At 70.7% G+C, this 57,459-nt stretch carries 47 protein-coding genes (1 of these 47 only partly in view); 18 read left to right on the forward strand and 29 right to left on the reverse strand.

The window, feature by feature from the left end:
• Positions 1-294: 294 nt before the first annotated feature.
• From AUV07_RS14885 to AUV07_RS14915, 7 genes are all read right to left on the reverse strand, one after another.
• Positions 295-1,752, reverse strand: coding sequence for a sodium/solute symporter (locus AUV07_RS14885; RefSeq protein WP_062637314.1), 1,458 nt, complete (start codon positions 1,750-1,752; stop codon positions 295-297).
• A complete protein-coding gene (locus tag AUV07_RS14890) occupies positions 1,749-2,123 on the reverse strand; it encodes a hypothetical protein (protein ID WP_025104664.1) in 375 nt (124 codons plus the stop codon). Before AUV07_RS14890 ends, AUV07_RS14885 begins: the two co-directional genes overlap by 4 nt.
• Entirely contained in the window at positions 2,120-2,839 is a 720-nt protein-coding gene (locus AUV07_RS14895) for a LytR/AlgR family response regulator transcription factor (protein WP_062637321.1), read from the reverse strand. The genes AUV07_RS14890 and AUV07_RS14895 overlap by 4 nt, the downstream gene beginning before the upstream one ends.
• 8 nt (positions 2,840-2,847) lie before the next feature.
• Positions 2,848-4,029 carry a sensor histidine kinase gene (locus AUV07_RS14900; protein WP_062637323.1) on the reverse strand — a complete coding sequence of 394 codons (1,182 nt, stop codon included), beginning with the start codon at positions 4,027-4,029 and terminating at the stop codon, positions 2,848-2,850.
• 140 nt (positions 4,030-4,169) lie between these two features.
• A complete protein-coding gene (locus AUV07_RS14905; RefSeq protein WP_082802991.1) occupies positions 4,170-4,415 on the reverse strand; it encodes a YbdD/YjiX family protein in 246 nt (81 codons plus the stop codon).
• A gap of 1 nt (position 4,416) precedes the next feature.
• On the reverse strand, positions 4,417-6,702 hold the full coding sequence (locus tag AUV07_RS14910) for a carbon starvation CstA family protein (protein WP_025104668.1): 2,286 nt from the start codon (positions 6,700-6,702) through the stop codon (positions 4,417-4,419).
• A gap of 226 nt (positions 6,703-6,928) precedes the next feature.
• Positions 6,929-10,132: a S8 family peptidase gene (locus AUV07_RS14915; protein WP_062637325.1), complete on the reverse strand. Its 3,204-nt coding sequence runs from the start codon at positions 10,130-10,132 to the stop codon at positions 6,929-6,931.
• A 176-nt stretch (positions 10,133-10,308) separates the two neighbouring features.
• On the opposite strand from AUV07_RS14915, the gene AUV07_RS14920 reads away from it, so the two are divergent.
• The 5 genes from AUV07_RS14920 to AUV07_RS14940 all read left to right on the forward strand — a co-directional run bounded on the left by AUV07_RS14920 (position 10,309) and on the right by AUV07_RS14940 (position 15,051).
• Positions 10,309-10,854, forward strand: coding sequence for an ECF transporter S component (locus AUV07_RS14920; protein ID WP_025104671.1), 546 nt, complete (start codon positions 10,309-10,311; stop codon positions 10,852-10,854).
• Between the two features lie 80 nt (positions 10,855-10,934).
• Positions 10,935-12,602 carry an ABC transporter ATP-binding protein gene (locus AUV07_RS14925; RefSeq protein ID WP_062637327.1) on the forward strand — a complete coding sequence of 556 codons (1,668 nt, stop codon included), beginning with the start codon at positions 10,935-10,937 and terminating at the stop codon, positions 12,600-12,602.
• Positions 12,599-13,417: an energy-coupling factor transporter transmembrane component T gene (locus AUV07_RS14930; RefSeq protein ID WP_062637330.1), complete on the forward strand. Its 819-nt coding sequence runs from the start codon at positions 12,599-12,601 to the stop codon at positions 13,415-13,417. The genes AUV07_RS14925 and AUV07_RS14930 overlap by 4 nt, the downstream gene beginning before the upstream one ends.
• A gap of 11 nt (positions 13,418-13,428) precedes the next feature.
• On the forward strand, positions 13,429-14,304 hold the full coding sequence (locus AUV07_RS14935) for a siderophore-interacting protein (RefSeq protein ID WP_062637332.1): 876 nt from the start codon (positions 13,429-13,431) through the stop codon (positions 14,302-14,304).
• A gap of 99 nt (positions 14,305-14,403) precedes the next feature.
• Positions 14,404-15,051 carry a GNAT family N-acetyltransferase gene (locus AUV07_RS14940; RefSeq protein WP_062637334.1) on the forward strand — a complete coding sequence of 216 codons (648 nt, stop codon included), beginning with the start codon at positions 14,404-14,406 and terminating at the stop codon, positions 15,049-15,051.
• Between the two features lie 95 nt (positions 15,052-15,146).
• Here the strand turns inward: AUV07_RS14940 and AUV07_RS14945 are convergent, their stop codons facing one another.
• Entirely contained in the window at positions 15,147-16,310 is a 1,164-nt protein-coding gene (locus AUV07_RS14945) for an acyl-CoA dehydrogenase family protein (RefSeq protein WP_062637336.1), read from the reverse strand.
• A gap of 164 nt (positions 16,311-16,474) precedes the next feature.
• Positions 16,475-17,404: a M15 family metallopeptidase gene (locus AUV07_RS14950; protein WP_062637338.1), complete on the reverse strand. Its 930-nt coding sequence runs from the start codon at positions 17,402-17,404 to the stop codon at positions 16,475-16,477.
• Positions 17,405-17,478: 74 nt separating this feature from the next.
• Here AUV07_RS14950 and AUV07_RS14955 point away from each other — a divergent pair, with 74 nt between their 5' ends.
• Both AUV07_RS14955 and AUV07_RS14960 read left to right on the forward strand, forming a co-directional pair.
• Complete coding sequence (locus AUV07_RS14955) at positions 17,479-18,573, forward strand: Rv2578c family radical SAM protein (protein ID WP_062637340.1); 1,095 nt, start codon at positions 17,479-17,481, stop codon at positions 18,571-18,573.
• Positions 18,574-18,616: 43 nt separating this feature from the next.
• Complete coding sequence (locus AUV07_RS14960) at positions 18,617-19,156, forward strand: YaeQ family protein (RefSeq protein WP_062637342.1); 540 nt, start codon at positions 18,617-18,619, stop codon at positions 19,154-19,156.
• Positions 19,157-19,244: 88 nt separating this feature from the next.
• Here the strand turns inward: AUV07_RS14960 and AUV07_RS14965 are convergent, their stop codons facing one another.
• Positions 19,245-21,311, reverse strand: coding sequence for a DEAD/DEAH box helicase (locus tag AUV07_RS14965; protein ID WP_062637344.1), 2,067 nt, complete (start codon positions 21,309-21,311; stop codon positions 19,245-19,247).
• Between the two features lie 273 nt (positions 21,312-21,584).
• Here AUV07_RS14965 and AUV07_RS14970 point away from each other — a divergent pair, with 273 nt between their 5' ends.
• A complete protein-coding gene (locus AUV07_RS14970) occupies positions 21,585-22,481 on the forward strand; it encodes an aldose 1-epimerase family protein (RefSeq protein ID WP_025104688.1) in 897 nt (298 codons plus the stop codon).
• Between the two features lie 96 nt (positions 22,482-22,577).
• Here the strand turns inward: AUV07_RS14970 and AUV07_RS14975 are convergent, their stop codons facing one another.
• The 8 genes from AUV07_RS14975 to AUV07_RS15010 all read right to left on the reverse strand — a co-directional run bounded on the left by AUV07_RS14975 (position 22,578) and on the right by AUV07_RS15010 (position 32,561).
• A complete protein-coding gene (locus AUV07_RS14975) occupies positions 22,578-25,718 on the reverse strand; it encodes an efflux RND transporter permease subunit (protein ID WP_062637346.1) in 3,141 nt (1,046 codons plus the stop codon).
• Between the two features lie 16 nt (positions 25,719-25,734).
• Positions 25,735-26,322: a TetR/AcrR family transcriptional regulator gene (locus AUV07_RS14980; RefSeq protein ID WP_062637348.1), complete on the reverse strand. Its 588-nt coding sequence runs from the start codon at positions 26,320-26,322 to the stop codon at positions 25,735-25,737.
• Between the two features lie 160 nt (positions 26,323-26,482).
• Positions 26,483-27,679, reverse strand: coding sequence for a Gfo/Idh/MocA family protein (locus tag AUV07_RS14985; protein WP_197462162.1), 1,197 nt, complete (start codon positions 27,677-27,679; stop codon positions 26,483-26,485).
• A 40-nt stretch (positions 27,680-27,719) separates the two neighbouring features.
• On the reverse strand, positions 27,720-28,775 hold the full coding sequence (locus tag AUV07_RS14990) for a LacI family DNA-binding transcriptional regulator (RefSeq protein WP_062637349.1): 1,056 nt from the start codon (positions 28,773-28,775) through the stop codon (positions 27,720-27,722).
• 3 nt (positions 28,776-28,778) lie between these two features.
• A complete protein-coding gene (locus AUV07_RS14995; RefSeq protein ID WP_025104693.1) occupies positions 28,779-29,669 on the reverse strand; it encodes a carbohydrate ABC transporter permease in 891 nt (296 codons plus the stop codon).
• Positions 29,662-30,624: a carbohydrate ABC transporter permease gene (locus tag AUV07_RS15000; protein ID WP_062637352.1), complete on the reverse strand. Its 963-nt coding sequence runs from the start codon at positions 30,622-30,624 to the stop codon at positions 29,662-29,664. The genes AUV07_RS14995 and AUV07_RS15000 overlap by 8 nt, the downstream gene beginning before the upstream one ends.
• A 4-nt stretch (positions 30,625-30,628) precedes the next feature.
• The gene (locus AUV07_RS15005) at positions 30,629-31,891 is read right to left on the reverse strand and encodes an ABC transporter substrate-binding protein (protein WP_062637353.1); all 1,263 of its coding nucleotides are present in this window, start codon (positions 31,889-31,891) and stop codon (positions 30,629-30,631) included.
• A 118-nt stretch (positions 31,892-32,009) separates the two neighbouring features.
• Complete coding sequence (locus AUV07_RS15010) at positions 32,010-32,561, reverse strand: TetR/AcrR family transcriptional regulator (protein WP_062637355.1); 552 nt, start codon at positions 32,559-32,561, stop codon at positions 32,010-32,012.
• Between the two features lie 126 nt (positions 32,562-32,687).
• Between AUV07_RS15010 and AUV07_RS15015 the strand changes: the two genes are divergently transcribed.
• Entirely contained in the window at positions 32,688-33,299 is a 612-nt protein-coding gene (locus tag AUV07_RS15015; RefSeq protein WP_231868286.1) for a hemerythrin domain-containing protein, read from the forward strand.
• Between the two features lie 34 nt (positions 33,300-33,333).
• On the opposite strand, the gene AUV07_RS15020 is transcribed toward AUV07_RS15015, so the two are convergent.
• The gene (locus AUV07_RS15020; protein ID WP_062637359.1) at positions 33,334-33,693 is read right to left on the reverse strand and encodes a fluoride efflux transporter FluC; all 360 of its coding nucleotides are present in this window, start codon (positions 33,691-33,693) and stop codon (positions 33,334-33,336) included.
• Positions 33,690-34,064 carry a fluoride efflux transporter FluC gene (locus AUV07_RS15025; RefSeq protein WP_231868287.1) on the reverse strand — a complete coding sequence of 125 codons (375 nt, stop codon included), beginning with the start codon at positions 34,062-34,064 and terminating at the stop codon, positions 33,690-33,692. The genes AUV07_RS15020 and AUV07_RS15025 overlap by 4 nt, the downstream gene beginning before the upstream one ends.
• An 87-nt stretch (positions 34,065-34,151) precedes the next feature.
• Here AUV07_RS15025 and AUV07_RS15030 point away from each other — a divergent pair, with 87 nt between their 5' ends.
• A complete protein-coding gene (locus AUV07_RS15030) occupies positions 34,152-35,681 on the forward strand; it encodes an FAD-dependent oxidoreductase (RefSeq protein WP_062637363.1) in 1,530 nt (509 codons plus the stop codon).
• A 1-nt stretch (position 35,682) separates the two neighbouring features.
• Here AUV07_RS15030 and AUV07_RS15035 read toward each other — a convergent pair whose 3' ends face one another.
• The 3 genes from AUV07_RS15035 to AUV07_RS15045 all read right to left on the reverse strand — a co-directional run bounded on the left by AUV07_RS15035 (position 35,683) and on the right by AUV07_RS15045 (position 37,812).
• A complete protein-coding gene (locus AUV07_RS15035) occupies positions 35,683-36,489 on the reverse strand; it encodes a nitroreductase family protein (protein WP_062637365.1) in 807 nt (268 codons plus the stop codon).
• A 4-nt stretch (positions 36,490-36,493) separates the two neighbouring features.
• Positions 36,494-36,877: a hypothetical protein gene (locus AUV07_RS15040; protein WP_062637367.1), complete on the reverse strand. Its 384-nt coding sequence runs from the start codon at positions 36,875-36,877 to the stop codon at positions 36,494-36,496.
• A 113-nt stretch (positions 36,878-36,990) separates the two neighbouring features.
• On the reverse strand, positions 36,991-37,812 hold the full coding sequence (locus AUV07_RS15045; protein WP_062637368.1) for a MerR family transcriptional regulator: 822 nt from the start codon (positions 37,810-37,812) through the stop codon (positions 36,991-36,993).
• A 212-nt stretch (positions 37,813-38,024) separates the two neighbouring features.
• On the opposite strand from AUV07_RS15045, the gene AUV07_RS15050 reads away from it, so the two are divergent.
• Both AUV07_RS15050 and AUV07_RS15055 read left to right on the forward strand, forming a co-directional pair.
• Positions 38,025-38,864, forward strand: a complete 840-nt coding sequence (locus tag AUV07_RS15050; protein WP_062637370.1) for a DUF4097 family beta strand repeat-containing protein — start codon at positions 38,025-38,027, stop codon at positions 38,862-38,864.
• Positions 38,861-39,487: a PadR family transcriptional regulator gene (locus AUV07_RS15055; RefSeq protein ID WP_062637372.1), complete on the forward strand. Its 627-nt coding sequence runs from the start codon at positions 38,861-38,863 to the stop codon at positions 39,485-39,487. The genes AUV07_RS15050 and AUV07_RS15055 overlap by 4 nt, the downstream gene beginning before the upstream one ends.
• 63 nt (positions 39,488-39,550) lie before the next feature.
• Here the strand turns inward: AUV07_RS15055 and AUV07_RS15060 are convergent, their stop codons facing one another.
• Positions 39,551-40,093 carry a universal stress protein gene (locus tag AUV07_RS15060; protein ID WP_025104704.1) on the reverse strand — a complete coding sequence of 181 codons (543 nt, stop codon included), beginning with the start codon at positions 40,091-40,093 and terminating at the stop codon, positions 39,551-39,553.
• 149 nt (positions 40,094-40,242) lie between these two features.
• On the opposite strand from AUV07_RS15060, the gene AUV07_RS15065 reads away from it, so the two are divergent.
• From AUV07_RS15065 to AUV07_RS15080, 4 genes are all read left to right on the forward strand, one after another.
• Positions 40,243-40,434, forward strand: coding sequence for a DUF3073 domain-containing protein (locus tag AUV07_RS15065; RefSeq protein WP_025104705.1), 192 nt, complete (start codon positions 40,243-40,245; stop codon positions 40,432-40,434).
• Positions 40,435-40,724: 290 nt separating this feature from the next.
• Positions 40,725-42,038 carry an ABC transporter substrate-binding protein gene (locus tag AUV07_RS15070; RefSeq protein ID WP_062637374.1) on the forward strand — a complete coding sequence of 438 codons (1,314 nt, stop codon included), beginning with the start codon at positions 40,725-40,727 and terminating at the stop codon, positions 42,036-42,038.
• 89 nt (positions 42,039-42,127) lie between these two features.
• A complete protein-coding gene (locus tag AUV07_RS15075; RefSeq protein WP_025104707.1) occupies positions 42,128-43,102 on the forward strand; it encodes a carbohydrate ABC transporter permease in 975 nt (324 codons plus the stop codon).
• The gene (locus AUV07_RS15080; protein ID WP_062637376.1) at positions 43,099-44,019 is read left to right on the forward strand and encodes a carbohydrate ABC transporter permease; all 921 of its coding nucleotides are present in this window, start codon (positions 43,099-43,101) and stop codon (positions 44,017-44,019) included. Before AUV07_RS15075 ends, AUV07_RS15080 begins: the two co-directional genes overlap by 4 nt.
• A gap of 289 nt (positions 44,020-44,308) precedes the next feature.
• Here AUV07_RS15080 and AUV07_RS15085 read toward each other — a convergent pair whose 3' ends face one another.
• Positions 44,309-49,492, reverse strand: coding sequence for an endo-alpha-N-acetylgalactosaminidase family protein (locus AUV07_RS15085; protein WP_062637431.1), 5,184 nt, complete (start codon positions 49,490-49,492; stop codon positions 44,309-44,311).
• 185 nt (positions 49,493-49,677) lie between these two features.
• Positions 49,678-51,495, reverse strand: a complete 1,818-nt coding sequence (locus AUV07_RS15090) for a glycoside hydrolase family 35 protein (RefSeq protein WP_082802992.1) — start codon at positions 51,493-51,495, stop codon at positions 49,678-49,680.
• Between the two features lie 93 nt (positions 51,496-51,588).
• Between AUV07_RS15090 and AUV07_RS15095 the strand changes: the two genes are divergently transcribed.
• Positions 51,589-52,623 carry a LacI family DNA-binding transcriptional regulator gene (locus AUV07_RS15095; RefSeq protein ID WP_062637378.1) on the forward strand — a complete coding sequence of 345 codons (1,035 nt, stop codon included), beginning with the start codon at positions 51,589-51,591 and terminating at the stop codon, positions 52,621-52,623.
• A 9-nt stretch (positions 52,624-52,632) separates the two neighbouring features.
• Here the strand turns inward: AUV07_RS15095 and AUV07_RS15100 are convergent, their stop codons facing one another.
• The 3 genes from AUV07_RS15100 to purM are packed head-to-tail and all read right to left on the reverse strand — an operon-like array spanning position 52,633 to position 56,546.
• Complete coding sequence (locus AUV07_RS15100; RefSeq protein ID WP_062637380.1) at positions 52,633-53,955, reverse strand: MFS transporter; 1,323 nt, start codon at positions 53,953-53,955, stop codon at positions 52,633-52,635.
• A complete protein-coding gene (gene purF, locus AUV07_RS15105; RefSeq protein WP_062637382.1) occupies positions 53,955-55,427 on the reverse strand; it encodes an amidophosphoribosyltransferase in 1,473 nt (490 codons plus the stop codon). The genes AUV07_RS15100 and purF overlap by 1 nt, the downstream gene beginning before the upstream one ends.
• Before the next feature lie 6 nt (positions 55,428-55,433).
• Complete coding sequence (gene purM, locus AUV07_RS15110) at positions 55,434-56,546, reverse strand: phosphoribosylformylglycinamidine cyclo-ligase (RefSeq protein ID WP_025104715.1); 1,113 nt, start codon at positions 56,544-56,546, stop codon at positions 55,434-55,436.
• A 231-nt stretch (positions 56,547-56,777) separates the two neighbouring features.
• On the opposite strand from purM, the gene AUV07_RS15115 reads away from it, so the two are divergent.
• On the forward strand, positions 56,778-57,459 hold the 5' end (the start) of the coding sequence (locus tag AUV07_RS15115; RefSeq protein ID WP_062637385.1) for a DUF5979 domain-containing protein. It continues 791 nt past the right edge of the window; 682 of the gene's 1,473 nt are visible here — the first part of the coding sequence; its start codon is at positions 56,778-56,780; its stop codon lies off the right edge, out of view.

Below are 57,459 nucleotides of genomic sequence, written 5' to 3' on the forward strand. Positions count from 1 at the left end.
GCGCGCGACCTCGCTGACGCGCCCGAACAGGCACACACGCCAGTTCAGGCACTCCCGCCAGTTCAAGCACCCACGCCAGTTCAGGCATCCACGCCAGCACAAGCACCCACGCCAGTTCAGGCACTCCTGGTGCTCCCTGCCTGTGCTCGCGCCAGTGCCTGCCGTCCCGCTGAAGCCCCCTGGCCCGACCACACCGACCCCCCTCTTCAGGCACTCGCGCTGGCTCAGGCTCGATGGGCTTTCGCCTGAACCCGCGCGACCGCCTGTTCCAGGAAGCAGGGCGCAGAAGCAGACTCAGGCGCGGTCGGGGGTGTGCACGCGGGCGAGGAAGCGGTCCGTGCGGGGCGAGGGTCCGCGAGGGTCGAGCATCGACACGGCGACGGTGACTCCGGTCGCCAGCGGGATCGTCCAGGCGGCGGGCTGCGCGAGGTACGGTGCCACGACGCCGACCCCGTCCACCGCGGCGTGCACGAGCAGGGCGAGCCCGGTCGCGACGCCGCCGCACACCATGCCCGCGACCGCCCCGCGCGCGGTGAGGCCCCGCCACCACACGCCCAGCAGCACGACGGGCGAGAGCGTCGACGCCGCCACGACGAACACCACACCCACGCTCGATACGAGCCCCGCGGGAACCGTGAGCAGAGCGACCCCCAGCGGCACGAGCGCACACAGCACCGCGGACAGCCGGAAGGAGCGCACGGAGCCGGAGAAGACGTCCTGGCTGATGACCCCCGCGAGCGAGACCACGAGTCCGGCCGAAGTCGCCAGGAACGCGGCGAAGGCCCCGGCGACGATGAGGGCCGTCAGCAGCTCACCCGCGAGCCCAGGGAACACCCGCGACGGAAGCTGCAGCACGACGGTGTCGGCGATCCCCGGCCGCGCGAGGTCGGGGGCGGCGATCCGCGCCAGGAGCCCCATCGCACTCGACACGGCGTAGAACGCGCTCACCATGGCGATGACGATCACAGTGGTCCGCCGCGCGGAGGCTCCGGTCGGGCTCGTGTAGAACCGCACCAGGACGTGCGGCAGCCCCATCGTGCCGAGGAGCAGCGCGAGCAGCAGCGACGCGGTCTCGTAGGCGTCGAAGCCGGACGGCCCGGCCTCGGCGGGGAAGACGAGCGCGGGATCGAAGTCGTGCGGCCCTCCACTCAAGGCGAACGCGATGCACACCACCGGCACGAGGAGCGCCGTGAGCTTGAGCCAGTACTGGAACGCCTGCACGAAGGTGATCGCGCGCATGCCGCCCGCGGCGACCGCCGCCGCCACGAGCACCGCGATCGTCACGGCCCCGACCCACTCCGGCAGCCCGGCGACCACGACGAGCGTGATGCCCGCGCCGTGCAGCTGCGGCACGATGTAGAGCCAGCCGATGATGAGCACCGCGAGGCTGGTGACACGGCGCGCGGCGGTCGAGTCGAGCCGGGCCTCGACGAAGTCGGGGATCGTGTAGGCCCCGCTGCGGCGCAGGGGCGCGGCCACGAACACGAGCACGAGCAGGTACCCCGCGGCGTACCCGATGGGGAACCAGAAGCCGCGGGCGCCGTCCAGCAGCACGAGCCCGGAGAGGCCGAGGAAGGTGCCCGCGGAGAGGTACTCGCCGCTGATGGCCGAGGCGTTCCAGACCGGGCGCACCGTCCGCGACGCCACGAAGAAGTCGCTCGTCGTGCGCGACACGCGCAGCCCGTACACGCCGATGAGGAGGGTGGCGATCACGACCAGGGCGACCCCGACGAGGTCGAGCACGGCGTTCACTCGCGGTCCCGCAGGGCGCGGTACCGCCGCTCGTTGCGGACCGCCGTGCGCACGTACAGCACCGCGAACACGAGGATCACCGGGTAGAACGCGAAGGCCTGGAGCAGCCACGACAGCGGCAGGCCGCCGAGGACGACGGCATCGACCTCGGGGATGAGCGCGATCCCGAGCGCCAGGGCGACGACGACCACCACGAAGCCGGCGACGGTGCCCAGCGCGAGCCGGAGCTGGCTGCGCATCAGGGCACGGGCGTAGACGGCGTCGGCCTCCGCGACCGGGGCGCCGGGCAGCGCGATCCCCCGCGTGGCGGCGGCGGAGCGACGGGGCGGGGTGTCCGCCGTGACGCGCACCCGCTTCGGCGCCTCGGTCATCCGGTTCCCTCCCCCCGCACGAGCGCCTCCCGCACCGTCGCGACGAGCCTTCTGCTCACCGGCAGCACGGCCGTGCCGACGACGACGACGGGTTCCCCACCCGACAGCCGCGCCTCGGTCACCGCGGCGATCCGGACGAGCGTGGAACGGTGGATGCGGAGGAATCCGGCCGGCGCCCACCGCGTCTCGAGCTCGGAGAGCGGGATGCGAACGAGGTGGCCGGGCCCGTCGTCCTCCGTGTGCAGCCGCGCGTAGTCGCCCTGCGCCTGCACCCAGCGCACGTCGCTGCGCCGGACGAACCGCACGGACGCACCCACGGTCACCGGCAGCACCTCGTCCTCACCGCGCGGTGCGGCCTCCTGCTCGATCACCCGGTCCACGGCGCTGCGCAGACGTTCCCGCCGGACCGGCTTGAGGAGGTAGTCCGCCGCGCGCAGCTCGAACGCCTCGACCGCACGGGCTTCGTCGGCGGTGACGAAAACGACCGCGGGCGGCTCCGCGAGACCGAGGAGCGCGCGGGCGAGCTCGGTGCCGAGCAGGCCCGGCATGTGGATGTCGAGGAACGCGATCCGCACCGCACGCGCGGAGAGCTGACGCAGCGCGTCGGCGCCGTTTGCCGCGGTGAGGATCTCGCCGATGCGCGGGTCGGCACGCAGCAGGTGCACGAGCTCATCGAGGGCCGGCTGCTCGTCGTCGGCGACGAGGACGTCGATCATGCCGCTCCTCAGTCGTCGTCCGGGTCGTGGAGGGGCTGCGATTTCGGGACTCGCATGCGCACCAGGGTACCCGCGCCGGCGTTGGTCTCGACGACCAGACCGCCCCCGCTGCCGTAGACCTGGCGAAGCCGGGTGTCGACGTTCCGCAGGCCCACGTGACCGCCCTCCTCGCGCGCCGTGAGCAGCGCGCGCAGGCCGTCCGGGTCCATCCCGACGCCGTCGTCCTCCACGAGGATCTCGGTGTGCGTGCCGTCGTCGCGGGAGGTGATGCGGATCTCGCCGCCGCCCTCCCCCGGCTCCAGACCGTGCCGCACGGCGTTCTCCACGAGCGGCTGCACGGAGAGGAAGGGGATGACCGTCGCGAGCGTCTCCGGCGCGATCTGCAGCGTCACCCGCAGGCGATCGCCGAACCGCGCGCGCTCCAGTTCGAGGTAGGAGTGGATGCTGCCCAGCTCCTCCGCGAGCGTGGTGAACTCCCCGTGCCGGCGGAAGGAGTAGCGGGTGAAGTCGGCGAACTCGAGCACGAGGTCACGGGCCCGGTCAGGGTCGGTCGTGATGAACGAGGCGATCGCGGTGAGGGCGTTGTAGATGAAGTGCGGGGAGATCTGCGCACGCAGAGCCCGGAGCTCCGCCTCGGCGAGCTGGGTGCGGGAGGCCTCGAGTCCGCCGAGCTCGACCTGCGCCGCACACCAGTCGGCCACCTCCTCCGCCGCCCGCACGAGCGCGGCCCGCACCGGGGACGCGAAGGCGACGACCACCCCGACCGGCACCCCGTCGACGAGGATGGGCGCGCCGACCGCCTCCAGGTCGTCCGTCCGCGAGGGCGCGGGGAACACCTGCCGCCGCCCCGACCCGCGCACCTGGGCGGCGATGCGCACGGCGGCGGATTCGAGCCCGTCCGCGGCGCCGTCGAGGGTGACCGTGTCGTCCTCGCCGACGATGGCGACCGCGGCGCTGCCCAGCAGGGTGCGCAGATGCCGGGCGGCCTTGACCGCATCCGGGCCAGCCAGTCCGCCGCGGAGGTGCGGGGCGGCGAGGCTCGCCTGATGCAGCGCCCGCAGTGCCCCCTGCTCCGCCTCGCTGCCGAGGTCGGCCGAGCCGCGCGCGAACCGCCGGGCGAGCAGCAGCAGCGCCGTGAGGGCGATGCCGCCGAGCGCGCCGAGGATCGCGGCGAGGACGACGTCGTTCATGCGCTCAGCCTAGGGACGCGCAGGCAGGCTCAGCGACCCGCGCTTCGACAGGCTCAGCGACCCACCCTGGCGCTTCGACAGGCTCAGCGACCCACCTTGGGTCCCTGAGCCTGTCGAAGGGCCCTGAGCCTGTCGAAGGGTCAGCAGCAGCGGGCACCGGGATTGCGGTCCTGGTCGTCCATCCGCTGGCGCCAGAACTGCCGCTCCGTCAGCGGCTCCTCGTCCGGATGATGCCGACGGTGATGGGCGACGTACGTGGCGTACGCGGTGTCGCCCATCAGCGTCGTCATGTACCAGCGGATGCCGCGGCCGACCCGGCCGAGGGCGCTCCACAGCACCCGCAGCGGAGAGGTCGCGGCATCCGTCCGATCCATCGCGGAGGTCATCTCAGTGCCGTGCCGCCGCGCGCTCTTCGGCGAGGATCGGCTCCCACTGCTTCTCCAGCTCGCGCTCCTCCGCGTCGGGGAGGAACCCGGCCGGGGCGAAGCGGCGGGACGGCACGGGCGGGTCCTCGGTGTTCTCGCCGCCGCCGTTGCGGATCGCCTTCACGGTCGCGATGACGGCCATGACGATGACGATGATCGCGAGCACCACGAAGATGATCGACAGCGTGCCCTGCACCGCGGTGTTGCGGATGACGGCCTGCAGCACCTCCGGCGCGCCGAGCGTGGTGTCACCGGAGTTCAGGGCCTCCAGGTAGCGGAAGTGGTTCGCCCAGTATCCGATCGCCGGCACCGGCGAGAAGATCTTGTAGAGCGACGCCGTGATGGTGACGACCGCGGTGAAGGCGAGCGGCAGCGCGATGATCCACAGCCACCGGAAGTAGCTGCGACCACGCTTGGCGACGATGGCCAGCACCACGGCGAGCGCGATCGCCGCGAGCAGCTGGTTCGCGATGCCGAACAGCGGGAAGAAGGTGTTGATGCCGCCGAGCGGGTCGGTGACGCCGAGGATGAGGATCGCTCCCCAGCCAGCCACCATGATCGCGGTGCAGATCCACACCCCGGGACGCCAGGAGACGTCGCGGAACTTCGGGAACCAGGCGCCGATCGAGTCCTGCAGCATGAAGCGGGCGACCCGGGTTCCGGCGTCCACCGCCGTGAGGATGAACAGGGCCTCGAACATGATCGCGAAGTGGTACCAGAACGCCATGAGCGCCTGTCCGCCGAGAGCCTGCTGCATGATGTGCGCGAGGCCGAGCGCGAGGGTGGGAGCGCCACCCGTGCGCGAGACGATCGACTCCTCCCCGACCGCCGCCGCCGTGCCCGTGAGCATGTCGGGGGTGAGGTTCACCCCCGTCAGCCCGAGCGAGTTCACGAAGGCGACCGCTCCTTCCACGGTGCCCCCGGTCGCGGCGGCCGGGGCGTTCATGGCGAAGTAGATGCCCTGGTCGATCGAGATCGCGGCGACGAGGGCCATGATCGCGACGAACGACTCCATGAGCATGCCGCCGTAGCCGATGAACCGGGTCTGCCGCTCCTTCTCGACGAGCTTCGGGGTCGTGCCCGACGCGATCAGCGCGTGGAATCCGGACAACGCGCCGCACGCGATCGTCACGAAGAGGAAGGGGAAGAGCGGACCGGCGAACACCGGGCCCATGCCGTTCTCGCCGAAGATGCTGACCGCGGGGACCGAGATCTCCGGACGCACGAGGACGATCGCGCCGGCGAGCATCACGATGACGCCGATCTTCATGAACGTGGAGAGGTAGTCGCGGGGCGCGAGCAGCAGCCAGACCGGAAGCACCGCGGCGATGAAGCCGTAGATGATGATGCCCCACGCGATCGTGGTGCGGTCGAGGTGGAAGATCGCCTGGCCCCACTCGGTGCCGGCGACCCAGCCGCCGCCGATGATGGCGGCCATGAGCAGCACGAAGCCGATGATCGAGACCTCGGTCACCTTGCCCGGGCGCAGGTAGCGCAGGTACACGCCCATGAAGAGGGCGATCGGAATGGTCATCGCGACGGAGAAGACGCCCCACGGGCTCTCGCCGAGGGCGTTCACGACGACGAGCGCGAGGATCGCGACGATGATGAGCATGATGAGCAGCGAGGCGATGATCGCCGCGGTGCCGCCGATCTTGCCGAGCTCCTGCCGCGCCATCTGGCCGATGGTCCGGCCGCCGCGCCGCATCGAGAAGAAGAGGACCGTGTAGTCCTGCACGGCTCCCGCGAGCACGACGCCCACGATGATCCAGATGGTGCCGGGGAGGTACCCCATCTGCGCCGCGAGCACGGGGCCGACGAGCGGTCCGGCGCCGGCGATGGCGGCGAAGTGGTGACCGTAGAGCACCCGGCGGTCGGTGGGGACGTAGTCCTTGCCGTCCTGCTTCACCTCGGCGGGCGTGGCACGGCGGTCGTCGGGGCGGGTGATGTACCTCTCGATGACCTTGGAGTAGAAGCGGTAGCCGATCAGGTAGGTGCACACGGCGGCGAACACGAACCAGATCGCGTTCACGGTCTCGCCGCGCACGATGGCGAGCATCACCCAGGCGACGCCGCCGAGGAGGGCGATGGCCGTCCACAGCAGGATCTTCGGCAGGGTCCAGCGGCGGCTCTTCGCCTCGTGCTCCGCGGAGAGGGCGACGGGTGGGAGGTTCGGGTCGGTCTCGATGACGGGGTCGTCGTCGACGAGCCCGGCGCCGTCGCGGCGGCGCGACGAAGGTGCGGTCATGGGGTTCTCCTCTGGGGGCGCATCGTTGCGTCTCCCCACGGTAGGGAGTGCGCCCCGCCGTCATGCCCGGATCCGGGGACGCTGCGACGAGCGGCGGGGGTCGTGCGACGAACGGAGGGCCGGACGGCCTGCGCCCCGGCACGTCTGCACGACCCGGAGACGACGGCACGGCCGCACGAGGGTTTCCCTCGTGCGGCCGTGACGGGGTCGTGCAGCCGTTCCCGGATCACCCGGGGGCGTCGGTCTCCGGAGGCGCGGTCGGCTCCGGAGTCGGCCCCGGCGTCGGAGTCGGATCCGGGGTCGGCGCCGGCTCGGGGGTCGGCGTCGGCTCGGGAGTCGGCGACGGCTTCGGCGCGGGAGTCGGCGTCGGCGCGGCATCCGCGGGCGTCGTGACCGTCACCACGGTGCGCACGGCCGAGTCGCCGTACTGGACGAGTCCGAGGTAGCGGGTGCCGGCGGTCAGACCGGTCCAGCTCAGCTCGTAGCTCGTCTTCTCCCCGCGGACCGCGGCGATCGGGTTCGGCGTCGCGGTGAACGACCCCTCCCCGTCCGGCAGCACGGAGGCGTGGGTCATGTCCCACGTCATCGGCCCGGTGGTCGCGTACACGTTGGCGACGACGAGGTAGGTGCCCGCGGTCGGTGCGGGAATCGTCACCTGCTCGTCGGCCGAGCCCGTCGCCGACTGCCAGCGCTCGTAGTAGCGCAGGTCGTCGGGGCTCACGACCCGGTAGACGGTGAGGTCGAGATCGCTGCCCTCGTCGTCGGAGGAGTCGAGGTCGAACCGCGAGAGGGTGGCCCCCTCCGGCACGTCGACGATCCAGGAGACGTCCTTGTTCGCGTCGCCCGAGTTCTCGTTCCCAGAGTGCCCCTCGACGGGGTTGTCCGGGTCGCTGAGCAGCTGGAACGGCGTGAGACCCGAGACGCCCAGCGCCAGATCACCGTCGAGGCCGGGGGTGATGTCGACGGTCGTGCTGCCGTCGACGCCGCTGCCGGTGACCTCGGCCGGGGCATCCGCCGTGACCGGGACGACCGCGATCGGCGAGCGCACCGTGTTCTTCTTGCTCGTCCAGGTGAGCGAACCCGTGGCCCACTGCTCGACCGGCGCGGTGGTGCTGTCGAACGTGACCGTGAAGGTCTTCGTCTGCCCCGGCTTGTCGAAGGAGAGCTGGGACGGCGTGACAGTCACGTTCACGCCGGGGACGGAGGCCTTCGCCGTGAACACGCCCTTCTCGGTCGAGGTGACCGAGCGGGTGACGGTCTGCGCGCTGGCCAGGGACCCGATCGAGATCGATGCCTGGTTCAGATCGGTGCCGTCGATGGGGTCGATGCCGGGGAAGTCCGACAGCCCCTTCCCGTCGAGGAACGCCGCCCAGTCCTTGAAGCCGTTCAGGTAGAGCAGACCGGGGTTCAGGAACCGCGTCGCATCGACCTGCCCGGCACCCTGCTCGAACGGGTTCGTGTTCTTCGACCCGTCGGGGAGCACGGTGTCGGAGGCGGTCGTCATCAGGGCCGAACGGATCTCGCCCGGGGTCGCCCGCGGGTGCTCCCCGAGGTAGAGCGCGCCGAGGCCCGCGATGTGCGGGGAGGCCATCGACGTCCCGGAGAGGATGCCGAAGGTCGGGTCCTCACCCGGGGCGTTGTGCGTGGCGGCGAGGATCGCCACTCCCGGTGCGGCGATGTCCGGCTTGAGCACGTCGGTGCCGTCGGCGAGGACCGGTCCGCGGCTCGAGAAGCCCGCGATCTGCGGGGTCGGCGTGGTCACACCGGTGGTGTTCTCACCGACGAGGGTGATCGGCCGATCGACGCCGCCCTGCACGTAGGCGAGCACAGCCGCACGGTGCACGGCGTTCAGGTGCACGGTCGGCACGGCGTGGAAGTCGTTGTCGAGGGAATCCGCACCACCGGGCACGTTCACCAGGACCATGCCGATGCCCCCGGCGTCCTTCACGACCTGAGACTTCTCCGCGCGGGCGTTGCCGCCGCGGTCGCAGACGACGATGTGTCCGGCGACCTTCGCCGGGTCGAGGGTGCCCGGCAGGCACAGCTGCGCATCCGCCGCACCGGGCGCCGCGGCATCCGCGGCGGCGATGGAGGGACCGGAGACGCTCTCGCCGAACGGGACGGTCACCGAGGCCCCGGCCTGCTCGAAGCCGTCGAACTGCACGGTGCCCTCCCACGTCGGGATGGTGGAGGCGGCGACCGTCGTGTACCACGGCGAGGCGTGGTCGGCGGTGACCGGATCAGGGCCGTCGTTGCCGGCGCTGGTCGCGACGAAGACACCGGCGGCCGCGGCGTTGAGGAACGCGAGGTCTTCGGGAGCCATCACGGTGCTCGCGGCGCCGCCGCCGATCGAGTAGTTGATCACGTCGACACCGTCCGCCACGGCCTGATCGATCGCGGCCACGAGGTCGCTCAGGGCGCAGATGTCATCCGTGGTCACGGTCGTGTCCGGGCCGACGTAGCAGGCCTTGTAGGCCGCGACCTTCGCCCCGGGCGCGACACCGGAGACCGTTCCGAAGTCGACACCCTCGACCTCGGCGTCCACTCCGAAGTTGCCTGCGGCGGTGCTCGCCGTGTGCGAGCCGTGACCGTCGCCGTCGCGCGGGGAGAGATAGTCGTACTGGAAGTCGAACCCGGCCGCCTGGGCTCCCGCGAAGAAGTACTGTCCGCCGATGAGCTTCGTCGAGTAGTCGCGCTCGTCCCAGTCCTGACCATCGACCATCGCGCCGCGGAACTGTCCGCCGTCGGACTTGTCGAAGTAGACGTAGGTGCCGTCGGTGTACGGGTCCGTGCCCTTGTGTCGGCTGTTCTGCTTCTTCTGCTGCTTGAGCTTCTTGCCCTCGAACGAGGGATGCTCGGGAGCGATGCCGGTGTCGATCACGCCGACCACGACGCCCTCGCCCGCCTTCTTCACGCCTCCGGTCTGCTGCCACACCCCACCGCGACCCTTGCGGTCGTCGCCGAGGCCGAGGTAGTCGGTCGAGGTCTGCGCGTCGGGGTGACGGATCTCGTCCGGATACACCCCGAGGACGTCCTTCGAGGCGCGAAGCTGGTCCACCTGCTCACCCGAGAGGTCGGCGCTGAAACCGTTGAGCACCACCTGGTAGGTCGTGTCCGGGGTGACGCCGACGTCGTTGATGAGGCTCTTCTGCTCCGACTCGAGGTGCTTGACGTAGCGCCGCGCGTCCTGCGACTGCGTCTCGAGCTGCTCGCCCTCGTCGGGCTTCGTCGCCTTCAGGCCCTTGACGTCGCCTTCGTAGCTGGCGAGGGGATCGGCCTTCATGATCACGATGTAGTGCCCGGGGGTCCCCGCGACCGGAACGGGGTGCGTCACCTCCCCGGTCGCTGCGTGGCCTGCGGTTGCCGTCGATGCGATGAGCAGCGTCGCCAGGGTGGTGGCTGCTGCGATCCGAAGGGGTGTTCGACCCATATCTCGCTCCTGATGATCCGATGATCCCGATGCCGCGTCGTCGCCGCACCGCGGCTCACGATAGCCCCGCCGTTCAGCGCCGGATCGAGAACTGAACGATGGTCGAATCCTGATCGCGCCGATCGGTCAGGATGGACGGCGGCCGACTCTCCGAATGTCGCCAGTAGGCTGGAGGCGTGGCCCGAACCTCCGTCCTGTCGACCAGAGTGCTGCTGATCTGCGCGGCGATCGGTGTCGCCACGGGCATCCTCGGCGGCATCGCCGGATGGGTCACTCCCCTCCTCCTGGCCAGCCCGCTGCTGTTCCTCTACGGCCTCGTGCTGGGCTCGCACGTGCTGCCGGGCATCATCGCGCAGGAGGTGCTGCGGCTGCCGTTCGTGGCGCTCATCACGCACGTGTTCGCCGCCCTCATCGCAAGCGCCTTCAACCCGGCGTGGTCGCTGCGGTTCATCGGCACCGCGCTGCTCTTCGGCCTCATCCAGGAGGGTGTCGCCGCCCTCACCCGCTATCGCTCCTGGGGCGCCTGGCGGTTCTTCGTCTCGGCGGTCGTGATCGGCGTCGTCGTGGCGGTCGCGGTGTTCTTCGCGGCGAACCTCGCGGTCATGCCGCTGTGGGCCCAGCTGCTGTACCTGGCGATCTCCGTGCTCGGCCCGGTGGCCTGGACGGCGATCGGTCTCGCCATCGGTTCGGCGCTGCGCACCGCCGGGGTCGCGCGCCGCTGATCGCGCACGGGCCCCGCTGGCAGCACAGGTAAGGCTCAGCTAAGTTAGAGTCACACCCTCCGTCGAACCAGGGACGTGCCGTGCGCCCATCCGCACCCCTCCTCCGCGTGCGCGAGCTGACCCTCACCCACGCGGACGCCGTGCACCCGTCGCCCCGCGACGTGACCTTCGACATCGATCCCGGCGAGGTCGTGCTCCTGCTGGGCCCGTCCGGTTCCGGGAAGTCGACGCTCACGCTCGCCCTCAACGGCCTCATCCCGCACGCGCTCCCCGCGACGATGACCGGCACCGTCGAGGCCGGAGGCGTCGACACGACCACCGCGCACACCGCGACGCTCAGCACGCACGTCGCCATGGTCTTCCAGGATCCGGACGCGCAGATCGTCACGGGGACGGTGTACGACGAGGTGGCCTTCGGCCCGGAGAACCTCCTGCTCCCGGTGGAGACCGTGCGCGCCCGCGTGGAGGAGGCGCTGCGGCGCGTCGGCCTGTGGGAGCGCCGCGACGACAACCCCGACCACCTGTCCGGCGGCGGGCGGCAGCGTCTCGCCATCGCCTGCGCCCTCGCGATGGGCTCTCCTCTCATCGTGCTGGACGAGCCGACCGCGAACCTCGACCCGCAGGGGATCGACGACGTGTACGCGGCGCTGACCGAGGTCGTGGCCGCCGGAGACCGGGCCATCCTCCTCGTCGAGCACAACCTCGACGCCGCGATGCGCTTCGTCACGCGCACCATCGTGCTCGACCGCGAGGGCCGGGTGGTCTTCGACGGTCCGGCGGCCGAGACCATCCGCGCGCACGCCGACGAGCTCGTGGCGATGGGGGTCTGGCTGCCCGCCGCGACGCTCGCCGCGCTCCGCCTCCGCGACCGGGGGATCGTCCTCGACCCGCTGCCGCTGACGCCCGAGGCGCTGGCCGCCGCACTGCCTCCCGGCCCCGGCGCCGCGTCCTCGGTGCCGGTCGGCGCCCCTCGCCCCGCCGAGCGGAAGCCGATCATCCGGGCCCGCGGCCTCACGGTCACACGGCGCCGCACCGAGATCCTGCACGAGGTCGACCTCGACATCGCCGCCGGGAGCCTCACCGCGATCGTCGGGGCGAACGGGGCGGGTAAGACGACGCTGATCCAGGCGCTCGCCGGGGTCGTGCCGCCGCCGAGAGGTCGGGTCTCCGTCGACGGCATCGATCCGGGCACCGCCTCGCCTCGGGAGCTCGCGGCCCGCATCGGCTTCGTGTTCCAGAACCCGGAGCACCAGTTCATCGCCGCCACCGTGTTCGACGAGCTCGCCCACGGGCTCCGCCTGCGCCACGTGCCGGACGACGAGGTCCGCACCCGCGTGGCGGAGATGCTGGATCGGTTCGGGCTGACGCACAAGGCCGACGTGCATCCGTTCCTCCTCTCCGGCGGCGAGAAGCGACGACTCTCGGTGGGCACCGCCCTCATCACCCGTCCCCCCGTCCTCGCCCTCGACGAGCCCACGTTCGGACAGGACCGGGCCCGAGCCGCCGAGCTCCTGCACCTGCTGGAGAGCCTCCGGGCGGACGGCACGACCGTGGTCATCGTCACCCACGATCTGCAGCTCGTCGCCGAGCACGCCACCGACACGGTCGTCCTCGCCGACGGGCGGGTGCGGGCCGCCGGTCCGACGGCGGAGCTGTTCGCCGATCCCGCGATCCTCCCCTCCGCGGGCCTGCGTGTCCCCGCGTTGCAGCGGGTGCTCACCGCGGCCGGGTGGGAGGTGTCGCCATGACGATGACCACGCTCGATCCGTACGCGCCGCTCACGGCCACCTCGCGGCGGCAGTTCCTCTACGGCCTCAACCCGCTGGCGAAGGTCGCCGGGTTCGCCCCCGCCATGCTGCTCCTCGTCTTCGTGCGGGACCTGGCCACCCCCGCCGCCTTCCTCGTGCTCGCCTACGCCCTCATCCTCATCGGGGCGCGGGTGACGGGGCGCCTCCTCGCGCTGCTCCTGCTCGGTCTACCCGCGGGAATGGTCGCGATCGGCGTCGGCTTCTCGCTGTGGGTCGACACGGCCCTGGTCGCCGACACCAGCCCCGTCGTGACGATCGGCGACTGGACCCTCTACGGCGGCGCCCTCCTCATCGGCTTCGCCACCGCGCTCCGGCTCGGCTCGATCGTCGCGCTCGCGCTCGTCGGCGGCCTCACCACCAGCGGGTCCGATCTCGTGCGTGCGAGCGTGCAGCAGCTGCGCGTGCCGTACCGCATCGGGTACACGGCCCTGGCCGCCTTCCGCTTCGTGCCCCGGTTCGGGCATGAGCTCGCCGTCATTCGCGCCGCGCACCGGGTGCGCGGTTACCACGGCGGCCGCGGCCCCTTCGCGCGGATCGCCCGCGGCTGGGGGTACATCGTCCCGTTGCTCGCAGGTGCCATCCGGCATGCGGAGCGCGTCGCCCTCGCGATGGACTCCCGGGCGTTCGGTGCGCATCCGACGCGGACCGAGCGGCACCTCGTGCCCTTCCGCACGAGGGACACCGTCTTCACCGTGGTCATGCTCGCCGTCTCGGCCGCGATCTTCGTCGTCTTCTTCCCCTGGCAGCTCCCCTGAAAGGTGCCCGCATGGCATTCAGCAAGATGGTCAAGCCGGAGACGGCCGAGCTCCTGCACCTCACCGTGCTCCGCACCGAACGGCTCGCGCCGCACTGGGTGCGGGTGACCCTGGGCGGCGGCGAGATCGACCGCTTCCGTCCGATGGGCTACGACCAGTGGTTCCGGCTGTTCCTGCCGATCGGCGGGGAGGCGGGGCTGGAGCGCGTGCCCGCCAAGGCCAACCGGATGTTCGGGTATCTGAAGTTCCTCCGCATCCCCGACGGCGAGCGCCCCGTGATGCGCAACTACACCGTGCGCGCGTACCGCCCGGCCACGCCCGAGACCGGCGCCGAGCTCGATGTCGACTTCGTGCTGCACGGCTCGGCGGCCGACGGCACCGCCGGTCCGGCCTCCCGATGGGCGGAGACCTGCGCCCCCGGCGAGCACGTCCTCATCATCGACGAGGGCCTGACATTCAACCCCGAGCGGGGCACCGACCGGGTGGTGCTCGTGGGCGACGAGACCGCCCTCCCCGCGATCGCGTCGATCAGCGCCTCCCTGCCGGCCGACGCCGCGGGCACGGCGATCATCGAGGTCCCGTCTGCGGAGGACGCCCTGGAGTTCCCGCATCCGTCGGAGCTCGACGTGGTGTGGATCGTGCGGCCTCACGAGATCCCGCCCGGGGTTCTCGCCCTGGACGCCCTCGGCAGGACGGTACCCCCCGATGCCCCGTTCCACGCGTACGCGGCCGGCGAGCAGTCCCTGGCCTCCGGCGTCCGCAAGCAGCTCGTCGGCGAGCGCGGCGTCGACAAGAATGCCGTCAGCTTCTGCGGCTACTGGAAGATCGGCGCCGCCTCCCCCGCCTCGAAGGCCGCCCGCGAGGCCGCGGCCGAGCCCCTCGCCTGAGCCCGGGCACAGCTTCGGACCGGTCCCTGCTCACGCCCTGACCGGGCACGACTTCGGAGCCACGGCGCGACACGCCGGGGCGGAGGAAGCCGCCCCGGCGTGTCGTCGGGAATCTCCGAAGCTGTGCTCGGAAACCTCGAACTGCGGTGGCTGGATGACGATCTCCTGGTCACCCTGGGCGACCTCGCTGCACGCGGCGTGCACGATCCGAGCCGGATGCCCTTCGCCGTCCCCTGGACTCGCGGTGACACCGACACCGTCGTACGCCGACTCCTGTCGTATCAGTGGCACGCCCGCTCTCAGATCGCTCCCGGACGGTTCATGCTCGAACTCGGGGTGCTGGTGGACGGCATCCTCGTCGGCGTCCAGGGCGCGAGCGCCGACGACTGGAGTGTGCGGCACCGAGCGGAGACGGGCTCCTGGCTCGGAATCGAGTATCAGGGCCGCGGCATCGGCACGCGGATGAGAGCACTGATGCTCTTTGCGCTCTTCGACGGCTTGGGGGCGCAGGAGGTCACGTCCGGTGCGTTCGCCGACAACCCGGCATCGAACGCGATCTCCCGGAGAGTCGGCTATCGCCCCACCGCAACGACGATGATGATCCGTGAGAACACGGCGACCCCGCACCACAACTACTCGATGACCAGGGACCGCTTCGAGGCTCTCCGCGAGCAGAATCTCGCCCTGCTGGGAGGTGCCGTCACGCTCGATGGGTTTGACACCCTCCGGCCTGTGCTCACCGCCTGACCGGGCATGACTTCGGAGCCACAGCACGACACGCCGGGGCGGACGAGGCCGCCCCGGCGTGTCGTCGGGAATCTCCGAAGCCGTGCCCGGGGACCTCAGCGCTTGCCGGCGATCTGACGCCCGACGATCTCGCGCATGATCTCGTTCGTGCCGCCGTAGATGCGGTGCACACGGGCGTCGAGGAAGGCGCGGGCGATCGGGTACTCCGTGATGTAGCCGTAGCCGCCGTGGAGCTGGACCCCGGCGTCGAGCACCTCCCACTCGCGCTCGGTCGCCCAGAACTTGACCTTCGCGGCCTCTTCGGCCGACAGCTTGCCGTCCTTGTACGCCAGGAGCGCGCGGTCGATGAAGGCCCACAGCGCGTCGACCGTGGCGGACATGTCGGCGATGGTGAAGCGGCTGTTCTGGAAGTCGATGATGCGCTCCCCGAAGGCCTCGCGGTCCTTCGTGTAGGCGACGGTCCAGTCGAGCGCGGCCTGTGCGGCGGCGGCTCCGGCCACGCCGATCGAGAGGCGCTCGAGCGGGAGGTTCATCATGAGCTGGATGAAGCCCTTGCCCTCGACGCCGCCGATGAGGTTCTCCTCGGGCACGAACACGTCGCTGAACGACAGCTCGGCGGTGTCGTGGCCATGGAAGCCCATCTTCGAGAGCTTCTTGCCGTTGTCGAACCCCTCCATGCCCTTCTCGATGAGGACGAGGCTGAACGCGTCGGGCCGGTTGCCCTCGCCCGTCTTGACGAAGGTCACGACGAGGTCGGCGGTCGCACCGGACGAGATGAACGTCTTGGCGCCGTTGACGAGGTAGCCGCCGTCGACCTTCTTCGCGGTGGTCTTGATGCCGCGCAGGTCGGAGCCGGCACCGGGTTCGGTCATGGCGAGCGCGCCGACGACCTCGCCGGTGGCCATGCGGGGCAGCCACTTCTCCTTCTGCTCCTGCGTGCCCATGTGCACGAGGTACGGGACGGCCAGGTCGTCCTGGATGCCGAAGGCGCCGGCGAGCGAGCCTGCTCCGGCTGCGATGACCTCTTCGTTCACGATCGCGCGGAAGCGGTAGTCCTGCAGCATCCCGGCGCCGCCGAACTCCTCGGGCACGGAGAGCCCGATGATGCCGGCCTCACCCGCGGCGCGCATCGTGGCGCGGTCCACCTCGCCGGCGGCGTCCCACTTCTCGATCGCCTCGTGCGTGACGTGGCGCTTGACGAAATCCTTGACGAGGTCGCGGAATGCCTCGTGATCCTCTTCGTAGATGTCGCGTTCCATGCCGTCCTCCCGAACGTGTCGTGCGTCGTTGCTCCGGCGAGTCTACGGCGGGAACACGGGGCAGGACAGGCGATTGTGAGAATGCATCCCATCCCGAGTGGGACTGGGTACCGCGTTTGTGGAAAGCCTCAGAGCACGCCGAGCGCCACCGCGGACCCGTCCGTTCAGTGCTCGTAGTCGGGAGCGGCGGGCAGGCCGAAGAACTCCTCGAGGGTGTGGAAGCCGCCCTCGTGATACGCCGCCGCGAGCTCCGTGCCGACGTAACGCAGGTGCCAGGGCTCCGGCGCATACCCGGTGACCGGGGTGCCGACCTGCTCGTAGCGCACGATGAACCCGTACTCCCAGGCGTGCGCGGCCACCCACTCGCTCTGCCGCGTCGCCCCGAAGCCGTCGAGACCGCCGCACCCGGCATCGCAGGCCACGACGTCGAGGGCGAGACCGGTCTGATGCTCGCTGTGCCCCGGGCGCGCCGAGCCGGCGTCCGCGTCGGCCTGCCCCTGGTCCCGCACGTGGGCGCCGTAGGTCGCGACCTGCAGCCCGTAGGAGCGGTAGCCGTTGTTCGCGCCGATGCGGCCGACGCCCGCGGCCGCGGCGGCCTCCGCCATGCGCCCGACCGCGTCGGCGACCTCCGCGCGCACGCGGCCCGACGGCGTCGTCATCTGCAGGGGCACCTGGCCCAGTCCCGCGGGCTCGTAGGCGGCCGGATCGAGCGGACGCCCCTTGTTCACCACCACCCAGATCCGGGCGGGATCGCTGAGCGAGACGCAGGGCGCGTTCCCGGCGACCACCGCCTCACGGAAGCGCGCTCCGCCGCCGAACCCCGCGATGGTGGCGGCGTCATCCCCCGCCGCGATCGCCTCCTGCACCCCGGGGTCGGCACAGGGGTCCGCCGCGGGCGTCGCCGCGTTCTCCACGGTCGGCACCTGCATCACCGCGACCGGCCGCGGCATCTCCTCCGAGGCGACAGGGGTCGCGGCCGCCCCGGTGAGGGACAGCAGCACGCCCACCGCGGTCACCGCCAGCCCGACCGGGAGGGCGGCGCCGAAGATCGGGGAGCGCGGCGCCGCATGCTGAGCGTACGGCGAGGAGGGCATGGCCCCATTCTTCCATTCGAACATTGATGCCATACTCGCTTGACTTCGATTCGTTTCTTTGTTCGACTAGGACGATGCGGTGGCAGGGACAGAAGCTCGCGGACAGCGACGAGGCGGCGCTGCCCGGTCTCGAGAACCGGTCCAGCGTCCTGCGCACGGTGACGACGCCGGAGTTCGCCGGGATGACGTTCCACGAGGTGCTGTCGAAGTCCGCTCTCAACCACGTCCCCGGGGCGTCGCGCATGCCCTTCGCCTGGACGATCAACCCCTACCGCGGCTGCTCCCATGCCTGCACGTACTGCTTCGCACGAGGCACGCACGAGTACCTCGACCTCGACGGCGGTGCCGACTTCGACACCCAGATCGTCGTCAAGGTCAACGTCGTCGAGGTGCTCGAACGGGAGCTGCGCCGCGGGAGCTGGCAGCACGAGACGGTCGCCCTCGGCACGAACACCGACCCGTACCAGCGGGCCGAGGGGCGCTACGCCCTCATGCCCGGCATCATCGAGGCGCTCGCGGCGTCGGGCACTCCGATGTCGATCCTCACGAAGGGCACGCTGATCCGCCGCGACATCCCGCTGCTGAAGAAGGCGGCGCAGCGCGTGCCGGTCGACGTGCAGATGTCGATCGCGATGTACGACGACGCGCTGCAGAAAGCGATCGAGCCCGGCGCTCCGCCCACGCAGGCCCGCCTCGACACGGTGCGCGCCCTTGCCGACGCCGGGTTCCCGGTCACGGTGTTCCTCATGCCGATCATGCCGCACCTCACCGACTCCCTCGCCGCGATCGACGACGCCCTGCGCCGCATCAAGGCCGCCGGAGCGCGGAGCGTGATCTACGGAGCCCTGCACCTGCGTCCGGGCGTCAAGCCGTGGTTCTTCCAGTGGCTCGGCGAGAACCGTCCCGACCTCGTGTCGTCGTACCGGGGGCTCTATCCCGGAGCGTCCGTCGAGGCGCCGAAGCCGTATCGGCAGTGGCTCGCCAAGCGCGCCCGTCCCCTCATCCGGACGCACGGACTCGACGGCCGGCACGAAGACGACTATCCGCGGCGCGGGTTCCGCCCGGGCCAAGGCCACGTGCAGACGGAGACCCCGGCGGCCGGGCCGGTGATGTTCACCCCGAGCGGCCGCGCTGCCGCGTCCCCTCCTCCCCAGCCGATGCTGTTCTGAGTCGGTCACGGAAGGGGTGCTGCGCCACGTAGGCTCGAGGATCATGGCGATCGGTTCGACAGTCCACACGTTCGAGATGCAGCTGGCCGACACCGATCGCGGGGTCTACGAGGACGTCTCGCTCCGCGTCGCCCGGCATCCCTCCGAGACCGACGCGTACATGCTCACCCGGGTGCTCGCGTATGGACTCGAGTTCGCGGAGGGCATCGCGTTCGGCGGCAGCGTCTCCGACACGGACGAGCCCGCCGTGCTCGTGCGCGACCTCACGGGGCGGGTCACCGTCTGGATCGAGGTGGGCGCTCCCGATGCCGCACGGCTGCATCATGCCACCCGCCTCGCGGACCGGACGGTGGTCTACACGCACCGCGATCCCGCCAAGGTCATGGCGCCGTGGGCCGACAAGCGCATCCACCGGGCCGAGGACATCCGGGTCTACAGCTTCGATCCCGGCTTCGTCGACACCGCCACGCCCCACCTCGCCCGCCGCAACACCCTGACCCTCACGGTCACCGAGGGCGTCCTCTACCTCGACCTCAACGGTACGTCCCTGATGACGTCCCTCCACGAGCACACCCTCCCCTGACCCGTACCCCCTCCCCTGACCCGCCCGGTGCGTAGTGCGAAAAGGCCCCGGAGACCGAAGTCTCCGGGGCCTTTCTGATCCCGAACGGTCAGGAGGTGAGCTCGGCGGCGGACGGCACGCGCCCGGCGATCTCCTCGATCACGTCGTCGTCCAGGCGGGCCTGCTCGAACGGGGCCTCGATCTCGGCGCGACCGAGCAGCTCGGTCATCCGGCGCTGGCGCTGCCGAGTGATGAGCGTGACGACCCGGCCCGAGCGCCCCGCGCGACCCGTGCGACCGGAGCGGTGCAGGTACGTCTTGTACTCGTCCGGCGCGTCGGCCTGGACCACGAGGTCGATGTCGTCGACGTGGATGCCGCGCGCGGCGACGTCGGTCGCGACGAGCACGTTCACCCGACCCGAGGTCAGCTTCTCCAGGTTGCGCGTGCGCTTGGCCTGGTTGAGGTCGCCGTGCAGCGACACGGCCGGGATCCCCGCGTCGTCGAACTGGTCGGCCAGCATCTCGGCGTAGGCGCGCGTGCGGGCGAAGACGAGCGTCTTGCCCTCGCGGTCGACGAGCGACGTGAGGATGTCCGCCTTGTCGCGGTGCTCGATGACGAGCACCCGGTGCTCGATGGTGCTGGAGCCCTGGTCTTCGCCGGCGACCTCGAACACGGCGGGGTCGACGAGGAACTCGTCCACCAGCGCCGCGACCTCGCGGTCGAGCGTCGCGGAGAACAGGAGCTTCTGGCTGCCCTCGGCCGTGCGGCGGAGGATGCGCTGCACGGGCTCGACGAATCCGAGCTCGCACATGTGGTCGGCCTCGTCGAGCACCGCGATCCGGCAGTCCGACAGGTCGAGCTTGCCCTGGTTCATCAGGTCCTCGATACGGCCGGGGGTGCCGATGACGATGTCGACGCCCTTCTTCAGCGCGCCCACCTGGCGACCCTGGGGCACACCGCCGTAGATCTGCGTCGTGAAGAGGCCGACGCTGCGGGCGATCGGCTGGATGGTCCGGTCGATCTGCAGCGCGAGCTCGCGCGTCGGGGCGAGGATGATCGCGCGCGGCGCCCGTCCGAACTCACGACGCTTGCCCGCCTGCGACTGCAGCACCCGCTCGACGAGCGGTGCCCCGAAGGCGATGGTCTTGCCGGAGCCCGTGCGTCCGCGGGCGAGCACGTCGCGCCCCTCGAGGACGGCGGGAATGCTCGCCGCCTGGATCGGGAACGGCGTCGCGGCGCCCATGTTGTTCAGGGTCTCGGTGATGTTGGAGCCCAGGCCGAGGTCGGCGAACGTGACGCCCTCGACCTCGACGGCCTGCACGGCCTGTGCCTCGAGGCGCTCGTGGACGACGTCGTCGGCCTGCTCGAAGGCCGCCTTCGGCTTCGCGTTCCAGTCGCTCCGGGTCGGACGCTCGTCGCGACGAGGGCGCTCGTCCCGACGCGGCCGCTCGGTGCGGTAGGCCCCTCCGGTCGACGGCCGCTCGCGCCCGCCCTCGAAGGAGCGCTGCGTGCGGTCGCGGTCGAACGCGCGGCGCGCACGGGCGGCGTCGTACGAACGCTCGGTCCCCTGCTCACCGCCGCGGGTGCGATCGTCGCCGCGGTCGTCCCGCCGCGGACGGTCGTCGCGGTCGAAGCGCGGACGCTCGTTCCGGCGGTCGTCGAAGCGCGGGCGTCCGCCGTCGCGGTGGTCGCCGTCGCGGAACCCCTGTCGCTGCGAGCCGCCGCGGTCGTCGCGCCGCGGACGGTCGTCGAACCGTCCAGCGCCGGACCGGTCGTTGTACCGCGGACGCTCGGCGCGGTCGTCGAACCGGCCGCCACCGGCGCGGTCGTCGCGGCGGTGCGGGGCCTCGCGACGCCCGGACTCCGCACGGTTGCGGATGCTGCGGGCCTCGTCGCGACCGGCGCGCTCCTGGGAGCTCCAGCGGCGCTTCGGAGCACCGGACTCGGTCTCCTCCGGGCGGTAGCCGCGGTGCCCGGGGCTGCGGCTCCCGGGGCGACGGTCGTACCCGCCGGTCGCGCGACCCTCGCGGTCGTCGCGTGCGGGACGCTCGTCGCGAGCCGTGTCCCGACCGCCGGCCGGACGGTGGCGGTCGTGGAACGAGGTCTTCTTGGCGCCGTAGCGCGGCTCGAAGTTCGCGGCGGCGCGACCGCCGCGGGGCTTCTTGTTCTTGGGCATTCGGGTGTCCTTCTTGCGTTCTCGCACGAGAACAGCGCTGCGCGCACGCGCGAGCACTCCGATCCAGCGGAGTCCGGACGATCTGCGGCCGGGGCCATTCCTGTGATGGTTGATTCGCGTCGATCGACGCGCACCATCGGCCCCTGGACTCACACTTCACACACTGAAAAACGTCCGCGCCCTGCGCGGGTGTCCGAAGCCGACCGTCTCAGTCTACCCGGCATCCCTGGGAGACCCCCGCACTCCGGCGGCCTGCGGCACTACGATGTCGAGGTGAACTCCGTCTCTCCCACCGGCACCCAGGTCCATCTCCGTCTCGGCGACGTGACCGCGCAGATCGCCCAGGTCGGCGCCTCTCTCCGTGCCCTCCGGATCGGCGAGGTCGATCTCATCTCCCCGTATCCGCTCGACATCCCGACGCCGTCGTGCTCGGGCGTCGTGCTGACCCCCTGGCCCAACCGGGTGCGCGACGGCCGCTGGGACGACGAGGGCACCGTGCGCCAGCTCGCGATCACCGAGCCGAAGACGGACAACGCCAGTCACGGCCTGCTGCGCTTCACGGCGTACGCCATCGAGCAGACGGAGGGCGCCGCGACGCTGCGGGCGACCGTCTTCCCGCAGACCGGCTACCCGTACCTGATCGAGACGTCCGTCGCGTATGTCCTCACCGCGGACGGCATCGAGGTCACGCACACGCTCACCAACTGGTCCGACTCCCCCGCGCCCGTCGCGGTCGGCACGCACCCGTTCCCCACGATCGGCGACGTCGACCCGCACGATCTCGTCCTCCGCGTGCCCGCCCGCACCGCCTTCGAGACGGACGACCGCATGCTCCCGATCGGCACCCGTCCCGCCGATCCCGAGCTGCGCGAGGGCATCCGCGTCGGCGACGTCTCGCTCGACACCGGGTTCACCGACCTCGACCGCGACCCGGACGGCCGGGTGCGGCACACCCTCACCGCCCCCGACGGCCGGACCGTCACGCTCTGGCAGGGCGAGGGCTTCGACTTCGTGCAGGTGTACACGGCCACGAACTATCCCGGTACGCCGCTCGCCGTCGCGATCGAGCCGATGACCGCCCCGGCTGATGCCCTCAACAGCGGCCGCGGCCTGAGACGCCTGGCCCCGGGCGAGACCTGGACCGTGGAGTGGGGCCTCTCCTTCGCCTGACCGCGGTCCACCGGTCCGGAGAACACACGCGGAAGGGCCCCGATCCTCGTCTCCTCTACGGGACCGGGGCCCTTTCTCCGCGTTGCGGACGCGCGACTACTCGCCGTGGTTCTCGCGCAGCTCGCGCCGGCTGACCGGCGTGCCGTCCGCGTGCACCGGGACGGGTCCCGCGTCCGCCTGCGGCTCGCCCTTGCGCGCCCGACGGCGCTCCCGCGCCCCCTCGACGAGGTTGTACAGGGTCGGCAGCACGATGAGCGTCAGCACGGTCGAGGAGACGAGCCCGCCGATCACCACGATCGCCAGCGGCTGCGAGATGAATCCGCCGTGCCCGGTGATCCCGAGCGCCATCGGGGTGAGGGCGAGGATGGTGGCGAGCGCGGTCATGAGGATCGGGCGCAGACGCTTCTCCCCTCCCGCCATCACCGCCTCCGCGGTCGACAGTCCCTTCTCGCGGTACTGGTTCACGAGGTCGACGAGCACGATCGCGTTCGTCACCACGATGCCGATGAGCATCAGCACGCCGATCAGCGAGGCCACGCCGAGCGGTACGCCCGTGACGATCTGCAGCAGGATGGCGCCCGTCGCCGCGAACGGCACCGAGATCAGCAGCAGCAGCGGCTGACGCAGCGACTTGAACGTCGCCACCATCACCACGTACACGATGAGGATCGCGGCGAGCATCGCCAGGCCGAGCTGCGCGAACGAGTCGGCCTGCTGCGAGGCGACGCCGCCGACCTCGGCCGAGGCGCCGTCCGGCAGGTCCGCGGCGGCGAGCGCCTCGGTGACCGACTGGGTGGCGACCGCGAGGTTGTCCGATGCGGGCGGCACGGTGACGGTCGCGGTGCGCCGTCCCTGCTCGGTGGTGATCGAGGTCGGACCGTTGCGCTGCTCCACGGTCGCGATGTCCTCCAGCGGCACGATGCCCGCCGCGGTGGGGATCGCGAGCTGCTGGAGGGCGTCGACGGTCGTCGGCGGCTCCGGGTTGACGAGGTACACGGTCAGCGCGGTGTCGTCGATCTCGACCGAGCCGATCTGCTGCGGACGCATCGTGTTCGACACGATCGATCCGACGGCGACCTCGGACAGTCCGACCTGGGCGGCGGCCTCGCGATCCACGACCACGGCGATGTACGGCAGCGCCTCGGCGAGGTTGTCGGTCACCTGCCCGATGCCCTCGCGGCCGTCGAGTTCGTCCACCACGGCGGAGGTGGCGGTGGCGAGGTCGTCGCCGGTCGCGGCCGACACGGTGATCTCGATGTCGCTCGAGCCGAAGCCGGCGGATGCCGCGACGGCGACCTCGCCGACCTCGTCGCCGAGGCCGTCGATCGCGTCCTGCACCTCGGCGCGCAGCTTCTCCTGGTCGGCGTCGCCGTCGGTGAGCACGGAGTACGTGATGCCCGCACCGCCGGAGAACGCGTCGCGCAGCGCGGAGCCGCTCGACCCGATGGACGCCTGCACGTGCTCGATGCCGTCGATGTCCAGGAGGGCCTCCTCGACGGGGACGGCGGCGTCGGACTTCGCCTGCAGGCTCGCCGTCGGGCCGAGGTCCTGCGTCACGGTCATGGTGTTCTGACCGGAGTCGCTGAGGAAGTTCACCTTCATCAGCGGGGCGGCGGCGAGGGTGCCGGCGAGGACCACCACCGCGAGCGCGACGGTGATGCCCGAGTGCTTCAGCGTCCAGCCGAGGATGGGCCGGTAGCCGCGCTGCAGCCGCGTCGGCGGGGCGGCCGGGTCCTCCGGGTCGATCGCGTTCCCCTGGTCGTCGAGGAGCGGCTTGCCGGGCTTGAGGAACCAGTACGCGAGCACCGGGACGATCGTCAGCGCCACGAAGAGCGACGCGACCATGGCGATCGTGACGGTCATCGCGAACGGACGGAACAGCTCGCCCACCATGTCGCCCACGAACACGATCGGCAGGAACACCGCCACCGTCGTGATGGTCGAGGCGGTGATGGCGGCGGCGACCTCGCGCACGGCGAGACGGATCGCGTCGCCCTTGTCCGCGTCGCCCACGTAGTGGCGCTTGATGTTCTCGATCACCACGATCGAGTCGTCGACCACGCGGCCGATCGCGATCGTGAGCGCCCCGAGGGTCAGCACGTTGAGGGAGTAGCCGAACGCCTGCAGCCCGATGAAGGTGATGAGGACCGAGGTCGGGATCGAGATCGCGGTGACCAGGGTCGAGCGCACCGACATCAGGAACACGAGGATCACGAGCACGGCCATCACGAGACCGAGCAGACCCTCCGTGGCGAGGGTGTCGATGGACTGCACGATGAACGGCGCCTGGTCGAACACGACCGTGAACTCCGCGTCCGGAAGCGCCTCCCCGATCTCGTCGAGGGCCGCGATGACCCCCTGCGACACCTCGACCGTGTTGGCGGCGGGGAGCTTCGTGATGGAGATCGACAGGGCGTCCTCGCCGTCGACGCGGGAGATCGAGGTCACCGGGTCGGACACCTGCTCCACCGTCGCGACGTCGCCGATGGTGACCGCGGTGCCGACGAGCGGCAGGGCGGCGATCTCGTCGACCGAGGTGATCTTCGCTCCGGTCTGCACCGTGAGGGTCTCGTCATCCTCGGTGATCTCGCCGCCGGGGAACAGGGTGCCGTTCTGCTGGAGTGCCGTGCTGATCGCCTCGCTGCTCTGTCCGGCGGCGGCGAGCTTCGCGAGGTCGGGGGTGATGGTGATGCGCTGTCCGACGCCGCCGACGATCTCGGCCGCGTTCACCCCGTCGACGTCCTCGAGGTCGGGGATCGCGACGCTCTCGAGCTGCGCCTGGGCGTTGTCCGCGTCGTCGAAGCCGGTGACCGCCACCTGGATCACCGGGAAGTCGTCGATCGAGACCGAGAGCACCTGCGGCGTGACGTCCTCCGGCAGCTGCGAGGAGATGCGGTTGATCGCCTGCTGGATCTTCTGCTCCGCGGTCGCGAGGTTCGTGCCGTACGAGAACATCGCCTGCACGATGGACGCATTGGTCGTGCTCGTCGCGGTGGTCGACTCCAGGTCGGGAACCCCCTGGATGGCCGACTCGATCGGCGTCGAGACGTCGTTCTCGACCACCTCGGGCGAGGCGCCGGGGTACGTGGTCATGACCACGAGTGCCGGCAGCTCGAGCGACGGGATGAGCTCCTGCTTGAGGTTGGTCAGCGCGAGCCCGCCGAACACCGCGGCGACGATCGTCACGAGCGCGATGAGGGCGCGGTTCTTCAGGCTGAGGATGGCGAGTTTCGACAAGGCGTGGTCCTCGGTGTCAGGGGATGGCGGTCGCTGCGGATGGGAGGGAGAGAGGTTCTCCGAGGATCCGCGCCAGTGCGGATTCGAGGAAGGACTGTTCGAGATCGACGTCGCGGATCTGCGTGCTCCACATGACGCCGTCGATGAAGATCATCGCCGCTCGGGCCCGGTCGGCGCCATAGGTCGGCTCCAGGAGGTCGACGAGGCGGTCGGACAGGTGGCGCGCGAGCTCGCGCAGACGCGGATCGTGGACGGCCGCCGTGACCACCGCTCGATCCGCCTGCACCGCGTGTCCGTCGTGGATGCTGTCGTGGACGAGCGCGGCGATGACGTCGGCTCCGGCTCCGCGTTCGGCGAGGGTCTGCCGCACCCCGTCGAGCCGGCATTCGATCTCGTCCGCGAGGGCACGGAAGGCGGCGCTGCGCAGGTCGTCGAGGGTGTCGAAGTACTGGGTGGTCGCCCCGAGCGGCACTCCGGCGCGGGCGGCGACCATGCGGTGCGTGATGGCGTCGGCCCCGACCTCGACGATGAGCTCGGCGGCAGCCGTGACGATCTCCCGACGGCGCGCTTCGGGATCACGCCGCCGACGCGCGCTCTCCGCCATCGCTCACCCCCTGGACACCCGTACATGTACGTTTGTACATTCGCTCCGGTGTGAACTCCCTGAGAGCCCCGCCCCTCTCCCCCTCCCCCCTCGCTGCGGGATCAGAAACGTGCCTGGGAGACGCGGTTCGGGTGCCCTATTGCACTCCCCTGCCGGTGGGTCAGGCGGCGGAGGAGGAGGGGGTGGAGGAGGGGGTCTGGCCGCGCTCGAAGTAGGCGACGAGCTCGGGGTCGAGCGGAGGGACGGAGATCGCGGAGCCGTCGCCCCGGAGGGACGCGGTCGCGAGGATCCCGGCAGCCACGGCCTCCCGCGCCGCGACGGGAGAGGTCGCCGTGAGACCACCGTGCCGCACGAACCGGAGGAACTCGGCCACGAGCAGCGCGTCGGCACCGTCGTGTCCGGCGTCGGGCACCTCGGGCACGATGAACACCTCGTCCGCGTCGGCCGCCCCGGCATGCCGACGGTTCCACAGCCTCACCTCGCTGCCGGCCACGTCGCCGAAGTTCTCGATGCGCCCCTCGGTGCCGATCACGGTGTAGTTCCGCCAGTAGTCCGGGGTGAAGTGGCACTGCTGGTAGGACGCGAAGATCCCGCCCTCCAGCCTCAGGTTCACCATCGAGATGTCCTCGACGTCGACGACGGGGTGGAGTCCCGTGAGCGCGGTCGGCGGCCAGTTGTCCATGCTGAACCAGTCGGGCATCCGCTCCCCCGCGCGGTCCCGCCGGTCGGTGATGTCGCCGTAGACGCTCAGGCCGCCCATCGCCGCCACCTGCTCGGTGTACGCGCCGGCCAGCCAGTGGATGATGTCGAGGTCGTGCGCTCCCTTCTGCAGGAGGAGTCCGGTGGTACGGCTCCGGTCGGCGTGCCAGTCCTTGAAGTAGAAGTCGCCGCCGTGCCCCACGAAGTGCCGCACCCATACGGCCTTCACCTGCCCGATGCGCCCGTCCTGGATGAGCCCGCGCATGAGGGTGATCACGGGCATGTGCCGCATGTTGTGACCGATGTAGAGCCGGGTGCCGGTGCGTCGCGCGGTCTCCAGCATGCGGTCGGCGTCGGCGAGATCGATCGCGAGGGGCTTCTCGCAGAAGACGGGCACCCCGGCTTCCAGCGCCCGGATGGTCAGGGCGGCGTGGGTGTCGTCCGGGGTCAGCACCATGACCGCGTCGACGCCGGATGCGAGCAGCTCGTCGAGGGAGTCGGTGATGAGCGCGTCGGGGACGAGCGCCCTGGCGTCCTCGCGGGCGCGCGGGGCGAGGTCGCAGACGGCGGTGATGCGGGAGCCGTGCCCCGGCCGGTGCACCTCCTCCTGGAGGGTGGAGCGCGCGCCGAAGCCGATGATGCCGATGTGGAGGTCCAACAGAAGTCCTTCGTGACAGAGGGGAGAGAAAGGGGGCGGCTCAGCGGCCGCGGGCTGCCGGGGCGTCGAGGTCGGTCGAGCCGCCGGGGACGAGGGCCCAGGGGAACTCGTGCAGCGCCCCGGGCGAGGGCTCGCCCTCGAGCGCCTTCTCGACGATGATCCGCGCCTGACGCTCGTAGAAGTCCGTGGGGCCGACGGTGGTGAGGGTGGGCGCGATGAGCCGTGCGTCCGGCGTGTTCCCGACACCGATCACCGCGACGTCGTGCGGCACGCGGAGCCCGAGCATGTGCGCGGCGTTGATCGCGGCGATCGCGGCGAAGTCGGTCGTCGCGTACACGGCGTCCGGGCGGTTCTCCTGCGACAGCAGCTCGATCGCGGCGGTGAAGGCGCTGGCCTGGGTCTCCGCATAGGTCACGGTGCACGCCGGATCCGGGGAGATGCCGGCCGCCGCGAGCTTCTCGACGTACGGCGTGTAGCGCGTGACCTGGGTTCCCGCGAGGCGGACGGCACCCTCCGCGGCGATGCAGCCGATGGCCGTGTGCCGCTCCAGCAGGTGATCCATCGCGAGCTCGCACCCCGGGATCGCGTCCGAGCGGATGACGTCGAAGCCGTCCGGCTCCAGGTGCTCCGAGAACACCACGAGCCGCTGGCCGCGCTTGACGAGGTCGCCCAGCCGTCGGGCGTCCTCCTCGTCCAGGCCGACGCCGTCGAGGTACGCCACGTCGCTCTCGACGCGGTCGAGCGCCGCGTGCCAGTCGCCGTCGGCGAGGATCAGCGTCGTCAGCCCGTGCCGGTTCGCCTCGGCGTTCACGGCGTCGGCCACCGCCAGCGACCAGGGATCGCTCAGCATGTGCAGGGAGAGCTGCACCATGCCGCTGCGACCCGTGCGGATCGCCCTGGCCGCCGTGTTCGGCCGGTAGTTGAGCTCGTCCGCCGCCGCGAGCACCCGCGCCGCGGTGGCCTCGGCCACGCCCGCCCCGCTGGCCCCTGCTCGCCCGGAGAAGACGTACGAGACGGTCGCGGTCGATACTCCGGCACGTTCGGCCACCATCCGCAGGGTCGGTCGGCGGCTCGGGGCGTGCTCACGCTGTGCCATGTCTCAGCCCTTCGTCCCGCTGAACGCGATGCCCTGGATGAACTGCCGCTGCAGGATCATGAACGTCACCAGCATGGGCAGGGTCGCCAGCAGGGCACCCGCCATGAGCACCGGGTAGTCGGTGCCGTGGATGCCGACGAGCTGCGAGAGTCCGACCGACAGCGGCATCTTCGCCGGATCGGTCGTCACGATCAGCGGCCACAGCAGATCGTTCCAGGACCACAGCACAGTGAACACCACAAGTGCGATGATGCCAGGCTTCGCGAGCGGAACCATGATCCGCCAGAAGGTCTGCCACGGATTCGCCCCGTCGATGCGCGCCGCCTCCTCCAGCTCGGCCGGCATCGAGAGGAAGAACTGCCGCATCAGGAAGGTCCCGAAGGCGCTGAAGATGCCGGGCACGATGAGCGCCTGCAGCGTGTTCAGCCAGCCGAGCGCCTGGATGATCTCGTACTGCGGCAGCAGGTAGAGCTGCGAGGGCACCATGAGCACCGAGAGGAACACGACGAACAGGGCGTTCCGGCCGGGGAAGGCGATGCGCGCGAACGCGTAGCCCGCCATGGTGCACAGGGCGACCTGCCCGACCGTGCGGCCGACCGTGAGGAGCACCGAGTTCAGGAACATCTGCCCGAACGGCATCGAGTCGAAGACCTCGGCGAAATTCGTGAACACCCACTCGCGGGGGAGGAACGACGGCGGCACCTGCACCGAGTCGGACAGCGTCTTGAACGAGGTCAGCAGCTGCCAGACGAACGGGAACACCATGAGCGCGGCGCCGACGATGAGCACGACGTGCACGATCCACAGTCCGCGGTTCCGGGGCGTGCCGGCCCTCCGCGATCGTGCGGGGGCGGCACCGACGACCGCGCGGGTGTCGAGGGAGACGTCACTCATAGTGCACCCACTTCTTCTGCAGCCGGAACTGCACGATCGTCAGCACGAGGATGATCAGCAGCAGGAGGAAGGCGACGGCGGCGGCGTACCCGCGGTCGTTGTCGAGGAATCCGGCTTCGTAGAACAGGTAGACGACGGTGCGGGTGTTCGGCATCGCCGGGTTGCTGCGGCCGAGCATCATGTAGATGAGGTCGAACACCTGCAGCGCCCCGATCACGCTGATCACGCTGACGAAGAAGATCGAGGGCGACAGCAGGGGGATCGTGATCGAGAAAAACTTGCGCACGGGGCCCGCCCCGTCGAGGTCGGCCGCCTCCATGATCGTGTCGGGGATGCCCTGGAGTCCGGCGAGGAAGATGACGATGTTGGTCCCGAGGCCCGCCCAGATGCCGACGACGGCGATCGCGACCAGCGCGGTGTTCGGATCGGTCAGCCAGCTCCGCCCCTCGATGCCGACCGCGCCGAGGGCCGCGTTCAGCACGCCGTAGTCGCCGTTGTAGATCATGCGCCACACGAGCGCGATCGCCGCGGGCATGGTGACGACGGGGATGAAGTAGAGCGTGCGGTAGGCGCTGCGGCCTTTGAGGCCGGTGGTGTTCAGCAGCGCGGCGATCCCGACCGCGAGGGGGATGCCGATGAGCGCGATCACCGTGTAGACCGCGGTGTTGCGGAGGGCGCCGAGGAGCTCCGGATCCTGGAACAGCCGGACGTAGTTCTCGAACCCGATCCACTCCGCGCCGCCGAACGGCCCCGACTTCGTGAAGGAGATGATGAGCGTGCGCACGGTCGGCCACAGGTAGAACACGGCGAGGCCCAGGGCGGTGGGCCCCAGGAACACCAGGGCCCACCACGGCGAGGCACCGGGCGTGCGGCGCCGCCGGCGGACCCCGGAGGGCGGGGCCTCCGGGGTCCGTCCGGCGGCGGGGGCGACCGCGCGAGGCGCGAGGACGGTCATGCGGTCACTCCTGCTCGGCGTCCAGCGCGGTCTGCATCTGCGCGGCGAGATCCTGCAGTCCGTCCTTCGGGGAGACCGCTCCGGACCACACCTGGGACAGCACCTCGCTCTCGATGCTCGTCCACGCGGAGGTGTTCTTCGACACGGGGTACGGGACGGCCGTCTCCAGCGCGTCGATGTAGACCTGCAGGTCGTACTGCGGGAGGGCGTCGACCCACGCCTGCTGCGTGCCGTTGTACGCGGGGATCACGGTGCCGGTCTCGGCCTGGATCTTCGCGGCCTGCTCGCCGCTGGCGAAGGCAGCGAAGTCCTTGGCCTCCTCCACGTGCGCGCTCTTGGCGTTCGCAACGTTCCCGACGCCGTGGATCACGCTCTGGTTGCCCTCCGGACCCGCCGGCAGCGGCGCCACGTCGACGCTGCCGCCGATGTCCGCGTTGTCCGCGTAGGCGATGGCCGCCCAGGAGCCGTTCTGGAACATGGCGACCTTGCCCGACAGGAAGAAGTCCTCCGGGTTCGTGTCCGTCATCTGCTGCGCCGTGGGCGAGGAGCCGTCGGCGATGAGGCCGGTCCACAGCTCGATGCCCTCGAGAGCCTCGGGGGAGCCATATCCGCTCTCGGTGCCGTCCGCGGAGATGACCTCGCCGCCGGCCTGCGCGATGGAGTTGTAGAAGTTCTCCTGGCCGTACTGGCTCGCGGCGACGCCGAACTGGCCCTTCGCGGGATCGGTCAGCTTCGCGGCCGCGGAGCGGAAGTCGTCCCAGGTCCAGCCCGCGCTCGGGTACTCCACCCCCGCGGCGTCGAACAGCGCCTTGTTGTACCAGAGCGCGACGGTGTCGAAGTCCTTGGGGGCGCCGTAGAGCGCGTCGTCGTAGGTGTAGAGGTCGACGAGCCCCTGAGGGTAGTCGGCGGCGTCCACGTCGTCGAGCGGGGCGAGCTGTCCGTTCGAGGCGTAGAGCGGGAAGTTCGGGCCGTTCATCCAGAACACGTCGGCGGCCGAGCCGCCCGTCACCGCGGTCTGGAGCTTGGTGAAGTACTCCTTGTACGGCGTGACCTGGATCTCGATCGTGACGTTCGGGTGCTCCTCGGTGTACGCGGCGGCGATGTCCTCCATCGCGGGCTTCTGGTTCTCGTCCCAGATCGCGTAGCTGAGGGTGATGTCGCCGCCCGACGACTCCCCGGTCGCGGAGGAGGAGCAGGCGGAGAGCGCCAGGACGGCGGCCGCGGAGGCGGCGAGGGCGCCCAGGGCGCGGCGAGAGGTGCGGGGCATCGAGGTCTCCTTTGACGGGTGCACGAGAAGGCGGTGCGCGATGTTAACCGTTTAGCGTTAAACGATTAGCAGCGAGAGTAGCGCGCCGCGTCGGCTCTTCGCAAGGAGCGGATCCGCGTCAGTACCAGAAGGCCTCGGTCGGCGGAGCGATCAGGGATCGGATCGCGCGGCGAACGGATTCCCGCTCCGCGCCGATCGGCCATCCGCCCGACGACGCGAACCAGTACCCGTCTGCCGCCAAGCGGGCGGCCGTGAGCTTGCCACGCATGTCGGGCATGACCGATTCGTCGATGGTGACCCACGGAAGCAGACGCGCCTCCCACATCGCCCCCACGTCTTCCGTGTGCTCGGCGTTGAAGAAGACTCCGAGACTGGGCAGCTCGTGGTCCGCACCGGCGAGGGCGGTGTCGACGTACGCGGCGATGCGCTCCGCGGAGGTCGAGCTCTCGAGGGGCTTGCCCAGCGCGGCATGAAGACGATCGCTCCACCGTTCCATCACGTCCTCGATGACCGCGGACACGAGCGCCGCCTTGGTGGGGAAGTGGTACATGAGGCCCGGCTTCGTGAGCCCCGCGCGCCGCGCCGCGGAGTCCAAGGTGAGCCGCGGGCCCGCCGGATCGCTGAGAATCGCGATCGCCGCGTCGATGATGGCTTTCCGAGAATCACTCATGCGCCCACTTTACCATCCGGATGGTAAAGTGGGCGCATGCCAGCGACACCTCTTCCTGCGACCGGCCAACCCCCCGCACGCGGACCGCAGACCTGCGACGCGAGCGGAATGTTCTTGATCCACGGGATGCTTCGCCATGCTTTCGACGAGGCCCCATCGCTCGTCGACGGCGTCGCACCCGGCGACACGAGTCATGCGTCCGCGGTCGCAGAACACCTTCACCTCATCTCCACGGCCCTGCACGCGCACCACGAGGGGGAGGACTCGCAGCTCTGGGACAAGATGAAGACCCGCGCCCCGGCCTGCGCACTGCATGTCGACCGGATGATCGAACAGCACGCCGCGATGCTGATCCCGCTCGACGCGCTCGACGCCGCGGTCCCCGCATGGCGCGCGTCCGCCGACCCGGCGGACGCGGTCGCTGTCCACGACGCCCTCCGCGGCGTCGCACGAGCGCTCGCGGAGCATCTCCCCGACGAGGAGCAGAACCTCGTTCCCGTCATGGAGCGGGTCATCACGCAGAAGGAGATGGACTGGCTCGCGCACCACGGGCAGGCGGCCACCCCCAAGGGGAAGGCCTGGTACATGCTCGGGGCCATCCTCGATTCACATCCGGACAAGGGCCAGGCATGGCTGGAGAAGAACATGCACGGCGTGAACGCCCTCGCGTGGCGATTCATCGGTGCCCCCAGCTACGCCAAGTACCGGGCACGGCTCGAGGAGTCGACGAGCCGCTGAGGACGCCCCGTCCGCGTGGGGCGGAGTTCCCGATCTAGAGCGCAGCCCCCAGGGCGAGCCCCAGTCCCGCGGCGAGGAGACCGAGCACGAGCATGCCGACCGCGTCGAACACCGCGGCGCCGCGCTCGCCGTCCCGCCACAGCGCGACCGCATCGAGCATCGCGGTGCTGAAGGTCGTATAGCCTCCGAGGAGGCCGGCGCCGAGCACGAACGCCGCGTCCGGCAACGCCGACGTCACGAGCCCCAGCGCGAACGAGCCGGTGAGGTTGACGACGAGGATCCCCCACGGGAACCGTCGGCCGGCGAGCCGGGAGACGCCGAGGTCGACGAGGTACCGCAGGACGGCGCCGACGCCCCCGGCGAGCGCGGCGACGAGGAACAGCAGCGGGCTCACGACACCCCTCCCCGGCGCGGGCGTCCCAGCCGGAGCCCCACGGCCGCCGCGAGAAGACCGAGGACGAGACTGCCCCCGGCATACGCCGCAGCGAGGAGCGGTGCCGACGCCCACAGGGCCAGCGTCCCGGTCATGAAGGCGCTGTAGGTCGTGAAGCCGCCGAGGACCCCGGTGCCCAGCAGCAGCCGCAGCTCCGCCGAGGCCGGGAGCCGCGCCGCCACGACACCGATGAGCAGGGCGCCCAGCACGTTCGCCAGCAGCACCGCGAGGGGGAAGCCGCCGGGATCGTCCACGAGGAGTCCGAGGCCCAGACGCGCCGCCGTCCCGAGCGTGCCGCCGAGCGCGACGAGCAGGACACGACGGAGACTCACGCTCGCCACTGTAGTCGCCGCATGACAGCGCGACCGTCGGATGTCAAGGCGTTGGGGTGGGGGCGGGGACAGGCGTTGACTGTCAGCATGAAGCCCCTCTGGAAGGTCGACCAGGACGCACCCCACGGCACTCCCTTCGACCCCGGCGCGCGGCACGACGTGCTGGTCGTGGGGGCCGGGCTCACCGGCCTCTCGACCGCGGTGCTCCTGACCCGCGCCGGACTCGACGTCGTGGTGGTGGATGCCGGGGACGTGGCGGCACTGGCGTCGGGCGGCAACACGGGCAAGCTCTCGCTCCTCCAGGGGCAGCAGCTCGCCACCATCCGCAAGCACCATCCGGCGGCGCTCGTCCAGGCGTACGTCGACGCCAACCGGGCCGGCATGGAGTGGCTCACCGGCTTCGCCGACAGCGCGGGCCTGAGCTACACCGAGCGGACCGACCACACCTACGCCCAGGGTCCGGACGGGCTCGAGGCGGTCCGAGCCCAGCACTCCGCCGCACGGGAGGCGGGACTGCCGACCCGGCTGCTCACCGCGGGCGAGCTGTCGATGCCGTTCCCCGTCGCGGGCGCGGTCGCCCTCGATTCGCAGGTGACGATCGACCCGGTCGCCGTCGCCGACGCGCTCGCGAAGGAGTTCCTCGCCGGCGGCGGCACGTTGCACACCGGTATCCGCGTGACCGGCGCCCACGCCCTGCCGGAGCCACGGGTGGAGACGACGGCGGGCCCGATGTTCGCCGAGCACATCGTCCTCGCGACGGGGACACCGATCCTCGACCGGGGGCTGTACTTCTCCAAGGTCGCCGGGATGCGGTCGTACTGCGTCTCGTTCCGGGTCTCCGGCGGCGTGCCGGAGGGGACGTTCATCTCCGCCGACGGCCCGACGCGGTCCATCCGGCCGGTGTCCGCCGCCGACGGTCCGGCCGACACCGCGCAGCTCGTCGTCGGCGGCAACGGGCATCCGGTCGGCCGCTCGGACGGCGAGACCGCGGCGATCGACGACCTCGTGGACTGGACCCGCCTGCACTTCCCGGATGCGGAGGAGACCCACCGCTGGTCCGCGCAGGACTACCAGTCGCACAACCTCATCCCGTTCGTCGGCGCCCTGCCGCGCGGCCTCGGGCGCATCCGCATCGCCACCGGGTACGCGAAGTGGGGGCTGTCGAACGCGCCCGCTGCGGCCCTGCGGCTCACCGAGGAGATCATCGGGACGAAGCGCCGCGAGCGCCCGTCCTGGATGCTGCGCCTCGGCACCCGGCTCACCGTCCCCGCCGATCTCGCACGGGGGGCCGTCGAGGGTGCGAAGGTGGCCGCCGCGGCCACGAAGGGCTGGGTCGAGGCCGAGACCACCCCGGTCCCCGTGCCGCAGCCCGCGGAGGGCGAGGGCGTCGTGGCGAATCGCGGCGGTCGCCCGGTCGCCATCTCCACGGTCGACGGCGTGACCAGGGCCGTCAGCGCCGTCTGCACGCACCTGGGCGGCGTCCTCGACTGGAACGACGCCGAGTGCACGTGGGACTGCCCGCTGCACGCGTCGCGGTTCGCCGCGGACGGCACGCGCATCGAGGGTCCGGCTCTGAACGATCTCCCTGAGGTGCCGCGGACGGTCGGGGGCTCCTGACTCAGGTCCGCGGCGGCGGCGCGTCCCAGCCCTGCTGCGGGGTGTCGCAGTCCTCGCGGAACACGTACTGCGACACGAGCTTGCGCTGGCTGCTGGACCAGTCGATCGCCGGGCGGCGCTGCTCGGGCGGCAGGTAGCCGAGTCGGTACACGGCCATGAGCTCGAGATCGTCGGGCACCCGCAGCAGCCGCACGATCTCGTCCCAGCGCCCCGGCACCTCCATCGGGAACGAGATGAACTGGATGCCCATGCCCAGCTCGACCGTGGTCAGCCAGACGTTCTCCATGGCCGCCCCCATGCTGAACACGGAGTAGAACGACGACAGCTGCCCCGGCCGGTACTCGCTGCGGTCGAGCATGACGCCCAGGAGCAGCGGCGATCCGGCGACGAGCTTGCGGTTCTCCGAGCCCAGCGTCTTCGGCACGCCGAACGTGTTCATGAGCGTCTGGCCGCGCTTGGTGAACACCTGGGATGTGAAGGGCCGAAGCGGCGCGGGGAGCTTGTCGAACAGCATGCCGCTGCGCTTCTCCTCCATCTCCTCCTGGCTGAAGCGGAAGTACGGCTTGTACCGCTCGAAGAACGTGCCGTTCGACATGGCCTCCGTCATGCTCTCGCCGGAGATGCGCGCGATCTCGTCGATCGTGTCCCTGTTCTCGATCACCACGAAGCGCCAGGGCTGGCTGTTGAGCTGCGAGGGCGCACGCCCGGCCGCTTCCAGGAGGATGCGCTGGTGCTCTTCGGAGACCGGGTCGGGCAGGAACGCCCCGTTCGTGGTCTTGCGGCGGCGGATGGCGTCGAGCAGTTCCATGCAGTCACTTCCGGTCGGAGGGGAGGCGCGAGACCACGAGGCCCGCGAGGACGAAGGGAGCCGCCGTGAGAGCGACGAGGGGGTGCCGGCGCGTGTGCGTCCCGGCCGAGGGGATCACGGCGAGCGGCACGGCGGCGGGGAGGAGGGCCAGGGCGGCGCGGCGGCCACGCGGAGTGCCGGTGGCGAGACCCGCGACGACGGCGAATCCGGTCGTCACGCAGGTCAGGATGTAGAGGGCGTGGTGCACCCAGCGGAAGCGGCGCGTGTCGATGAGCCGCGCCGCCACCGCGAGTCCGAGGGCGCAATTCGCCGCATAGGCCGTCGCCGCCGCCGCGAAGGCTCCGGACGCGGGGCGGTCGTCGCGTCCCCGCTTCCGTCGCCCCGTCATGGCACGACCCTACGCCCTCCCCTCCTCCCCCGATCCACCCCCTTGCGTGCGAGCCGCCCCCTTGAGTACGACCGCAGCGGGGTGGGTCGCACGCAAGGGGGTGGCTCGACGGATCAGAGGGAGGCTTCCGCGTAGATGCGGAGCGCGTCGCGGACGAACTCCGCGCCCTGGGTGCCGCCCGCGGACGTCGCGTAGTTCGCGCCGAAGCGCGGGTCTGCGACGTACATCTCGCCGAGACCGATGACGTAGGCCTTGGCATCCGCGTCCGGTCCCTGCCGGAGCGCGGCGGCGGGAGTGCCCGGGATGCCCGTGAGCCAGGCCACGTGCCGGCGCGCGAGCTCCTGCGCCTCGGCGGACGCGGGATCGATCCCGCTCTCCGCCGCCGCGATCCAGTCGCGTCCGAGGTCGGACACGCGCTGCTGCCACTCGGCACGCTCGGCGTCACTCATCCCGCGCCACCAGCGGTCGCTGTCGGCGTAGGCCTTCTTCCCCCAGCGGTCCTCGACCTCCTGCTTGTACTGCGTGTGGTCGAAGCCGTCGAACATGTTCTCTGCCATGAGGTTCTCACCTCCTCTCAATGCCGTGATGGTGGATTCGACCGACGCGATCTGCCGCGCCAGCCTGGTCTGTTCCTCGCGCAGCAGGGCGAGATGTGTCTCGAGCGCCGCCGCCTCCGCCGCCGAGCCGCGGACCTGGGTCCCTGAGCCTGTCGAAGGGCCCAGTACCTCCGCGATCTGCGGCAGTCCGAGCCCGAGCTCCCGCAGCAGGAGGATCCGCTGCAACCGCACGAGCGCCGCCGCGTCGTAGTGCCGGTACCCGTTGGCCGCGATGCGCGACGGAGGCAGCAACCCGATGTCGTCGTAATGCCGCAGCGTCCGGCTCGTCGTCCCCGCCAGTCGCGCGATCTCCTGGATCGACCAGTCCTTCTCACTCATCCCGCCTCCTTTCCAGTCGTTCCCCTCCACGGTAGAAGTTGCCGTTACGTCAAGGTCAACCCCGTTCGAATCGCTTGATTGGCCCTATTTCCGGCCGAAATGGGACCAATCAGGCGATTCGAAGGAAGAGGGGGTGACGGGATCGAGATATATCGTGTTATCGTGACGGCAACACGATATATCGTGAATCCCTCGACACAGGAGAAGCAGACATGACCGAGAAGTGGCTCATCGCCCCCGGCGAGGAACGCGTCATCGACATCGCCTCCGCGACCCGGCTCAAGGTGGGCCTCGTCGGCGGACAGGTCGACGTCATCGCCCACGACGAACCCGGCATCCGGATCGAGGTGCACGGCGTGACCACCAAGGACCTCCGGATCGAGTCCCGCGACGGTGAGGTCGAGATCGACCACCCGCAGCTCGGCTGGGACAACTTCCTCGAGGTGTTCCGGAACTTCGGCTCCGGCGGTCCGCGCGCCGAGGTGAGCGTGGCCGTCCCGCGCAGCATCGCCCTGACCCTCGGCGTCGTGAGCGCCGGCGCCCTCGTGTCGGGCATCCGCAACGACACGCGTCTCAACACGGTGTCCGGCGACATCATCGTCGACACCCTCATCGGCGACCTCAGCGTGAACTCGGTCTCCGGCGACGTGCAGATCCGCAACCTCACCGGCTCGCTCAGCGCCAACAGCGTCTCCGGCGACGTGGCCGTCACGGGTGCCATCCGCAAGGTCACGGTCGACATCGTCTCCGGCGCGACGCTGGTGGACGCGGCGGGCGACGTCAACACGATCACCGTGAACTCGGTCTCCGGCGGCACCACGGTGCGGCTCGACGAGTCCCTCGCGGCGAACTACATCATCCGTTCGCTCAGCGGCCGCCTGCTCATCGACGGCGTCGAGCGCAGCTCGTCCGGCCCGAGCACCTACAACGGCACCACCGGGGAGCTCGCGGGACGCTTCGTCGACCTCCGCGCCAACTCCGTCTCCGGAGGGGTGACGGTCCTCCGCCGCGCTCCGCAGACCATCGAGAACGATCCGGAGTGGGAAGCATGAGCCCCGCGGTCTTCTCCCACGGCGATCTGCGCCTGTACCTGCTGTCACTGCTCGCGGAGTCCCCGCAGCACGGCTACGGCATCATCCAGTCCCTCACGGACCGGACGGGCGGCACGTACACGCCGAGCGCCGGCACGATCTACCCGCGCCTGGCGAAACTCGAGGAGGAGGGGCTGGTCACCAAGACCGTCGACGGACGCACGACGATCTACGCGATCACCGAGGCCGGACGCGCCGAGCTGGCCTCGCGCCAGAGCGACCTCGCCGACATCGAGGCGGGCATCACCGACACCGTCCGCCTCATCGCGAACGAGGTGCGCCAGAGCGTGCAGGAGGCGATGAAGAGTCTTCGCGCCGACCTGGCGACGGCCACCAAGGACGACCGGGCGGCGGCGAAGAACAAGCCGCGCACCGCGGGGGACGATGCACGGCTGACCAGCCGCGAGGAGCTGCACCGCGCCGACGCCGTCGTGAACGCCTTCCGCGCCCGCATCCGCACCGACCTGCGCACCCATGTCGCCAAAGGCGGCGTCCTCCCGTCGTCGGTGGTCACCGAGCTCGAGAACGCGCTGGATCAGGCCGCCCGCAGCGTGACCGTGGCGCTGAGTCAGCCGGACTCCTGAGCCCCTGGCATGACCGCACGAGGCCCCGTCGACATCCGTCGGCGGGGCCTCGTCGTGTGCGGATCACTCCGGCCAGATCTCCTTCTGCTCGTCCGGCACGGACTCCCCCAGGGGGACGACGAGCACGGAGCGGTGCTGGCGATGGGCGAGGCGCGCGGCGACCGAGCCGGTGAAGAACTCCCGGATGGACTCACCGATACCGCGCTTGCGGGTACCGACGACGATGAGCTGCGCGTCGAGCTTGTTCGCGAGCTGCTTGATCGCCAGCGCAGGGTCGCCGACGAGCTGACGTGCCGTCCAGGTGACGCCCTTGCCGTCGAGCATCGTGGCCGCAGCCGCCTCGACCGCCTCGAACTCGGCAGCCCCCGCATCGAAGTTGATGTCGATGGGAGCGGAGTGCACGTAGCCGTCCGGATCCTCGTAGGTGACGAAGCGCGTGATGTCGACGTGGGCGACCACGAGCGGGGCGTTCAGCAGCCGGGCGAAGCGGACGGCCTCATCGAGAACGTGCGGGTCCTGGTCGAGCTGCATCCCGACGATCACGGCCTTCTGCAGAGCGGCGTTCTGCGTGGCCTCATCGGACGGAGTGGAGGTGCTGTCGGTCATGGAGATCGCTCCCTTCGCCGGCCTGGCCGCGGCCAGGGTCTGTTCCCCGCGTGCTATCCTGAATGCTACTCTTACCGGCCTCGAGCCGGTGTCGTGAATGACTCGGGCGCCTGTCTGCCCGCAGCTTAACTCGTGAGGGGGTCTCAGGCATGGGCCGTGGCCGTCAGAAGGCGAAGCACACAAAGATCGCCCGCGAACTCAAGGCGTACAGTCCGTCGGTGAACTACTCGGCGCTGGAGCGCGAGCTCGCGCACTCGAGCGACTCCGACGAAGACGCCTACGTCGACAAGTGGGCCGACGAGTACGCAGACGAAGACGAAGACGAACTAGAGAAGGCGTAGCCCCTCGGTTCGAAACACCCGCACGGCTCGTGCGGGTGTTTCGTCGTACCCGGGCGGCGATCCCCTCAGCGGGAGGGCCGCCGTGTCCCGCCGCGAGCGACCGCGTCCCGACGCCGCCGATCGATGTCAGCGCTCCCTCTAAGCCATCCGAATCCGTCCCCGTCCCGCGATTCCGCGTCTTGTGAGCGCAAACATTTTCTGATTTGATGTGCATGTGATCGACGGCGCACCCTCGCCGCGTCCCCGCTTCGGGCGATCCGCAGGAACATGACCTCAAAGAGGAGAACAGCATGGCACCCACCTCACGCACCCCCCGCGTCGCCGCGGTCGTCGCCCTCGGCGCGGTGTCGGCGTTCGGACTCGCGGCCTGCGCGCCGGCCGCATCCGGGGGCGGCGACGCCGGCGGTGAGCCCGTCACCATCGAGTACATGCACCGCCTGCCCGACGGCGAGGGCATGACCACGGTCGCGGAGATCGTCGACCGCTGGAACGAGGAGAACCCCGACATCCAGGTCAAGGCCACGAAGTTCGACGGCAAGGCCAGCGACATGATCCTCAAGCTCGAGACCGACATCAAGGCCGGGAACGGCCCGTGCCTCGCGCAGACCGGATACTCCGAGGTGCCGCAGCTCTATGTGAAGGGTCTGCTGGAGGACGTCGCGGCGGAGGCCGAGAAGTACGAGGACCACTACTCGGCCGGAGCGTTCAGCGGCATGCGGGTCGGTGACGCCATCGTGGGCCTCCCGCAGGACACCGGGCCTCTCGTCTACTTCTACAACACCGCGGAGTTCGAGGCGCTCGGCCTCGACGCCCCGGCCACGCTCGACGACCTGACCGCCGCCTCCGCCACGGCCGCCGCCGCCGGCAAGTTCGTCACCGCGTTCACTCCGGACGAGGCGCAGAACTGGCTCTCCGGACAGGCCGCGGCCGCCGGCGACACCTGGTTCTCCACCGAGGGCGAGGAGTGGAAGGTGGACGCCGAGGGCGCCGGCTCCGAGCGCGTCGCCGCCTTCTGGCAGGGCCTGCTCGACGGCAAGCAGACACTCGCGACCGAGCGCTGGGGCGAGGGCTTCACGGCGGCGCTGAACGACGGCAGTCTCATCGGCCACGTCGGCGCGGCCTGGGAGGCCGGCTTCCTCCTCGACTCGCTGGACGGCACCCCGGCCGAGGGGCAGTGGCGCGTCGCCCAGCTCCCGGACTTCGGCGCCGGGGCGATGAGCGGCCCCGACGGCGGCTCCGGCGTCTCGGTCATGAAGGGCTGCGAGAACCCCGAGGCTGCCATGGAGTTCAACGACTGGTTCAACACGCAGGTCGACGACCTCGCGTCGCAGGGTCTCGTCGTCGCCGCGAAGGGCGAGGTGGAGACCCCCGAGAAGATGCTGCGGCAGTTCGGTGGCCAGGATGTGCTCGCCGAGCTCGGCACCGCCACCGAGAACCTCAACCCCGACTTCCCCTACGCTCCCGGCTTCTCGACCCTGGCGAACATGAACGAGACGGCCGCCGCGGCCGCCGCCGGCACGGCCTCGGTCGCCGACATCTTCACGACGGCGCAGGATACGGCGGTCGCGTCGCTCAAGGACCTCGGCCTCCCGGTCGCGGAATGACCGGACCGGACGGCATCATCGGATGAACGACGGCGGAGTGCACGGGCGATCGTGCACTCCGCCGTCGTCGTGAGAGCGAGAGGCACATCATGGCCACAGTGACCGAGACGAGGGCAGCGGCGCCGCTCCCTCCCGCGCGCCGCCCCGTCGCCCCGTCGACCAGGCGATCGCGGATCCGAAGGGAGGGGCTGACCGGGTGGCTGTTCATGGCGCCGTTCGCGCTGCTGTTCGCCGTCGTCTTCCTCATCCCGATCATCGTGTCGGTCCGGTCGTCGTTCTTCGCGCAGGTGCCCGCCGGCGGCGGCCTGTACGGCGGCGGCGAGCTCGTCGACACCTTCGTCGGCCTCGACAACTTCGCCGCGGCGGCGACGGACGGCGCCTTCTGGGCCGGCATGGGACGGGTCGTGCTCTACGCGGCGTTCCAGATCCCGGTGATGATCATCGCGGCCCTCGCCCTGGCCCTGCTGCTGGACTCGTTCATCGTGCGCCGCCCCGCCCTGTTCCGCCTCGCCTTCTTCCTCCCGTACGCGGTCCCCGGCATCATCGCGGCGATGATGTGGCTCTACCTCTACACGCCCGAGGTGTCGCCCTTCCTGCCGTATCTGCCGGAGGGGACCGACCTCATGTCGCCGCAGACGATCCTCTTCTCGATGGCGAACATGACGACGTGGACCTACACGGGTTACAACATGCTCATCTTCCTGAGCGCCCTGCAGGCCATCCCCCGCGACCTCTACGAGGCCGCCCGCCTGGACGGCGCGACCGGATTCCAGATCGCGACCCGCATCAAGGTGCCGCTCGTGCGCGGTGCCGCGCTGCTGGCCGTGCTGCTGTCGATCATCGGCACGATCCAGCTGTTCAACGAGCCGGTCATCCTCGAAGCCGCGAACTCTTGGATGGGCAAGGACTTCACGCCGATGATGCTCACCTACAACACGATGATGGGCGAGCTGTCGCCGTCGGGCAGCGGTCCGGCGTCGGCGTACTCGCTGCTCATGGCCGGCATCGCGGGCGTGCTCGCGATCGTGTACGCACTGCTCCAGCGGCGGAAGGGCGACGCATGACCACCACACGACTCGTCACCGTGGCTCCGCCGACGAAGCGGCGCTCCCGGAAGCCGCAGGCGGCGGACGCCCCTCCCCCGTCGATCGCCCCCGGCCCCGCCGCGCGCACGTTCGGCATCATCGCCCTCGTCGTCGCCACGCTGTACTTCCTCGTGCCGGTGTTCTGGCTCGTGGTCGCCTCGACGAAGAACAACACCGACCTCACGTCGACGTTCGGCTTCTGGTTCGCCGAGCCGAACCTCGCCGCCAACTACGACAGCCTCATGGGCTGGACGCAGGGGCTGTTCTGGCGCTGGGTCGGCAACTCCCTGTTCTACTCGCTCAGCGCCGGGGTCATCGGCACGCTGTTCGCCGTGATGGCCGGCTATGCGATCGCCAAGTTCGCCTTCCCCGGGAAGAAGCTCGCGGTCGGCATCATCATGGCGGGGCTCCTGCTGCCCGTCGCCCTCCTCACGGTGCCGCTGTACATCGAGTTCCAGGCGCTCGGCCTCACGAACACGGTGTGGGCGATCATCATCCCCTCGGCGGTCTCGCCGTTCGGCGTCTTCCTCGGCATGGTCTACGCACAGTCGTCGGTGCCGACGGAGCTGCTGGAGGCCGCCCGCATCGACGGCGCCGGTGAGGGCCGGATCTTCTTCACGATCGTGCTGCGGCTGCTCGGCCCCGCGATGGTGACGATCTTCCTGTTCATCTTCGTGGCCACGTGGAACAACTTCCTCCTCCCGCTCATGATGATCTCCAGCCCCGACCTCAAGCCGGTCACCCTCGGCCTCTACGGCATGATGAGCTACTTCTCCCCCGACAAGGGCGCCGTCATGCTCGGGGCACTGCTTGGCGTGATCCCCCTCATCGCCCTGTTCTTCACGCTGCAGAAGTACTGGCGCTCCGGTCTCGCCGCCGGCGCCGTCAAGGGCTAGGCACCCCGACCGCACACAGACGACGATCACCGCCCGGCGCGCCCCTCGTTCATGGCGGCCACGATGCGCCCCTGCGCTCGCGCGGTGAGCACGGAATACACGCCAGGGTCGAGATCGCGGATGAGTACGTTCGGCATTTACGGCTCCTTTCGTGACTACCCCTCGAGTATCGGGGACCGGAGGCACGCTCTCCGGCCCCGGAACCGCGACCCGTGGAGAACCGGCAAACTCCCCGTCGCGTGCAGAAGAGGCCCGGGGCGAACCCCGGGCCTCTCCTGTGCAGAGGGACTCAGCTGCGTCGCCGCCGCCAGAGCCCCGCGCCGAGGGCGCTCAGCGCGAGAGCCCCGACAGCCACCGCCAGCCAGGTCATCCCCTCGGCGCCGGTCGTGGCCAGCGCCCCACCCGCGGCGGTCGCGGCCGCGGTGACCGCGAGATCCGCACGAGCGAGCTCGGCGCCCGCGGCGTTCGTCGCGACGAGCGCATGGGCACCGGCGGGCGTGGCCGCCGGAATGAGGACGGTCGCGACCGCGCTGCCGTCGGCGGCGATCGTCACCTCGCCCACGCGGACCGGCTCCGAGTGGAGCCAGAGCTGCACGACCGCCTCGGGGTCGAAGCCGCGGAGCTGCACGCGGAGGGAGTCTCCTGCCGCCGCGGTGCCGACCGACGGGGTGAGGACCGCTTTCTTCGCCGGCTTCGCCTTCTTGACCTTGAGGGCGGCGCCGGCCACCTCCGCGCCGGAGGCGTCCTTGACGAGGAAGCGGTGCTTCCCGACCGTCGCATCCGCGGGAACGAGCACGCGGGTGGTCAGCGCGCCGTGCGCATCGACCGTCGCGTCCCCGAGCCGCACGCCGTCCAGCCAGAACGAGACGGCAGCGCCGGGTGCGAAGCCCGAGAGCACGGCCTCGACCGTCTCCCCTGCCCGCACGGAATCCGTGCCGAGCGTGAGCACCGGGTCGGTCTCCGGGGCGCAGGCCCCGAGGTCGTCCTCGGGTCGCGTCTCCGGGGCGTGCCCGGCCTGCGGGGCGGTGGTGCCGTACACCGCCATCTCCGCCACGGCCGCGAACGGCGTGCCCGAGATGGACGAGGTCGCCGTCACCCGCACGTATCGCGCGGTCGTCGCGGCGAAGTCGACATCCTGCCACTCCGCGACGTTCTTCCACTCTCCCACCGCCACGTCGGTGAAGGTCTGCCCGTCGGTCGAGACCGCGACCTGGAAGCCCTTGATGGGGCCGTTCTGGTTCGCACCCCGGCGCAGGTAGGAGATGCCGTCGACCGTCTCCGCGGAACCGAGGTCGAACGTGAGCACGTGCGGATACCCGGGGGCGTCGCTGCTCCAGCGGCTGTGCCAGAACGTCCCGGCGTTGCCGTCGAGCATGTTCGCCGCCTTGCCGTCTTCGCCCGCGGTCTCCTCGGAGCTCGCGGTCGCGGTGATCTGCGCGTTCGGGATGCGGGCGCGGGAGGCCACAGCCGCCTCCTGCGCGGTCTGCACGGTCCGCACGTCGCAGTCGACGACGTAGGTGGCCGCGATGCCGATGCTCACCGGAGAGCCCGCGGCCGACGCCGGTGCCGTGAGTAGCCAGTCCGTCGTCACGCTCTCGCCGGGGGCGACCTTCGCGAACAGGTTCGACGACCCGTCTGCGACCTCGACGGTGTAGCCCTCCGGGAGGTCGAGCTGCACGCCGACGTTCTCCGCCAGGATGTCCTCGCTGTTGGTGAAGGTCGTGGTGAACGGGGTCTGCGCCCCGGGGCTCAGGGTCACGGCCTCGCCGGAGACGGTGGCGCACGGCGTGCCGCCCTCGGTCGGACCGAGGTCGGTGACCGTGAAGTCGTCGAGGACGAAGTCGACGTCCGGGCCGCCGACGCGCTCCAGACCGACCCACGTGTAGTCGCCGCACCCCACGATCACGTCCTCCTGGAACGCCGTGGTCTCCAGCGCCTGCACGACGGGGGTGTGACGCAGGGTCGTCGAGGAGATCTCCCCGTCGAGCACGGCGTCGGTGCCGGTCAGCCAGCGGTAGGCCCCGCTCGCGCCGGCCTGGTAGTCGAACCCGATGCGGTAGGTGTGCCCCGCCTGCAGCGGCACCAGCGTGGGGTCGGTCCGATAGACGACGCCGGAGTTCTCGGAGTGGGACATCAGCGAGTGCTCACCGGTGAGGGTGGTGTCCACCGCCAGCCCCGCGAGGGCTCCGCTGTCGAACGGCTTGGCCGTGTTGCGCCAGTCGCTCGTCGTGTACGGGTCGTGCCGCCGCGAGATGCTCGTGCGGGGGTCGTCGATGCCGTTGGCGTCGCCCTTCACGAACGGGCCCCACCCGGGCTGGTTGCCCTCGAAGTCGTTCGAGTACACCGTGCCGGCCGCGGCAGGGGCCGTCGTGTCCGCCATCACCCTGGCGTTGTCGATCCGCACCGCCGCGTCGCCGGCGACCGCCGAGACCGAGACGGTCACCTCGCCGGAGGCCGGCGCCAGGAACGACACCGATCCGCGCTGGTAGTACTGTCCGGCCTTCGAGTCGGCGCGCATGTAGTTGTACGTCGGGGACAGGTTCCAGGTGCGGCTCGCGACGCCGCCCCCGGTGTCGACCGCGACGCTCACGTCGCGCGTGGCCGTCGGATCGATCTGCACCTGCGCGGAGAACGCGTAGCGCTTCCCGGGGGTGAGGCCGGTGACGGTCTGCGAGATCGCGGAGGCGGACGAGCCGAACACCGCGATGTTGTCGCCCCGTGAGGCGTTCTTCGCCGCGCCGAGATCCGTGCGCTCGATGGTCACGTCGCCCCGGGGGTTCCACCCGTCGAGCGTCCCCGAGTTGAACCCGGGATCGGTCAGACCCGCGTCGCGATACTCGATCACCGCCCGCTGCGCTCCACCCTGAGGCACGACGACGTAGGCCACCCCCTTCTCGCCGGACAGCGTCAGCTTCCCGTCGACCGCGGTGACGGTGCGCACCTTCTCGCGGCCCTGGTCGCCGAGCGCGAACACGTCGAAGGTCGTGTTCCCGCGGAAGGCGTCCGTGAGACCGAAGGTCTTCTCGCCGCCGGAGGCCGTGAAGAAGTACATCTTGTCCGCGTCGACGGGCGAACCCGACTCGGCGCTCGACTCCAGCGACTGCCACGGCAGCAGGTAGGAGTCGCCCCGCAGGACGGTCGCGCCGTCCATCGTGACGACCCGCGTGCCGCCGTCTATCCGGGCCGCCACGTCGTCGGTGAAGGTCGCCTCGACCCCCGCCTCGTACGTCTGCAGGTCGAAGTGCTGCAGGAACTTCGTCGGCAGGCTCTGCGACCAGATGTTGTCGATGAAGCCGTCCCAGTTGCGGTTGCCCACCCAGCCCTCGGCATCGACGAGACGCTGCTGGCCGAGCAGGACGTCGTCGTTCCAGACGTCGGCCTGCGCATTCTGGATGAACCGCACCATGGTGGAGTTGATGCCCTTGTTGTCCTTGCCGCCATAGGCGAGGTCGTTCGGCCAGTGCGACCAGACCGTGCTGTCGACGAACTTGTCGCCCCACTCGGTCGCGACCTCGAGGTCCATGGCGTTCAGCTCGTCCGCGAGCTCCTCGGCCACCCAGCCGTTGGAGTAGTACACGTCGATGTAGACGCCGCTGAGCCCCGGCACCTCGTCCCGCAGCTGCTGGAAGCGGTCGAGCACGCGTCCGGTCCCGAGGTCGGTCTGCTGATTGATGTAGTACGACTGGTCCAGCCAATTCCAGCCCGGCTTGTAGGGCGGTGTGCCATCGAGGATCGCCGCGTCGAACGCGTCCGCCTGCGGGTAGATCTCCGTGGCGTTGACGTGCACGCTCATGTCGGCGTTGAGCTTCGCCCCCTCGTCGACGAGGCGGTTGAGGTCGGCGAGGCCGCCCGCACGCTCGTTGTAGTTCCCGCCGTAGTCGGTGTTCGCGGAGTCGTGTCCCTCGCTGCCGAAGCCCTTGTTGAGCACCCACTGCCCGAGGCCGTCTGTCTGGTTCGCGATGCGCTTGGTGTTGTCGAGCACGAGGTCGAAGTAGTTCGTGGCGCTCGAGGCGAAGTTGAACGGGATGCGGCTGACCACGCGGTCGGCGACCCGGTCGGCACCGAGGCGCGGGGCGTCGACCTCGCGGTAGCGGATCGCGGCGTCCTGCCAGTCCACGGTCTCGTCGCCGTTGCGGTCGGCGGTGAGGAGCACCGTGACCTTCGGCAGGGCGTAGGTCGTCACCCGGCTGTCGACGGCGGTGGTCGGATGGATGAGCCAGGTGTTCGAGCCGATCTCCGCGGTCCGGCCGTCGGCCGCGGTCACCCGCGTCGTGAGCCGGGTGTTCCACGAGGCGGTGCCGCCGGAGGCCTGCGTCGTCGCGTTCGTGATCACGCTGCCGGCGAGGGTCCCGTCGCCGAGGAACGCGAAGGCCGCGCCCTTCGTCCCGGTGGCCGTCGCCGCTCCCACCGCGATGTGCTCATCGGCGTTCGTGGTGCTGTTCGGGCTGATGACGGTGCGATCGAGGACGGCGCCGTCCGCGGCCGTCGCGGAGAGGAACGCGTTGTCGGGGAGCGCGAGGGTGTTCACCGCGGCGGAGCCGTCGACTCCGGTGACGGTGAACTCGACCGTGCCGTTCGCCGCGACGCGGATGCTGCTGCGCACCGTGACGTCGATGCCGGTCAGGGTCGAGACGTAGTCGACGCCGCTCGCCGTCGCCGTGGAGGTGGTGGTCGACGCATAGGCGGTGCCGTTGACCGCCCAGGTGCGCGCGGAGCTCTTCTGCCCGCCGAGGCGGTCATCGCCCACGCGGTAGCCGAGGATCTGCGGGAACGCGGAGGAGACGGTGGCGGTGGTGCCGCCCGCGGCGATCTCGACGGTGTCCCCGGTCTCCGGCTGCTCCGGCGTCTCCGGCTCGGTCACGATCGGCGGGAGCTCCTCGTCGGAGAGCACCCGGATCTCACCGGCGCCGCCGCCCGTGGTGCCCTGCGCATCGATGACGAGCAGCGCGACGTATCGGCCGTCCTTCGCGGTGTCCAGCGTGATGCGCTGTTTCTCGTCGTTCGCGGTGGGCGCGTGCAGCGTCGCGGCCGCGGCGGCGGCGCCCCATCCGCCGTCCGCGGGAGACGTCCGCGCAGCGTCGGCGTCGTCCGTGACGTAGACCTCGACGGTCTTGGCCGCGACGCTCTGCCCGCGCTTGACCGAGTAGTCCAGCGCCTTCACCGAGAGGGACCGCTGCAGGTCGAGGGCGATCCAGTGCGGGAAGGGCGCGTTGGACGAGTACCGCGACGTCCACTGCGTCGCATAGTCGCCGTCGAAGGCGCCGAGAGCCGTGCCGTCGAGCGAGGGCGGCGCCGGATACGGATCCGATTCGCTGGACACCGCGTGCAACCGGTACTCCGTCTGCGGGACGGGCAGGAGATCGGCGGCCTGTGCAGCGGTCGCGGGGAGGAGCGCTCCGCCGAGCGCGAGGGCCGTCGCCAGCAGGGAGCTGATGGCGACGGCGGTGCGCGGCGGTCGGGAAGGTGTCGACACGTCTTGCCTCTCGAACGGTGCGACGGCCGGAGGAAAGGACGCCCCGATGCGCCGCAGGTGGATCATCGATCGGAACCGATGTTTGCGCTATCACCGTAGAGGGAGCTTGTGGCTTAAGACAAGAGTCCAGCGTGAAGTATGCGCAAACATTGGCCGAAGGTCACCACCCGCGGCCCGTGTGCGGCTCAGGAGCCGATGAACTCCTCGGTCTCCCCGAAGGACGGCGCCTCCCGGATCTCCACCGTCGCCCCGAGGCCGTCGGTGTCGAGCACCACGATCTCGTTGCGCCCCGCGCGCCACAGCGGCGCGGGTGCGTAGAGCGTCTCCTGCGGACCCACGCTCCAGTAGCGTCCGAGCAGGAATCCGTTCAGCCACACCATGCCCTTGCCGCCACCAGGGAAGGCGAGCCACGCGTCCAGCGGTTCAGCGACATCCAGCGCGGCGACGGCGAGGCCGTCCGTTCCGACCGACCCGACGGCGTCCGAAACCGGAGCCGTCTGCGGCAGGAGACGATGCGTCCAGCCGTTCACAAGGCGGCGGCCGATCATCAGCCCGCGCATGATGCCCTTGCCCTCGCCGGTGTACGGCCCGTAGTTGATGCGTCCGAGGCTCTCGACGACGAGCGTCAGCCGACCGGAGCCGCCGTCCACGGGGAGAGCGAGAGACGTCTCGCCGTCCCGTTCGAGCACACCGAGGCGGCGGTCGTCGAGGAAGACGACCGCACGATCGTGCAGGCCGTCGATGGTCAGACTCGCCTCGTCGGGGAACGACACGTCAGCCTCGTAGGCGACGAGGCCGTCCTCCGCCCCGAGCTGCTCGAAGGTCAGCGGGCGTGGCGAGTGCGCGCCCGTGGCAGGGGTCGCCCGGACCACGTCGAGCAGACCCGCCCGCGGCTCCAGAGGCGCGGAGGCGGCGGACTGCCGCCGCGGCTGGTCGGGGACCGGCGGCAGCTCATCCGCGTGGAAGGGGGCGAAGAGCGCGCGAAGCGCATGGAACTTCTCCCCGAGGGTGCCGTCCTCACCGATCGGGGCGTCGGAGTCGTAGCTGGTCACCGTAGGCTGCAGCACGAGGTCGTGGTTCGCGCCGTTCCACAGACCGAAGTTGGTGCCCCCGTGCGCCATGTACAGGCTGACCGAACCGCCCTCGTCGAGGAGCTCGCGGACCGTCCCGCCCATGCTGTCCGCCGACCGCACATGGTGCCGCTCCCCCCAGTGGTCGAACCAGCCGCCCCAGAGCTCGCTGCACATCAGCGCCTCCCCGTGCCGACGTAGCGAGGCCGCCACCGGCACCCCGGTGCCGAACGTGAACGTCGTCATCGCGCCCGGTACGCTCCCATGCGCGATCATGTCCGGAGTGATCCCGTCGGCCGTCGTCAGCATCTCCACCATGCCCCGTCGCCGGAGCCCGTCGCGCAGGTGGGCGAGGTAGGCGGCGTCGCTGCCGAACGATCCGTACTCGTTCTCGATCTGGATCGCCACGATCGGCCCGCCGTACGCCGCCTGCAGGGGCACGAGCCGCGGGAGGAGCGCGTCATACCAGGCGTCGACGGCGGCGAGGAACGCGGGGTCGCTCGTCCGCAGCGCCGCGACCCGCCCGGTGAGCCAGAAGGGGAGCCCTCCGTTGGACCACTCCGCGCAGATGTAGGGACTCGGCCGGAGGAACACGTCGAGGCCGACCTCGCCGGCCAGCCGCACGAAGCGCTCGACGTCCTGCCAGCCGTCGAAGCGGATGTCCCCTTCGACCCGTTCGTGGAAGTTCCAGGCGACATAGGTGTCGACCGTGTTCGCGCCCATCGCGGCGAGTCGGCGCAGGCGGTCCTCCCATTGGTCCGGGTGCACGCGGAAATAGTGGATCGAGCCCGACAGGATGCGGTGCGGCGCACCGTCGCGGAGGATCTCCCCGTCGCGCCAGGACAGGGCGGGGGCGCCGGGGGCAGCGGCGTCTGTCGGCGCGGCGACGGCGGTGGAGAAGCCGTCGGAAGCCGCGGCGAGAAGGTCGGACATTGCACTCCCAGCTGAATTGTTTGCGTTCACATTATCGCATCGCCGATGTCCGCGCTCCCTGGTTTTCCGCCGATGGATCGCTACCATTGGGGCATGTCCCCTCGCCGTCCGAAAGACGACCGCGCCCCCAGCCAGGTCGACGTCGCCCGCCTCGCCGGCGTCTCCACCCAGACCGTCTCGCGCGTGATGTCGGGACAGGACAACGTCCGCCCGGAGACCGCACGACGGGTTCTCGCCGCGGTCGAGGAGCTCGGTTACCGGGTACACGCCGCCGCCGCGTCGCTCGCCTCGGGCCGCACCCGTGTGCTCGGCGTGATCGTGGTCTCGACCGATCGCTACTCCTCCGCCGCGCTCGGCGTCGGCATCCAGCAGGCCGCGGCGGCGAACGGCTACACCGTGACCACGGCGGCGGTGGCCGACCACGCCTCGGACGACGCGTTCCTCGAGGCCTTCGATCGCCTGGAGCGGCAGGGCGCGGAGGGCATCATCCTCGGTGTTCCGATCGCCCTGGAGACGCCGGCGCTGCGGACGCGTACCGAACGGACGCCCGCCACCCGGAGTGAGCGCACCTCCCTGGAGGAGGACGCCCCGCTCGCGGTCGACCAGCGCGCGATCGCCCGCCTCGCCGTGGAGCACCTCCTCGACCTCGGCCACGAGACCGTGTGGCACGTCTCCGGCGACGACTACTGGACGGAGACGCAGCAGCGCAGCGAGGCCTGGGAGCAGACGCTCCGCGAGCGCGGCATCGTCCCGCCGCCGGTGATCCCGGCGGACTGGACCCCGGAGTCCGGGTACCGGGCGGGCCGCACGATCGCCGCGATCCCCGAGGCGACCGCGGTCTTCGTCAGCAGCGACGAGATGGCGTTCGGCCTCATCCGCGCCCTGCACGAGGCGGGGCGCAGCGTGCCGGAGGACATCTCCGTCGTGAGCGTCGACGACATCGCCCTCGCCGCCTACGCCTCGCCCGCCCTGACCACCGTCCGTCAGCCGTTCGAGGCCATGGGCCGCGCCGCCGCGCTGCGGCTCATCACCCAGATCGAGGGCCACGACCCGGTCGGGGAGATGCCCTCCACCGACCCGCAGCTCATCGTGCGCTCCTCGACAGCGCCGCCTCGCGTCACGCTCTGACGGCGATCGTCACCAGCGGCCGTGACGCCCCTCCCACTCGTCCTCGATCGTGCGGCGGCGACCGGCGATGATGCCCGCGGGCACCGAGACGACCAGCACCCCCGCCACCACGAGAAGCGGCACCTGCCACCCGCCGCTGGTGTCGTGGAGAAGACCGACGAGGAGCGGGAACACCGCCGCGATCGCGTAGCCGATGCTCTGCACGAAGCCGCTGAGGGCGACCGCGCTCTCCGGCGTACGGGCCCGGATGCTCAGGAGCACGAGGCTCAGCGGGAACATGATCGCGGTGAGCCCGAAGATTGCCACCCACAGCGGCAGCGCGACGGTCGGGAAGAGCAGGAGACCGGCGAGCCCGACGAGACCGGCCACCACGGCCACGAAGAACAGCGGGCGGGTGGCCTGGAACCGCACGACGAGCACCGGCACGAGCATGGAGCAGGGCAGCCCGACGAGAGCGAACAGCGAGAGCAGGAAGCCGGCGGTCGCCGGGGTCACGCCGCCGAGGTCGACGAGGATGGTCGGCAGCCAGGCGAAGGCGACATAGGCCATGGTCGACGACGTGCCGAACACGAGGGCGAGCGCCCACGCCAGCGGCAGCCGCCAGAGCCGGCCGAAGACACGGGGACTCGCCGACTGGGTCGTGATCGGCCCGGTCGAGGCGGCGACCGCGTCGCGCACATCGTCCACGCCGTCGGTGGGGTCGGGGACCAGGAGCTCCGTCGGCACCGGGCGGTCGTCGCCGCGGGAGCGCACCAGCAGCGTGACCCAGGGCACGAGCGCGAGGGCGGCCACCACGCCCCACATGCCCAGCGAGATCCGCCAGCCGAGCGAGTCGGCGACGGGGACGGCGACCAGCGGCGGGAGGAAGGTCGAGACCGCGAGCGTCGTGGAGTACGCGGTCATCATGACGCCGAGCCGGTCGGCGAAGTACTTCTTGACCAGCGGCGGCAGCAGGACGTTTCCCGACCCCACGCCGGCGAACACGACCGCGGTCGCGGCCAGCAGGCTCCAGGAGTCGGGGGCGAGGCCGCGCAGCAGCATGCCCGCCGCCATCAGCACGATGGCTACGACCGCCATCCGCTCCAGCCCGAACCGGCGCTCGAACAGCGGGGTCAGCAGTCCGAACAGCGCGAAGCAGACAGGCGGAGCGGCGCCGATCAGCCCCACGATCACGGGGGCCACCGCGAAGTCCTCGGCGACGTGGTCGAGGACAGGAGAGAGCGAGGCGACCGCCGACCGCAGCGAGAACGCGACCAGCACGATCCCGATCAACGCGAGGGCGCGCCCCTGCCAGAGGGGCCGGCCCTGCGGCGCGCTCAGGGACCCGGACATCAAGAGGTCTGCGACCCCTCCACCCAGGCGAGGTACTCGTCGGTGACGGTGCCGGTGACGTAGCGGCCGTCGAAGCAGCTCATGTCGAGGTCTTCCAGTACGGAACCCTCGGTGATCGCGGCCTTCAGGTCGTCGACCTCCTGGTACACGAGGTGGTCGCAGCCCAGCTCCTCCGCGATCTCGGGGATCGTGCGGCCGTGGGCGATGAGCTCGTGCCGCGAGGGCATGTTGATGCCGTACACGTGCGGGTGCCGGACCGGCGGGGCGGCGGAGGCGAAGGTCACCGAGGCGGCACCGGCATCCCGGGCCATCTGGATGATCTCCTTCGAGGTGGTGCCGCGCACGATGGAGTCGTCGATCAGCAGCACGTTCTTGCCCTGGAACTCCGTCGACATGGCGTTGAGCTTCTGACGGACGCTCTTCTTGCGCACCGCCTGCCCCGGCATGATGAAGGTGCGGCCGACGTAGCGGTTCTTATAGAAGCCCTCGCGGTACTCGATGCCGAGCTTGCGGGCGACCTCCATGGCCGCGGGACGGGACGAGTCGGGGATCGGCATGACCACGTCGATCTTGTCCATCGGCACGTGCTTCGCGATCGTGTCGGCGAGCTTGTCGCCCATCCGCAGGCGGGACTCGTACACCGAGACGCCGTTCATGACGGAGTCGGGACGGGCGAGGTAGACGTACTCGAACGCGCAGGGCGCGAGGTGCGTCTCGGCGGCGCACTGCTTCGTGAACAGTTCGCCGTCGTTCGTGATGAAGACGGCTTCGCCGGGCTCGACCTCGCGCACGACCTCGTAGTCGCCGTTCTCCAGCACGAGGGACTCGCTCGCCACGACCCACTCGTCCTTGCCCTCGGCTCCGGGGACCGTGGAAGGGCGGCGGCCCAGGATCAGCGGACGGATGCCGAACGGATCGCGGAACGCGAGCAGGCCGTAGTTGGCGATGACGGCGATCACCGCGTACGCGCCCTCGATGCGGTCATGCGTGCGGGCGACGGCCTCGAAGATCCGGTCCGGGTCGAGGTCGACCGTGGAGGTCGTGGCCTGCAACTCGCCGGCGAGCACGTTGAGCAGCAGCTCGGTGTCGCTGGACGAGTTCAGGTGCCGACGGTCGCGCTGCGCCATGTCGGCGGCGAGCTCGCGCGTGTTCGTGAGATTGCCGTTGTGGATGAGGATGATGCCGTAGGGCGCGTTCACGTAGAACGGCTGCATCTCCTCTTCACTGGACGCGGTGCCCTTGGTGGCGTAGCGGACGTGGCCGAGACCGACGTTGCCCAGCAGTCCGCGCATGTCGCGGGTACGGAACGCCTCGCGCACCATCCCCTGGGCCTTGGCGTTGTGCATGACGCCGTTCGCCTCGGCGGTGGCGATGCCCGTCGCGTCCTGCCCGCGATGCTGCAGCAGCAGGAGGGCGTCGTAGATGTCCTGATTGACCGGGGCAGAGCCCACCATTCCGACGATGCCGCACATGGGCTCTTACTTCGCTCCGTCCGCGTAGGCGCCGACGAGGCGCACCGCTCCACCATCGACGCCCTTGGCGCCCTGTTCGAATTCGCCGGCCGGACGCGGGCCGAAGCCCACCGTGCCGACCTGCCAGGAGGGCATGCCCTCGGCGTTCAGCGCCGCGATCGCGGCGTCCGTCCTGTCCGCCGCCACCACGGCGAGGAATCCGATGCCGAGGTTCCAGGTGCCCTCGGCGGATTCCAGCGTGGAACCGGCGATGTCGCTCAGCACGCGGAACACCGGGCTCGGCGACCAGGTGCTGCGGTCGACCTCGACCCAGCTTCCCTGGGGGAGCACGCGCGCGAGGTTCGCGGCGATGCCGCCGCCGGTGACGTGGCTCAGCGCGTGGACCCCGCCGGAGGCCTCGATCAGGCGCAGCAGCGGCAGCGTGTAGAGGCGCGTGGGCTCGAGCAGAGCCTCGCCCCACGTCGAGCCGAAGTCTGCGGCGTTGTCGCCGTAGGAGATCCCGGCTCGGGTGATGATGTGGCGCACGAGCGAGTAGCCGTTGGAGTGCAGGCCGCTGGAGGCGACCGCGATGACCGCATCGCCGTCCTGCACGCGCTCCGCGCCCAGGATGGCGTCGGCCTCGACCACGCCCGTCGCCGCGCCGGCCACGTCGTAGTCGCGCGGGCCCAGGAGACCGGGGTGCTCCGCCGTCTCGCCGCCGACGAGCGCGGTGCCCGTCGCGGCGCACGCCTCGGCGATGCCGCGCACGATGTCCGCGATCCGCTGGGGGACGACCTTGCCGCAGGCGATGTAGTCGGTCATGAACAGGGGCTTCGCGCCCACCACGACGATGTCGTCGACGACCATGCCGACGAGGTCCTGGCCGATCGTGTCGTGCTTGTCGATGGCCTGCGCGATGGCGACCTTGGTGCCGACGCCGTCGGTGCTGGTCGCGAGCAGCGGACGCCGGAAGTCGCGCAGGGCGCTGGCGTCGAACAGACCGGCGAAACCGCCGACACCGCCGAGCACCTCGGGGCCGTGCGTCGCGCGCACGGACGACTTCATCAGTTCGACGGCGAGGTCACCCGCCGCGGTGTCGACGCCGGCTTCGGAATAGGGGTTGGTGGGGGAGGCAGCCACTCGAACAGCCTACCGCCCGCGGGCGCCCCGTCGGCTCGCGGCCCGCTTCGAGCGCGGGGCGTATCGAGCGATACCGAAACGTCCTCATCTGTAGCGTAATGGTCCGCGCATGTGAGAGTCTATCGGCGAATCGGGCGGGCTCGACGACCGGGTGTCCGGAAAGAACAGGAGAGGTGGACTGTGCGCATACAGAAGAAGAGAACGGAGCGACGACGCGGGAGAAGGCGAGGCGTGGCGAGCAGCGCCGTCGCCCTCCTCGCCTTGGTCGGGCTCGCGGTGCCGCCGACGGCGCAGGCGGCGGAGCTGGATGCCATCACGGCGGTGACGGTGGTGGAACCGACAGGCGGCATCCACCTGTACGACACCCTCCGACTCGAGGCCACCTGGGCCGTTCCGGACAGCGCGCAACCGGGGGACACCTTCTCGCTCGCCTTTCCCACGACACCCCGCTTCGTCGGGGTGGCTGCGACGTTCCCCCTGCGGGACCCCGCCGGCGCGACCGTCGGCACCTGCGCCGTCGCGGCGACCGCCATCGCCTGCACGCTGAGCGACTACGTCCTCACGCATGACAACGTCCACGGCACCCTGTTCTTCCAGATGAAGGCGGAGGAGACCACCGAGGAGGACACCGTGACCTTCACCACGGGGGACGGTGGTCCGATCACCGTGGAGATCCCCGGTGGTGGCGTCGGCCCGCAGCGCCCCGAGCCGGTGCCGACGGACGCGACCAAGTCGGGCGTGCAGACGACCGACGGGACGATCGAGTGGTACATCTGGGTCCCCGGACGACTGCTCGGTGGAGAACGCCCGACCCTCACGGACACCGCGACCCCGGGACTGAACCTGCTGCCCGACACCGTGGCGATCGGTTCGGTCGCGACCGACGCGTGGGCGGGAGGCCTGTTCGACCCGG

It is taken from the genome of Microbacterium sp. CH1 (genome assembly GCF_001595495.1).
In the GTDB taxonomy this organism is placed as follows: Bacteria; Actinomycetota; Actinomycetes; order Actinomycetales; family Microbacteriaceae; genus Microbacterium.

Excerpts from the sequence above, each read along its gene's own strand:
- AUV07_RS14890 (WP_025104664.1), bottom strand. The coding sequence starts at position 2,123 with ATGACCGAGGCGCCGAAGCGGGTGCGCGTCACGGCGGACACCCCGCCC.
- AUV07_RS14895 (WP_062637321.1), bottom strand. The coding sequence starts at position 2,839 with ATGATCGACGTCCTCGTCGCCGACGACGAGCAGCCGGCCCTCGATGAG.
- AUV07_RS14900 (WP_062637323.1), bottom strand. The coding sequence starts at position 4,029 with ATGAACGACGTCGTCCTCGCCGCGATCCTCGGCGCGCTCGGCGGCATC.
- AUV07_RS14905 (WP_082802991.1), bottom strand. The coding sequence starts at position 4,415 with ATGACCTCCGCGATGGATCGGACGGATGCCGCGACCTCTCCGCTGCGG.
- AUV07_RS14910 (WP_025104668.1), bottom strand. The coding sequence starts at position 6,702 with ATGACCGCACCTTCGTCGCGCCGCCGCGACGGCGCCGGGCTCGTCGAC.
- AUV07_RS14915 (WP_062637325.1), bottom strand. The coding sequence starts at position 10,132 with ATGGGTCGAACACCCCTTCGGATCGCAGCAGCCACCACCCTGGCGACG.
- AUV07_RS14930 (WP_062637330.1), top strand. The coding sequence starts at position 12,599 with ATGACGATGACCACGCTCGATCCGTACGCGCCGCTCACGGCCACCTCG.
- AUV07_RS14935 (WP_062637332.1), top strand. The coding sequence starts at position 13,429 with ATGGCATTCAGCAAGATGGTCAAGCCGGAGACGGCCGAGCTCCTGCAC.
- AUV07_RS14945 (WP_062637336.1), bottom strand. The coding sequence starts at position 16,310 with ATGGAACGCGACATCTACGAAGAGGATCACGAGGCATTCCGCGACCTC.
- AUV07_RS14950 (WP_062637338.1), bottom strand. The coding sequence starts at position 17,404 with ATGCCCTCCTCGCCGTACGCTCAGCATGCGGCGCCGCGCTCCCCGATC.
- AUV07_RS14955 (WP_062637340.1), top strand. The coding sequence starts at position 17,479 with ATGCGGTGGCAGGGACAGAAGCTCGCGGACAGCGACGAGGCGGCGCTG.
- AUV07_RS14960 (WP_062637342.1), top strand. The coding sequence starts at position 18,617 with ATGGCGATCGGTTCGACAGTCCACACGTTCGAGATGCAGCTGGCCGAC.
- AUV07_RS14965 (WP_062637344.1), bottom strand. The coding sequence starts at position 21,311 with ATGCCCAAGAACAAGAAGCCCCGCGGCGGTCGCGCCGCCGCGAACTTC.
- AUV07_RS14980 (WP_062637348.1), bottom strand. The coding sequence starts at position 26,322 with ATGGCGGAGAGCGCGCGTCGGCGGCGTGATCCCGAAGCGCGCCGTCGG.
- AUV07_RS14990 (WP_062637349.1), bottom strand. The coding sequence starts at position 28,775 with ATGGCACAGCGTGAGCACGCCCCGAGCCGCCGACCGACCCTGCGGATG.
- AUV07_RS14995 (WP_025104693.1), bottom strand. The coding sequence starts at position 29,669 with ATGAGTGACGTCTCCCTCGACACCCGCGCGGTCGTCGGTGCCGCCCCC.
- AUV07_RS15000 (WP_062637352.1), bottom strand. The coding sequence starts at position 30,624 with ATGACCGTCCTCGCGCCTCGCGCGGTCGCCCCCGCCGCCGGACGGACC.
- AUV07_RS15005 (WP_062637353.1), bottom strand. The coding sequence starts at position 31,891 with ATGCCCCGCACCTCTCGCCGCGCCCTGGGCGCCCTCGCCGCCTCCGCG.
- AUV07_RS15010 (WP_062637355.1), bottom strand. The coding sequence starts at position 32,561 with ATGAGTGATTCTCGGAAAGCCATCATCGACGCGGCGATCGCGATTCTC.
- AUV07_RS15015 (WP_231868286.1), top strand. The coding sequence starts at position 32,688 with ATGCTTCGCCATGCTTTCGACGAGGCCCCATCGCTCGTCGACGGCGTC.
- AUV07_RS15030 (WP_062637363.1), top strand. The coding sequence starts at position 34,152 with ATGAAGCCCCTCTGGAAGGTCGACCAGGACGCACCCCACGGCACTCCC.
- AUV07_RS15035 (WP_062637365.1), bottom strand. The coding sequence starts at position 36,489 with ATGGAACTGCTCGACGCCATCCGCCGCCGCAAGACCACGAACGGGGCG.
- AUV07_RS15040 (WP_062637367.1), bottom strand. The coding sequence starts at position 36,877 with ATGACGGGGCGACGGAAGCGGGGACGCGACGACCGCCCCGCGTCCGGA.
- AUV07_RS15045 (WP_062637368.1), bottom strand. The coding sequence starts at position 37,812 with ATGAGTGAGAAGGACTGGTCGATCCAGGAGATCGCGCGACTGGCGGGG.
- AUV07_RS15050 (WP_062637370.1), top strand. The coding sequence starts at position 38,025 with ATGACCGAGAAGTGGCTCATCGCCCCCGGCGAGGAACGCGTCATCGAC.
- AUV07_RS15055 (WP_062637372.1), top strand. The coding sequence starts at position 38,861 with ATGAGCCCCGCGGTCTTCTCCCACGGCGATCTGCGCCTGTACCTGCTG.
- AUV07_RS15060 (WP_025104704.1), bottom strand. The coding sequence starts at position 40,093 with ATGACCGACAGCACCTCCACTCCGTCCGATGAGGCCACGCAGAACGCC.
- AUV07_RS15065 (WP_025104705.1), top strand. The coding sequence starts at position 40,243 with ATGGGCCGTGGCCGTCAGAAGGCGAAGCACACAAAGATCGCCCGCGAA.
- AUV07_RS15070 (WP_062637374.1), top strand. The coding sequence starts at position 40,725 with ATGGCACCCACCTCACGCACCCCCCGCGTCGCCGCGGTCGTCGCCCTC.
- AUV07_RS15075 (WP_025104707.1), top strand. The coding sequence starts at position 42,128 with ATGGCCACAGTGACCGAGACGAGGGCAGCGGCGCCGCTCCCTCCCGCG.
- AUV07_RS15080 (WP_062637376.1), top strand. The coding sequence starts at position 43,099 with ATGACCACCACACGACTCGTCACCGTGGCTCCGCCGACGAAGCGGCGC.
- AUV07_RS15090 (WP_082802992.1), bottom strand. The coding sequence starts at position 51,495 with ATGTCCGACCTTCTCGCCGCGGCTTCCGACGGCTTCTCCACCGCCGTC.
- AUV07_RS15095 (WP_062637378.1), top strand. The coding sequence starts at position 51,589 with ATGTCCCCTCGCCGTCCGAAAGACGACCGCGCCCCCAGCCAGGTCGAC.
- AUV07_RS15100 (WP_062637380.1), bottom strand. The coding sequence starts at position 53,955 with ATGTCCGGGTCCCTGAGCGCGCCGCAGGGCCGGCCCCTCTGGCAGGGG.
- purF (WP_062637382.1), bottom strand. The coding sequence starts at position 55,427 with ATGTGCGGCATCGTCGGAATGGTGGGCTCTGCCCCGGTCAATCAGGAC.